The organism is Qipengyuania sp. GPGPB31 (genome assembly GCF_038396345.1).
In the GTDB taxonomy this organism is placed as follows: domain Bacteria; phylum Pseudomonadota; class Alphaproteobacteria; order Sphingomonadales; family Sphingomonadaceae; genus Qipengyuania; species Qipengyuania citrea.
Genome location: NZ_CP149572.1, coordinates 1,009,927 through 1,066,506, shown reverse-complemented (window position 1 = coordinate 1,066,506; position 56,580 = coordinate 1,009,927). Strand labels below are relative to the sequence as shown.

Annotated in this window: 52 protein-coding genes, 1 tRNA gene and 1 pseudogene (2 of these 54 cut by a window edge); 18 read left to right on the top strand and 36 right to left on the bottom strand. The window is 64.0% G+C overall.

Annotated features, from left to right (window positions below; all coding sequences use genetic code 11):
* Positions 1-349, bottom strand: the 5' portion of a protein-coding gene (locus WKH79_RS05430) for a LuxR family transcriptional regulator (RefSeq protein ID WP_063505782.1). The gene continues 353 nt to the left of window position 1, outside the view; only the first 349 of its 702 coding nucleotides appear in the window; its start codon is at positions 347-349; its stop codon lies off the left edge, out of view.
* Positions 350-657: 308 nt separating this feature from the next.
* Here WKH79_RS05430 and WKH79_RS05425 point away from each other — a divergent pair, with 308 nt between their 5' ends.
* Positions 658-1,299 (top strand): LuxR C-terminal-related transcriptional regulator, encoded by a 642-nt coding sequence (locus tag WKH79_RS05425; protein ID WP_341859847.1) that lies wholly within the window; start codon positions 658-660, stop codon positions 1,297-1,299.
* Between the two features lie 30 nt (positions 1,300-1,329).
* On the opposite strand, the gene WKH79_RS05420 is transcribed toward WKH79_RS05425, so the two are convergent.
* The 3 genes from WKH79_RS05420 to WKH79_RS05410 all read right to left on the bottom strand — a co-directional run bounded on the left by WKH79_RS05420 (position 1,330) and on the right by WKH79_RS05410 (position 4,329).
* On the bottom strand, positions 1,330-1,845 hold the full coding sequence (locus WKH79_RS05420; RefSeq protein ID WP_341859846.1) for a septal ring lytic transglycosylase RlpA family protein: 516 nt from the start codon (positions 1,843-1,845) through the stop codon (positions 1,330-1,332).
* An 812-nt stretch (positions 1,846-2,657) separates the two neighbouring features.
* A complete protein-coding gene (locus tag WKH79_RS05415; RefSeq protein ID WP_160766637.1) occupies positions 2,658-3,872 on the bottom strand; it encodes an argininosuccinate synthase in 1,215 nt (404 codons plus the stop codon).
* A 193-nt stretch (positions 3,873-4,065) separates the two neighbouring features.
* Positions 4,066-4,329: a DksA/TraR family C4-type zinc finger protein gene (locus WKH79_RS05410; RefSeq protein ID WP_341859845.1), complete on the bottom strand. Its 264-nt coding sequence runs from the start codon at positions 4,327-4,329 to the stop codon at positions 4,066-4,068.
* 129 nt (positions 4,330-4,458) lie between these two features.
* Here WKH79_RS05410 and WKH79_RS05405 point away from each other — a divergent pair, with 129 nt between their 5' ends.
* Positions 4,459-4,896, top strand: a complete 438-nt coding sequence (locus WKH79_RS05405) for a DUF1801 domain-containing protein (protein WP_063505778.1) — start codon at positions 4,459-4,461, stop codon at positions 4,894-4,896.
* On the opposite strand, the gene WKH79_RS05400 is transcribed toward WKH79_RS05405, so the two are convergent.
* From WKH79_RS05400 to rlmN, 7 genes are all read right to left on the bottom strand, one after another.
* Positions 4,897-5,637, bottom strand: a complete 741-nt coding sequence (locus tag WKH79_RS05400) for a molybdopterin-dependent oxidoreductase (RefSeq protein WP_063505777.1) — start codon at positions 5,635-5,637, stop codon at positions 4,897-4,899.
* On the bottom strand, positions 5,634-6,299 hold the full coding sequence (locus WKH79_RS05395) for a cytochrome b/b6 domain-containing protein (RefSeq protein ID WP_063510596.1): 666 nt from the start codon (positions 6,297-6,299) through the stop codon (positions 5,634-5,636). Before WKH79_RS05395 ends, WKH79_RS05400 begins: the two co-directional genes overlap by 4 nt.
* Positions 6,296-7,066 carry an SDR family oxidoreductase gene (locus WKH79_RS05390; protein WP_341859844.1) on the bottom strand — a complete coding sequence of 257 codons (771 nt, stop codon included), beginning with the start codon at positions 7,064-7,066 and terminating at the stop codon, positions 6,296-6,298. Before WKH79_RS05390 ends, WKH79_RS05395 begins: the two co-directional genes overlap by 4 nt.
* Positions 7,067-7,193: 127 nt before the next feature.
* On the bottom strand, positions 7,194-7,577 hold the full coding sequence (locus WKH79_RS05385; RefSeq protein ID WP_050601040.1) for a glycine zipper 2TM domain-containing protein: 384 nt from the start codon (positions 7,575-7,577) through the stop codon (positions 7,194-7,196).
* 130 nt (positions 7,578-7,707) lie between these two features.
* Positions 7,708-8,355, bottom strand: coding sequence for an MOSC domain-containing protein (locus WKH79_RS05380; protein WP_341859843.1), 648 nt, complete (start codon positions 8,353-8,355; stop codon positions 7,708-7,710).
* Positions 8,352-8,951, bottom strand: coding sequence for a methyltransferase domain-containing protein (locus tag WKH79_RS05375; protein ID WP_341859842.1), 600 nt, complete (start codon positions 8,949-8,951; stop codon positions 8,352-8,354). Before WKH79_RS05375 ends, WKH79_RS05380 begins: the two co-directional genes overlap by 4 nt.
* The gene (gene rlmN / locus WKH79_RS05370; protein ID WP_063505772.1) at positions 8,948-10,195 is read right to left on the bottom strand and encodes a 23S rRNA (adenine(2503)-C(2))-methyltransferase RlmN; all 1,248 of its coding nucleotides are present in this window, start codon (positions 10,193-10,195) and stop codon (positions 8,948-8,950) included. Before rlmN ends, WKH79_RS05375 begins: the two co-directional genes overlap by 4 nt.
* 274 nt (positions 10,196-10,469) lie before the next feature.
* On the opposite strand from rlmN, the gene WKH79_RS05365 reads away from it, so the two are divergent.
* Positions 10,470-11,132, top strand: a complete 663-nt coding sequence (locus WKH79_RS05365) for an outer membrane beta-barrel protein (protein ID WP_050601044.1) — start codon at positions 10,470-10,472, stop codon at positions 11,130-11,132.
* 63 nt (positions 11,133-11,195) lie between these two features.
* On the opposite strand, the gene WKH79_RS05360 is transcribed toward WKH79_RS05365, so the two are convergent.
* The 3 genes from WKH79_RS05360 to WKH79_RS05350 are packed head-to-tail and all read right to left on the bottom strand — an operon-like array spanning position 11,196 to position 14,198.
* Positions 11,196-11,732 (bottom strand): invasion associated locus B family protein, encoded by a 537-nt coding sequence (locus WKH79_RS05360; protein ID WP_307019481.1) that lies wholly within the window; start codon positions 11,730-11,732, stop codon positions 11,196-11,198.
* Positions 11,733-11,769: 37 nt separating this feature from the next.
* The gene (locus WKH79_RS05355; RefSeq protein ID WP_160766645.1) at positions 11,770-12,273 is read right to left on the bottom strand and encodes a GreA/GreB family elongation factor; all 504 of its coding nucleotides are present in this window, start codon (positions 12,271-12,273) and stop codon (positions 11,770-11,772) included.
* Between the two features lie 23 nt (positions 12,274-12,296).
* Positions 12,297-14,198, bottom strand: coding sequence for a lytic transglycosylase domain-containing protein (locus tag WKH79_RS05350; protein ID WP_341859841.1), 1,902 nt, complete (start codon positions 14,196-14,198; stop codon positions 12,297-12,299).
* 138 nt (positions 14,199-14,336) lie between these two features.
* Between WKH79_RS05350 and dapA the strand changes: the two genes are divergently transcribed.
* On the top strand, positions 14,337-15,218 hold the full coding sequence (gene dapA / locus WKH79_RS05345; RefSeq protein WP_050601047.1) for a 4-hydroxy-tetrahydrodipicolinate synthase: 882 nt from the start codon (positions 14,337-14,339) through the stop codon (positions 15,216-15,218).
* Here the strand turns inward: dapA and WKH79_RS05340 are convergent.
* Both WKH79_RS05340 and WKH79_RS05335 read right to left on the bottom strand, forming a co-directional pair.
* Positions 15,215-16,288 carry a succinylglutamate desuccinylase/aspartoacylase family protein gene (locus WKH79_RS05340; RefSeq protein WP_341859840.1) on the bottom strand — a complete coding sequence of 358 codons (1,074 nt, stop codon included), beginning with the start codon at positions 16,286-16,288 and terminating at the stop codon, positions 15,215-15,217. The genes dapA and WKH79_RS05340 overlap by 4 nt on opposite strands.
* A 187-nt stretch (positions 16,289-16,475) precedes the next feature.
* Complete coding sequence (locus WKH79_RS05335; RefSeq protein ID WP_341859839.1) at positions 16,476-18,425, bottom strand: alpha/beta fold hydrolase; 1,950 nt, start codon at positions 18,423-18,425, stop codon at positions 16,476-16,478.
* Between the two features lie 110 nt (positions 18,426-18,535).
* Here WKH79_RS05335 and smpB point away from each other — a divergent pair, with 110 nt between their 5' ends.
* The 9 genes and pseudogenes from smpB to alaS all read left to right on the top strand — a co-directional run bounded on the left by smpB (position 18,536) and on the right by alaS (position 30,066).
* Positions 18,536-19,018 carry an SsrA-binding protein SmpB gene (gene smpB, locus WKH79_RS05330; RefSeq protein ID WP_050601050.1) on the top strand — a complete coding sequence of 161 codons (483 nt, stop codon included), beginning with the start codon at positions 18,536-18,538 and terminating at the stop codon, positions 19,016-19,018.
* Between the two features lie 129 nt (positions 19,019-19,147).
* Entirely contained in the window at positions 19,148-19,744 is a 597-nt protein-coding gene (locus WKH79_RS05325) for a DUF2062 domain-containing protein (protein WP_341859838.1), read from the top strand.
* Complete coding sequence (locus WKH79_RS05320; RefSeq protein ID WP_341859837.1) at positions 19,741-22,215, top strand: response regulator; 2,475 nt, start codon at positions 19,741-19,743, stop codon at positions 22,213-22,215. The genes WKH79_RS05325 and WKH79_RS05320 overlap by 4 nt, the downstream gene beginning before the upstream one ends.
* A gap of 112 nt (positions 22,216-22,327) precedes the next feature.
* Positions 22,328-23,392 (top strand): recombinase RecA, encoded by a 1,065-nt coding sequence (recA, locus tag WKH79_RS05315; protein ID WP_050601052.1) that lies wholly within the window; start codon positions 22,328-22,330, stop codon positions 23,390-23,392.
* Positions 23,393-23,589: 197 nt separating this feature from the next.
* The gene (locus WKH79_RS05310; RefSeq protein WP_341859836.1) at positions 23,590-24,216 is read left to right on the top strand and encodes a glutathione S-transferase; all 627 of its coding nucleotides are present in this window, start codon (positions 23,590-23,592) and stop codon (positions 24,214-24,216) included.
* A 95-nt stretch (positions 24,217-24,311) separates the two neighbouring features.
* Positions 24,312-25,478 (top strand): nucleotide sugar dehydrogenase, encoded by a 1,167-nt coding sequence (locus WKH79_RS05305; RefSeq protein ID WP_341859835.1) that lies wholly within the window; start codon positions 24,312-24,314, stop codon positions 25,476-25,478.
* Entirely contained in the window at positions 25,478-26,500 is a 1,023-nt protein-coding gene (locus tag WKH79_RS05300; protein WP_341859834.1) for an NAD-dependent epimerase/dehydratase family protein, read from the top strand. Before WKH79_RS05305 ends, WKH79_RS05300 begins: the two co-directional genes overlap by 1 nt.
* 6 nt (positions 26,501-26,506) lie before the next feature.
* A complete protein-coding gene (locus WKH79_RS05295) occupies positions 26,507-27,337 on the top strand; it encodes a class I SAM-dependent methyltransferase (RefSeq protein WP_341859833.1) in 831 nt (276 codons plus the stop codon).
* Positions 27,338-27,409: 72 nt separating this feature from the next.
* Positions 27,410-30,066: pseudogene (gene alaS, locus WKH79_RS05290) on the top strand (alanine--tRNA ligase).
* A 5-nt stretch (positions 30,067-30,071) separates the two neighbouring features.
* On the opposite strand, the gene WKH79_RS05285 reads toward alaS, so the two are convergent.
* From WKH79_RS05285 to WKH79_RS05250, 8 genes are all read right to left on the bottom strand, one after another.
* Positions 30,072-30,260 (bottom strand): hypothetical protein, encoded by a 189-nt coding sequence (locus tag WKH79_RS05285; RefSeq protein ID WP_050601058.1) that lies wholly within the window; start codon positions 30,258-30,260, stop codon positions 30,072-30,074.
* Between the two features lie 43 nt (positions 30,261-30,303).
* Positions 30,304-30,747, bottom strand: a complete 444-nt coding sequence (locus tag WKH79_RS05280) for a hypothetical protein (protein WP_341859832.1) — start codon at positions 30,745-30,747, stop codon at positions 30,304-30,306.
* 81 nt (positions 30,748-30,828) lie between these two features.
* Positions 30,829-32,589, bottom strand: a complete 1,761-nt coding sequence (locus WKH79_RS05275) for a cation:proton antiporter (protein WP_050601060.1) — start codon at positions 32,587-32,589, stop codon at positions 30,829-30,831.
* Between the two features lie 49 nt (positions 32,590-32,638).
* Positions 32,639-34,294, bottom strand: coding sequence for a bifunctional GNAT family N-acetyltransferase/carbon-nitrogen hydrolase family protein (locus WKH79_RS05270; protein WP_341859831.1), 1,656 nt, complete (start codon positions 34,292-34,294; stop codon positions 32,639-32,641).
* A gap of 109 nt (positions 34,295-34,403) precedes the next feature.
* Positions 34,404-35,624, bottom strand: a complete 1,221-nt coding sequence (locus WKH79_RS05265; RefSeq protein ID WP_341859830.1) for an NADP-dependent isocitrate dehydrogenase — start codon at positions 35,622-35,624, stop codon at positions 34,404-34,406.
* A 294-nt stretch (positions 35,625-35,918) separates the two neighbouring features.
* A complete protein-coding gene (locus WKH79_RS05260; protein ID WP_237452444.1) occupies positions 35,919-36,158 on the bottom strand; it encodes a hypothetical protein in 240 nt (79 codons plus the stop codon).
* A gap of 447 nt (positions 36,159-36,605) precedes the next feature.
* Positions 36,606-36,680 (bottom strand) — tRNA-Val (locus WKH79_RS05255).
* 79 nt (positions 36,681-36,759) lie between these two features.
* The gene (locus WKH79_RS05250) at positions 36,760-37,152 is read right to left on the bottom strand and encodes a response regulator (protein ID WP_341859829.1); all 393 of its coding nucleotides are present in this window, start codon (positions 37,150-37,152) and stop codon (positions 36,760-36,762) included.
* 177 nt (positions 37,153-37,329) lie between these two features.
* Between WKH79_RS05250 and WKH79_RS05245 the strand changes: the two genes are divergently transcribed.
* A complete protein-coding gene (locus WKH79_RS05245; protein WP_341859828.1) occupies positions 37,330-38,280 on the top strand; it encodes an N-formylglutamate amidohydrolase in 951 nt (316 codons plus the stop codon).
* A gap of 205 nt (positions 38,281-38,485) precedes the next feature.
* Here the strand turns inward: WKH79_RS05245 and WKH79_RS05240 are convergent, their stop codons facing one another.
* From WKH79_RS05240 to WKH79_RS05220, 5 genes are all read right to left on the bottom strand, one after another.
* Positions 38,486-39,292 carry a class I mannose-6-phosphate isomerase gene (locus tag WKH79_RS05240; RefSeq protein WP_341859827.1) on the bottom strand — a complete coding sequence of 269 codons (807 nt, stop codon included), beginning with the start codon at positions 39,290-39,292 and terminating at the stop codon, positions 38,486-38,488.
* Positions 39,289-40,332 carry a mannose-1-phosphate guanylyltransferase gene (locus WKH79_RS05235; protein ID WP_341859826.1) on the bottom strand — a complete coding sequence of 348 codons (1,044 nt, stop codon included), beginning with the start codon at positions 40,330-40,332 and terminating at the stop codon, positions 39,289-39,291. Before WKH79_RS05235 ends, WKH79_RS05240 begins: the two co-directional genes overlap by 4 nt.
* A gap of 86 nt (positions 40,333-40,418) precedes the next feature.
* The gene (locus tag WKH79_RS05230) at positions 40,419-41,402 is read right to left on the bottom strand and encodes a hypothetical protein (protein ID WP_341859825.1); all 984 of its coding nucleotides are present in this window, start codon (positions 41,400-41,402) and stop codon (positions 40,419-40,421) included.
* A 61-nt stretch (positions 41,403-41,463) separates the two neighbouring features.
* Complete coding sequence (locus tag WKH79_RS05225; protein WP_050601068.1) at positions 41,464-42,252, bottom strand: SapC family protein; 789 nt, start codon at positions 42,250-42,252, stop codon at positions 41,464-41,466.
* A 68-nt stretch (positions 42,253-42,320) separates the two neighbouring features.
* Positions 42,321-43,769, bottom strand: coding sequence for an FAD-binding oxidoreductase (locus tag WKH79_RS05220; protein WP_341859824.1), 1,449 nt, complete (start codon positions 43,767-43,769; stop codon positions 42,321-42,323).
* A gap of 156 nt (positions 43,770-43,925) precedes the next feature.
* Here WKH79_RS05220 and WKH79_RS05215 point away from each other — a divergent pair, with 156 nt between their 5' ends.
* Both WKH79_RS05215 and WKH79_RS05210 read left to right on the top strand, forming a co-directional pair.
* Positions 43,926-44,489, top strand: a complete 564-nt coding sequence (locus WKH79_RS05215) for a hypothetical protein (protein ID WP_341859822.1) — start codon at positions 43,926-43,928, stop codon at positions 44,487-44,489.
* Between the two features lie 125 nt (positions 44,490-44,614).
* Positions 44,615-45,892: a DEAD/DEAH box helicase gene (locus WKH79_RS05210; protein WP_341859821.1), complete on the top strand. Its 1,278-nt coding sequence runs from the start codon at positions 44,615-44,617 to the stop codon at positions 45,890-45,892.
* Between the two features lie 178 nt (positions 45,893-46,070).
* On the opposite strand, the gene WKH79_RS05205 is transcribed toward WKH79_RS05210, so the two are convergent.
* Positions 46,071-48,380 (bottom strand): UvrD-helicase domain-containing protein, encoded by a 2,310-nt coding sequence (locus WKH79_RS05205; RefSeq protein ID WP_341859820.1) that lies wholly within the window; start codon positions 48,378-48,380, stop codon positions 46,071-46,073.
* A 126-nt stretch (positions 48,381-48,506) separates the two neighbouring features.
* On the opposite strand from WKH79_RS05205, the gene WKH79_RS05200 reads away from it, so the two are divergent.
* Positions 48,507-49,082 (top strand): hypothetical protein, encoded by a 576-nt coding sequence (locus WKH79_RS05200; RefSeq protein ID WP_341859819.1) that lies wholly within the window; start codon positions 48,507-48,509, stop codon positions 49,080-49,082.
* A 141-nt stretch (positions 49,083-49,223) separates the two neighbouring features.
* Here WKH79_RS05200 and rsmD read toward each other — a convergent pair whose 3' ends face one another.
* From rsmD to WKH79_RS05185, 3 genes are all read right to left on the bottom strand, one after another.
* A complete protein-coding gene (rsmD, locus tag WKH79_RS05195; protein WP_341859818.1) occupies positions 49,224-49,769 on the bottom strand; it encodes a 16S rRNA (guanine(966)-N(2))-methyltransferase RsmD in 546 nt (181 codons plus the stop codon).
* Positions 49,766-50,533, bottom strand: coding sequence for a pseudouridine synthase (locus tag WKH79_RS05190; protein WP_341859817.1), 768 nt, complete (start codon positions 50,531-50,533; stop codon positions 49,766-49,768). Before WKH79_RS05190 ends, rsmD begins: the two co-directional genes overlap by 4 nt.
* A 101-nt stretch (positions 50,534-50,634) precedes the next feature.
* Complete coding sequence (locus WKH79_RS05185) at positions 50,635-51,798, bottom strand: SRPBCC family protein (protein WP_341859816.1); 1,164 nt, start codon at positions 51,796-51,798, stop codon at positions 50,635-50,637.
* 70 nt (positions 51,799-51,868) lie between these two features.
* Between WKH79_RS05185 and WKH79_RS05180 the strand changes: the two genes are divergently transcribed.
* On the top strand, positions 51,869-53,605 hold the full coding sequence (locus WKH79_RS05180; protein WP_050601077.1) for an MFS transporter: 1,737 nt from the start codon (positions 51,869-51,871) through the stop codon (positions 53,603-53,605).
* 8 nt (positions 53,606-53,613) lie between these two features.
* On the opposite strand, the gene WKH79_RS05175 is transcribed toward WKH79_RS05180, so the two are convergent.
* The 3 genes from WKH79_RS05175 to trpA all read right to left on the bottom strand — a co-directional run.
* Complete coding sequence (locus WKH79_RS05175; RefSeq protein ID WP_341859815.1) at positions 53,614-54,906, bottom strand: folylpolyglutamate synthase/dihydrofolate synthase family protein; 1,293 nt, start codon at positions 54,904-54,906, stop codon at positions 53,614-53,616.
* Positions 54,907-54,914: 8 nt separating this feature from the next.
* Entirely contained in the window at positions 54,915-55,763 is an 849-nt protein-coding gene (gene accD, locus WKH79_RS05170; protein WP_050601079.1) for an acetyl-CoA carboxylase, carboxyltransferase subunit beta, read from the bottom strand.
* Between the two features lie 83 nt (positions 55,764-55,846).
* Positions 55,847-56,580 carry the 3' portion of a tryptophan synthase subunit alpha gene (gene trpA / locus WKH79_RS05165; RefSeq protein ID WP_341859814.1) on the bottom strand. Its footprint extends 55 nt past the window's final position, so the window shows 734 of its 789 coding nt (coding positions 56-789); its start codon lies off the right edge, out of view; its stop codon occupies positions 55,847-55,849.

Sequence of the window (56,580 nt, the reverse complement as noted above, 5' to 3'; positions counted from 1 at the left end):
GCAGCAGGAAGCCGTCGGTCAGCCCGTGCTCGCGCGCCGCGTCGATGAACAGCTGCTGGTTGCCGGTCAGCCGGCCTTCGGCGACATCGACCAGCCGCAGCGGCCGGCCCGCGCGCGCGGCGAGGCCGGGCAGCGGGTCGTATTCGGCGAGGCGTTCGCGGTAGCTGGCGACGAAGCCCTCGGGGAAGCCGAAGGAGGTCACCTCGCTGCGCCCGGGATCGGTGCGCGAGGGGCGCGCGTAGCTCAGCGCGGCGAAGCCCTGCGTGCGGAAGAAGGCGCGCGCGACCGCGAAGACCGCGCCTTCGTCCTCGGCCGCGGCGATCTGGCGGATGGCCTGGCTGTCGTCCATGGCGTGCGTCGAACCTCCCCCGAAGGCATGCGGGCTGCGGCATGCCTTCACTGGATGTCATCCACTCGCATGACATGCAAGCGTGTCGGCATGTTGGCGGGCAAAGGGCCGTACATGAATACCGCATCGGGCCCGTTGGCGCTGCGAAGCACGTATCTCTACGTAGTGTCTATGGATGTAGTGCACATGGGTGACATGCATTCAGACGACTAGGGAAAATACCGCGTTAATCATAGTCAAAGGGCAGGGCCGGGGGGACCATCGCTTGACCGACCCGGGGGGAATTGACGGAACGGGATCGTCACGCGATGCAAAACTCTACCTTTGTTGTCATCGACAGCAACTATCGGACACGTCACGAGCTGGTGCGGGCACTCGGCACGATGGCCTATGTGGTGCCCGCGGATTCGCTCGAGGAGCTCGGCGGGCGCTGGCCCGAACAGGGCTGGCTGCTCGTCCACGACACCGGCACGCAGGTGGCCGACACCCAGCGCGCGCTGCGCGAGGCGGGGCAGTACCTGCCGGTGGTTCCCTATTCGCAAGGCGCCAGCATCGCGCATGTGATGGACGCGCTCTCCGCCGGTGCGGCAGGCTATCTCGAATGGCCCTCGGCGCATGACGCGCTGCAGCGCAGCCTGGAAACAATCATGGCGCGCAAGTGGCAGGGCTCGGCGACATCGCTGGCACAGGCCCGCGCCAAGCAGCGCATCGACCTGCTTTCGCCGCGCGAGAAGGAAGTGCTGACCAGCGTATGCGAAGGCTATTCGAGCAAGGAAGTCGCGCGGACGCTCGGGATCAGCCCGCGCACGGTGGAGCTGCACCGCGCGAATGTGCTGACCAAGCTGGGCGTGCGCAATGTCGCGGCTGCGGTGAAGCTGTCGGTCGAGGCGCGGTTCGAGAGCGCCGCCGCCGAGATGGCACAGTCCGAGACATCCGAGATGGCTGCCTGACGACGGGGCACCTGCGGCCCGCGGGCCGTCCTATGGTTCGAGTATGGCGAGGTGGACGGTGCCATGCCCGCGGCGGATCAGGCCCAGCTGCGATGCCGCCTCACGGCTGACGTCGATCACGCGGTTGCCATGAAACGGCCCGCGGTCGTTGATCCGCACCGTAACGCTTTTCCCGCTGCTGGGGTTGGTCACCTCGACCAGCGTGCCGAACGGCAGTGTGCGATGCGCCGCGGTCAGCGCATGCATGTCGAAGCGCTCGCCGCTGGCCGTGCGGCGGCCATGGAAACGGCGGCCGTAGTAGGATGCCACACCCACACCCAGCGGGCGCGCAGCGGGCGCGACCTCGACCGGTGGTTCGATCGTCGAAAGATCGACGACCCGGCCTGCCGGTTCGGGCGGGGGCGGTAGCGCCTCGAAACGCGCAAAGCTGGTCTCGAAGGCCGGCTGCCCGCCAGCCGCATGTGTGCGTTCCTGCGGCTGCGCGGCAGTGGCCGGCATGGCAAGTGCGGCAAGTATCACCATGCTGCGCAGCGCGCGATTGACCATGATCGGACCTCCCGTTCGGTTCACGGGGATATAGGCGATAGAAACGGGCGAGTCCCACCGGCGGGCGCCGGTTGCCCCATTGGCGCCACAGTTCGTCGTGTCTCGCGATGCCGGGCGGAAACTTCCGGGTTCGCCCATCGGCGGTGCCCCGCAAATGCAAAAGGGGCCGGCATCGCTGCCGACCCCACTCTCACCGATGCGTGGACTTGCCTTGCGACAAGCACTTGGCATCCAGTGCCTGTCCTTCCAGCCTGTCCTGAGACAGGGGCGGAAGGATCCGTCACCGGCGCTCGCACCGGCATCCGACCTCGCCCTCCAGCAGGCCCATCGGGGTGCGTCAGGCCGAAGCCCTCGCTTCCCTTGCCGAGCCGGCCTTCGCCGGGCGGTGCCGCGATCCGGCTTTCCGTTACTGGCCGAAGCCTCGAGCAGAGGGGCGCGGATCGGGTATGAAACCGTCAGCTGCGCCGCCTCCTCGGCATTCGACCGGATCAGCCCGATCCATGGACAATGAACTTTGCGCTTCCGTCATCGACCGTCTTGCTGCGGGCTTGCGCCTTCCGCAATACGGCCTCTGGAAACACATGGACAGCATTCCCCATGTCTTTCCGGTGTGGAATTCTAAAGCGATTTCAAGCCGTTAAGCCCTGATCGCGTTGGCTTTCCAAGCCGTTCCGTTAGATGAAAGCTGCGCCCGGTCGAACGATTCGTCCAGCGCCGGACGGGCAAGTTTTCCACTTTTCCAGCTTTTCGCTGTGGAGGATAGTGGACAACTCAACCGGCTGCCGCAAACCTGCTCCGAAGCAGGTCCGCAGTCAGCGATCGCGCTTGGCAAGCAGCCTGAGGCGCAGCGCGTTGAGCTTGATGAAGCCTTCCGCATCCTGCTGGTCGTAGGCGCCGGCATCGTCCTCGAACGTCACATGCGCTTCGGAATAGAGCGTGTCGTCCGACTTGCGGCCGACCACCATGGCATTGCCCTTGTACAGCTTGAGCCGCACGGTGCCCGAAACCTTCTCCTGGCTGAGGTCGATCGCCGCCTGCAGCATTTCGCGCTCGGGGCTGAACCACAAGCCATTGTAGACCAGCTCGGCATAGCGCGGCATCAGTTCGTCCTTCAGGTGCGCGGCGCCGCGGTCGAGCGTGATCTGTTCGATCCCGCGATGTGCGCGGGCGTAGATCTCGCCGCCCGGCGTCTCGTACATACCGCGGCTTTTCATCCCGACGAAGCGGTTCTCGACAAGATCTAGCCGGCCGATGCCATGCTTGCGGCCAAGGTCGTTAAGCGCGGCGAGCAGCGTGGCGGGGCTCATGGTCTTGCCGTCGAGCGAGACGCCGTCGCCCTTCTCGAAACCGATCTCGATATATTCGGGGGTGTCGGGCGCGTTTTCCGGATGGTCGGTGCGCGAATAGACGTAATCTGGGGTCTCTTCCCACGGATCCTCGAGTACCTTGCCTTCGGACGAGGTGTGCAGCAGGTTCGCATCGGTCGAGAACGGGCTTTCGCCGCGCTTGTCCTTGGGCACAGCGATCTGGTGCTTTTCCGCCCATGCGATCAGCGCGGTGCGGCTGGTCAGGTCCCATTCGCGCCACGGGGCAATGACCGTGATGTCCGGGTCGAGTGCATAGGCCGAGAGTTCGAAGCGGACCTGGTCGTTGCCCTTGCCCGTGGCACCATGCGCGATCGCATCGGCATCGGTTTCCCGCGCGATTTCGACCAGGCGTTTGGAAATCAGCGGCCGCGCGATGCTGGTGCCGAGCAGGTAGTCGCCTTCATACCGGGCATTGGCACGCATCATCGGGAAGACGAAGTCGCGCACGAACTCCTCGCGCAGGTCCTCGATGTAGATGTGCTTGTCGGGAATGCCCATTGCACGGGCTTTCTCGCGCGCGGGTTCGATTTCCTCGCCCTGTCCCAGATCGGCGGTGAAGGTCACCACTTCGAGCCCGCGCTCGACCTCGAGCCACTTGGCGATGACCGAGGTATCGAGACCACCGGAATAGGCGAGGACGACGCGTTTGATATCGGACATTGGGGCACCTTCACTGTTCGAGGCGCGCCGCTAGCAGGGCGAGGGGGCTCTAGGCAATCGATTCACGCTTTGGCGGCAACAAGCGGACATGCGCCGATGTCTTGGCCGCGTCCTGAGGCCGAGGAGGGCGGATAGGGGGCGCCTGACCCGGCAGCGAGCGCGGGGCCACACCGAGTATCACGTGGAAAAGCGTTCAGCGAAGCTGGCTGTCCTTGCTGCCGCGGCGGTTGATCCCCGTGCTGCGCGCGCTGGCATCGAGACCCGACTGGCATTCGACGCAGCGCTTCACGCCCGGCAGCGCCTGACGCCGCCGCTCGGGGATTCCCTCGCCGCATTCGATGCACCACTGTTCGCTTTCGCCCACGGGCATGCGCGACCGTGCGGCGCTGACCGCGTCGGAAATAGTGTCGTCGATCTGGTCCTGTACCGCGCCGTCGCGCGCCCAACCACCTGCCATGACTTTTTCCTTTCCGGGCGAATGTGGGTGTCCAACCAGCTGGAATCAACCAGATGCGTAGCGTCAGCGGCTTTCCAGCATGCCGCCAAAGTGCCAGACTACGCCTGCAGGCAGACAGGGAGAACTTGGATGGCCGAGCCAAAGACGCAGCCCCGCGAAACGGACCCGGCCGATTTTCTCGCCACGGTCGAGCCCGCGCGCAAGCGAGAGGAAGCGCGCCAGCTCGACGCGCTTTTTCGCCGCGTCACCGGGGAAGAGCCGTGCATGTGGGGACCGAGCATCATCGGATATGGCGCCTATCGCACGACCTACGCGAGCGGGCGCGCAGTGCACTGGATGCGGACCGGTTTCAGCCCGCGCAAGGCACGGCACTCGCTGTATCTGATGGGCGGCTATTGCGACGAGGAAACGGGCGGTCGCCACGCCGCTTCGCTCGAGCGGCTGGGCAAGCATGCGCGCGGCAAGAGCTGCCTCTATGTGAACAAGCTGGCCGATATCGACCTCGCAGTGCTCGAAGAGATGATCCGGACGGATTGGGAAGCGATGAAGCGCCGCTATCCCGATTGATCAGATCCCCGCATACCACTGGTAGCCGGCGCGATCTTCCCAGTAGCCGCCCTTGCCGAGCCCGATATCGTCGAGGCTGGCGACGGCTTCGATCCCGGTCAGATACTTGGCGTGTTTGTAACCCAGCTGGCGCTCGATCCGCATGCGCAGCGGCGCCCCATTGCGGATGGGAAGCGGTTCCCCGTTTAGCCGGTGCGCCACGATGGTTTGCGGGTGGTAGGCATCGATCAGGTCGACGCTTTCGTAATAGTCCTGGCCGTTGAGATTGTCGGCGCAGCGGAAGACGATGAAGCGTGCTTCCTCGCGCAGACCGGCAGCGTCGAGCAGCAGCGACAATTGCGGTCCGGTCCATTCGCCGATCGCGCTCCACCCCTCGACACAGTCGTGCCGCGTGATCTGCGTGCGCTGCGGCAGCCGCCGGATATTCTCCATGCTCAGGCTGAGCGGTGTTTCGACCAGCCCGCCGACGGTCAGTCGCCAATTGGCAAAGCCTTCCTCCGCATGCGCCGGATAGCCGCCCGTTTGCGGATCGGTCGATCCATTGCCGCGGAAATAGGGCGAAATGGCGCTGCGCGGGTATTCGGGCGCTAGGGCGGTGCGGTCGGTCAGCAGCCGATGGGCGCTCTCGTGCCATTTCTCCGCTGCGCCCAGCAACGCCTGGCCCGGCTGGCTATCGGCCACCCGGTTGCATCCGGCGACGAAAGCCGCACCCAGGGTGACGAGGAAATTGCGCCGCTTCATGCCTGGCTGCCCCCGGAGATCATCGCGCGCATCTGTCCGATGGGGCCGGACAGCAGGACCAGCAGGACATGGACGACGAAAAATCCCGCCAGTGCGAAAGCGAAGATAAAGTGCAGCGAACGCGCGGATTGCCGGCCGCCCATCGCTTCGACCAGCCAGCCGAAGGTGGGTTCCATCCCCGGGCTGATCGCGATGCCGGTCAGGACCATCATCGGCAGGAACACCCCCAGTACAAGGCCGTAGGCGAGCTTCTGGAGGAAATTGTATTTTCCCGCGCCGTGATCGAACTCGAGCCGCAGGTGCGCGCGGACATCGCGCCATATCGCAGCGGGACGCCATTCGCTGCGGCGAGTGGCGATGTCGCGAACGAAGTGCCGATTGGCAAGCATGGCGACCCACATGAACAACAAGCCCAGCGCATAGGGCCACGCCATCAATATGTGCCAGTCGCGCGCGACTGCGAGGCTGTAATAGCCCGGAATGGTCATCCAGTCGGGAAAGCGCGGCACTGCCAGCCACGCCTGTTCGGGGGCAAAGCCCCAGTCGCCCCAGTACAGCCGGCGATGCGCATTGGAGATCGTCAGCCCGGACATGAACAGCACGACCACACACAGCAGGTTGAGCCAGTGCCACAGACGGGTGCTGAGCGCGTGGCGCTTCACGCTGCCTGCCCCGCGCGCGCGAGGTAGATCACGTCGCGCGGCTGCGACAGCAGGTGCTGGCCGCTGTCAATATACAGCGTCTGCCCGCTGGCGAGGTGGCCAGCGGCAAGGAACAGCGCGGCATCGGCCACTTCGTCGGCGCCGGTCTTGCGGCCCAGCAGGTTCATCCGGTGCGAAATCTCGGTTTCCTCCTCGCTCTGGTCGTGGCTGGCAAGGATCGCGCCTGGCGCCAACGCATAGACCCGGTCGCGCGCGCCCGCCGCACCCATCGCGAGCATCGGCACGGTCGCTGCGACCGCATGCTTGCTCATGGTGTAGCTGAAGAAATCGGGATTGGGATTGGCCATCTTCTGGTCGGTCAGCTGGATGACCCGCCGCCCGCCCGGGGCCTGCGCCCCGGCAAGATAGGCCTGAGCCATGCGTGTCGGGGTGCGCGCGTTGATCTGCATCGTGCGCGCATTGGTTTCCGGATCGAGCGCAGTCACCCGGTCCGGGTCGAATATCGCCGCGCAATTGACCAGTGCGCGCCAGTCACCCAGCCGCTGCGCCAGCGTTTCGACCATCGCCACCGCCGCATCACCATCGGCAAGGTCGCACTGGAGGCATTCCGCCGATGGCAACGTTTCGGCAAGGCGTTCGGCTTCGCTGCGCGAGGAGCCGTAGTGGATCACGACATGCCAGCCCGCCGCGCCAAAGCGGCGCGCGATGGCGGCACCGATCCGTCTTGCTCCACCGGTTACGAGCACTGCTGGCCTGGGATCAGTCATCGCCTACGACCATAGCGCCGCGCGCACCAAAAAAGGCGCGCCGCCACCTGAGGGGAGGGTGGCGACGCGCCTCGTGCACAGCCCCCGAGGGATCGGAAGGGGGCTGGATCAGGAGTGGATCAGGCGGTTACCGGCACTGCAGGCTGCCGCGGTCGATCTCGCGACCGACGAGCCCGCCGACCGCGCCGCCGAGTATTGCGCCGAGCGTGCGATCGCCGTTGCCGGCAAGCTCGTGTCCGGCAAGCGCGCCGACCCCGGCGCCGATCACCAGCCCGGTCGTGCCGTTGTCGCGCTTGCAGTAATACCGGCCGTCACCGCCGCGCCACATGCGGTCGCTGCGGCTGATCCGGCGCGGTTCGTAATAGCGTCCGCGGTCGTCGTAGACGCGGTCCTTGGCGCGCTTGCCGTGGGCGGGGGCCCAGGAGGGCGGGTCCGCAGCGGCCGGGGCGGAAAGGCCGGCACCCGTAAAGGCAAGCGCTCCGGCGGCGAGGGTGAGGGTGAGTTTCTTCATTGTCGTATCCGTTCGGCGATTGTGTCGGTTCGGGAACGGCGAGACATGGCGCCGGGTCCACAACCTGTGATGAACGGGACGCCGAACTGGGAATAACGCGACAGACCGTGCAATATCTCGCGATAAAGCGTTAGGTTTGGAGCCGTGCGCGCGCCTCGCCGCGCAGTTCATCGCTCAAACGGGGGAGCGCAGCCAGTTGTTCGCATTCCTCGCGCGTGGGCTTGTGCGCCGGATCGTAGAACTTGGCGAACACATGCGCGACGTTCCACACCGCATGTCCGATTTCGACACGTTCGAGCGTATCGCCGGCCTGCGCCGCGCCTTCTTCGATCACCCGGTAATACCAGCCGCAATTGTGCTGCTTGACGATGCGCGCGACCATGCCCTTGCGGCCGAAATGATGTTCGATTTTCCAGCACGGTTTGCGCGGCTGGCTCACTTCCAGCAGCGCGCTGCCCAGCCGGAAACGGTCGCCGATATGGACCGCGTCCTCGGTCAGACCCTCCGCAACGATGTTCTCGCCAAATGCCGCGGGGCGCGAAAGCACGTCGTGTCCGCCCAGCCACGCGTCCCATTCGGCATAGTGGTCGCGCGGGTAATGGTGCACCGCCATATCCGGCCCGCCATGATGTTCGGTATCGGCCACCATGTCCCCTGCGAGGCCGAAACTGCGGATCGCGACGGTTCCTGCCAGGGGACGCTTGTCGATCGCGCTCATCTCGGCGCCGTTAAAGGGCTGGGGCTGTCCGGCACACAGCGCGTTGACATCGATTTTCATGCAGGCTCCTTGCGCAGGGTAAAGGCCGCCCAGTCGCGCTGGACGCCGTCGGCACCCTTGCCGCGATAGCAAACCGTGTCGACGATCGCGAACCCCGCCATGCGATAGGCGCTCTCGAGCCATGGCTCGCCGGGCAAATTGGTCAGCCGCCCCAGCGGATCGCGGCCTTCGCCCGTTCCGAGCTTGTAATTGGCAAAATGCCAGCCACCGGGACGGAGCGCATCATGGATGGCGGCCAGCACCGCGGGCAGGTCCGTGCGCGCGACATGCAACAGGCAGGCATGCGCCCAGACCGCGTCATAGGCATCCACCGCATCGAGCTCGTCGAAGCGCATCACCCGCGCACCCACGGCGAAGCGTTCATTGGCCTTGCGCACCATTGCGGGCGTGCCATCGGTCGCATCGAGATCGAAGCCGCGCTCGGCGATCCGGGCGGAATCCCGTCCTGCGCCGCAACCCAGTTCGAGCACGCGCGCTCCGGGATCGAGCCGGTCGAGAAAGCCATCCAGGTGGTGGCTGGGCGCCTGGCCGAAGCTGAAAGTGTAATACGCCGCGTTCGCCTGGTAATAGGCGATCGTCGCGGCGTCGGCGCTCATCCCGCGGCGACCTCTGCCGCAGCGGCTTCGCGATCGCGCTGGGCGCGGCTCTTCTTTTCCGCCGCGGTCTTGAGCTGGCCGCAGGCGGCATCGATGTCGCGCCCGCGCGGGGTGCGCACCGGTGCGCTGATGCCGTGGTCGAAGACGATTTCCGAGAAGCGCTTCACCCGCTCGGGCGTCGAGCATTCATAGGGCGCGCCGGGCCACGGGTTGAACGGGATCAGATTGACCTTCGCGGGCAGCTTGTAATGCTTGATCAGCCGGACAAGCTCATGCGCATCCTCGTCGGAATCGTTCTTGTCGCGCAGCATGACGTATTCGAAGGTGATCCGCCGGGCGTTGCTTGCGCCGGGATAGGCGGCGCAGGCCTCGAGCAGTTCCTCGATACCGTATTTGCGGTTGATCGGCACGATCTCGTCGCGCACTTCCTTGGTCACCGCATGGAGCGAGACCGCGAGGTTCACGCCGATCTCTTCGCCGCAGCGCTGCATTGCGGGGACGACCCCGCTGGTCGACAGCGTGATCCGGCGCTTCGACAGCGCCAGCCCGGCGCCGTCCATCACCAGCTTGAGCGCGCCTTTCACATTGTCGAAATTGTAGAGGGGCTCGCCCATTCCCATCATCACGATGTTGGTCAGCAGGCGGCCATCCGACCGGTATTCGCTGCTGTCCTCCTCGGTATCGAGACCCGCCATCGACCCCTTGGGCCATTCGCCCAGAGCGTCGCGGGCAAGCAGCACCTGACCGACGATTTCGCCCGGCGTCAGGTTGCGCACCAGCTTCATCGTACCGGTGTGGCAGAAGGTGCAATTGAGCGTGCAGCCCACTTGGCTGGATACGCACAGCGTGCCGCGGTCCGCATCGGGAATGAAGACCATCTCGAATTCATGGCCGTCGGGGGTCTTGAGCAACCACTTGCGCGTACCGTCGGACGAATGCTGCGCTTCGACCACCTCGGGGCGGCCGATGTAGAAGCGCTCGGCAAGCCACGGCCGCATCGTCTTGGCGATATCGGTCATCGCCTCGAAGTCGGTCACGCCGCGATGATAGAGCCAGTGGAACACCTGCTTGGCACGCAGCTTGGCTTGCTTGGCATCGAGCCCGGCCTCGGCAAACAGCGCGGTGATCTGGTCCTTCGGCAAGCCGATCAGATCGACGCGGCCGTCGGGGCGGGGCGTGATTTCACGCGCAACGGGAACCGGGTCAACCTGCCCGGGAATGCTCATGAGTGTCGTATCGGCCATGGGAGCGGCGCATATAGGGACAATCGGCGCGAAAGCAAAGCACAGCGCGAGGCACTGCGCTTTCGCTGCCGACGATCACACAGGCGAGGGGAGAGCGCGCGGAGCAAGCGGCTCATTCCGTTCATCGCGCATCAATCACAGCTGATCGCGCAACATGTGTTCAAAATGCCACAACTTCGTGTTGTGTGAGGTTAATGAAACTCTTTCGGCTTTCGCGCCGTTTTCCCGGTCCACGCAGCGCAAAAGCTGCGGGTCAATCAAACGGAGTTCGCACATGAACAAGATTTCCACTCTGCTCGTTGCTGGTTCGCTGGTCGCCTTCTCGGCACCTGCAATGGCTCAGGACACCGGCAGCTTCGATGGCTTCCGTATCCAGGGCGTCGCCGGTTATGACGCACTGAAGGCAGGCAGCAGCGTCGATGACGACGCCAATGCGGACAACGATCAGTCGATCGACGGCCTCGTATACGGCGTCCAGGTCGGTTACGATTACGATCTCGGCAATGCGGTCATCGGCCTCGAGGCCGAACTGACCGATTCCACCGCCAAGACCGAATTCGTGAACGGCGATTTCGAAGGCTTCGGCTTCGGCCAGGTCGAAGCGGGCCGTGACCTGTTCCTCGGCGCGCGCGCCGGTGCAAAGGTCGGACCGGACCTGCTGCTCTACGCCAAGGGCGGTTACACCAACGCCAAGCTCAACATCCTCGCGAATGACGGCACGACCGAATATAACGAGGACTTCGATCTCGACGGCTGGCGTGCCGGTGCGGGGCTCGAATATGCGATCAACCCGCGCACCTTCATGAATGTCGAATATCGCTATTCGAACTACAGCGAAGGCGAAGTCGATTTTGACGGCGACCTGGCCGACAGCGACCGTTTCGACGTCGATCTCGACCGTCACCAGATCATGGCCGGTCTCGGCGTTCGCTTCTAAGCGCGCCCGACCGATCTGATCGAGGGCCGGGGAGCGCGTCATGCGCTTCCCGGCCTTTTCGTATCAGCGGCGCGCGCAGGCGAGCGTGGCGGCATCCATCGCAGTGGCCGCCCCGGCCAGCGAGTAGGTGTTCGAGAATCGCCGTCCGCGCGTATCGGTGGCGCGGATTACCATCCGGTCTGCAGAGCGCATGGCCGCAACGATCGCCGCATCCATCGTGCGGTCCCTTGCCCAGGCATCGCCGCCGCCGCCGGTCAGTTCGAAACGCTTGCCGCCGATCGACACGGTGATCGAGGAATCGCGCCGCAGTTTGCGAGAAAGCCGGAAATGGACCTGCCCGCGAAGGCCGCGCCGCGGCCAGGTGCCGATGGTGGCGAAGGGTTCGAAATCGCGTTGCAGCCTGCTGGCCGCGGGCATGGCGATGGCATAGCAGCGCGGCACGGCGGCATCGCGGAACGCGCCCCAGTCGGAAAATACGCCCAGGCTGTCCTTCGCGGACAGGGGCGTCGTCAGCGCCAGCCCCGCGATCATGGCGAACAGGACGGCGCGAAGCCGCAACGGCTTCGAAGAAGGGCAGGTCTGGAACAGCGTTCGGCGCATGGTTAGCGCCAGCCTTATGGCGCTGCGCGTGATCAAGCTAGGCCCCGGCATGTTCGCGGGCTAGCGGATAGGAAATCGCCACGATCTCCCATTCCTTCACCCCACCGGGCAGCCGGACACTGCGCAGATCTCCGATCGCTGCACCCTTGAGCGCGCGCGCGAGCGGGGACGACCAGCCGATCCGGCCCGTGCCGGCATCCTGTTCGTCGTCGCCCACCAGCGTCACGATGCGTTCCACGTCATCTTCGTCGGCCAGCGTAATCGTGGCGCCGAAAAAGGCGCGCGAGGTGTCCGGCTGGTCGGCGGGATCGATAACGCGAGCGGCCTTGAGCCGCCGCGCGAGATGCGCCAGTTCGCGATCGATTTCGCGCATACGCTTGCGGCCGTAGAGGTAATCGCCGTTTTCGCTGCGATCGCCATTGCCTGCCGCCCAGCTGACGATCTCCACGATTTCGGGTCGCTCGGTGCCAAGCAAATGGTCGTAGCGCGCCTTCATCGCGGCATAGCCGGCGGGCGTGACGGGATTGGATTTAGGCGTCATGGAGCATGCGCCCCTAGCGCAAATCAGCCTGGCAGGTAATTGCGAATATCACGTTCGTAACCCGCCGACTTGTCAGGATGCATATTGGCATAGCTGACTGCGTTCCCGATGACGCGCATGACGTAATAGCGCGTTTCGAAATTGGACGGGATCTGTTCGATCCAAGTCGCCCAGTCGACTGCGCCCGTGCGCGGATCGCCGTTGAGCCGGAGCCATTCGTTCACCCGTCCGGGGCCGGCGTTGTAGGCGGCAATGGCCAGCGGATAGGCCCCGCCATAGCGGTCCATCAACCGGGCGAAATGGGCATCGCCCAGCCGGATATTGTAGCTGGGGCTCTCGGTCAGATTGGCCGACATGTAGCGCACGCCGATCTTCCCGGCTTCTTCGCGGGCCGTGCCGGGCATCAGCTGCATCATGCCGCGCGCACCGGCATGGCTTACGCGGTTGCGGTCGAACTCGCTTTCCTGGCGCGCGATCGCGTGGACCATCGTCCAATTGGCGCCTGCATGCGTTTCGACCGTCGGATAACCGATGCATTCGAACCCTTCGAGACCGTGTTCGCCGGCGACCAGACCCGCGACGACCGCCATTTCGTTCAGTCCGGTATCGCGAGCGAGTTGCCCGACCAGCGCCATCTGCTCAGGCGTGTCGGCCTTGTCCGCGATCGCCTCGAAGAAAGCACGTTCGGTCCGCCAGTCGCGGCGATTGCGCGCGATCGCCCGTAGCGCACCGGTAAGCGGATCGGCTTCGAACGCGGCGCGCTTGGCGCTGTCGGCTGCCGGAACCGTAGCAAAGCCGGGCATCGGCTGCCCGAGCTCGCTCAGCGCCAGCTGGCCGTAATACCAATCGGGATAGTCGGCAGCCATGGCCCAGTACCGCTGCGCGCCTTCGGTATCGCCCGCGCGCGCTGCGGCGCGGCCCGCCCAGTAGAAACCCTTCGAGCGGGTCAGCGGAGTCTTCGCGGCGGTGCCATAGCGATAGAACAGCGGTGCGGCCTGCGCGCCGTCACCCAGCGACCAGAGCGCCTTGGTGCCGCCCAGCCACATCAGGTCGGTATATTTGTCGCGCAGCGTGAAGGAGCCGTCCGAAATATCGGTGCCCGGCGCAAACACATCGTCGACCTTCGATGCGATGCTGACCGCCTGCGTCGCGCCTGCGCTCTTGGCGACCGCGAGCGCTTCGCTGATGAACTGCGTCCCGTCGAAAGCGGGGGTGGTGAAGGCGGCGCGGCTGGCAAGCAGGTTGACCGCCTCATAGGGCTGGCCGGAGTTGCGGTAGTAGCGCGTCAGATTGTAGACATAGCCGGCATCGCGCATCGCATCGGCGGGAAGGCGCAAACCTGCCTGCTGCGGCGTGCTGCCCTGCAGCAGCGCCAGCCGCGCCTGCGCCGTGTCGCGATAGGCGGGGGATACCCGCATAACATGACGCGAGGCAGCCTCGTAATTGCCCTGCCACAGCAGCGCATCCATCCGGGCGTCGTGATCCTCCGGCGCGAAACGGCTGCCGAACAGGCCCTGCATGTAAAGCTCGGCAGGGCCGCTCATGGTGCCGCTGCGCCAGGCTTCGCGTGCCACTTCGAGCGCTTCGGGCCGATCAAGCGAGGCCAGCGCGAGCGCGTAGCGCGCGCGGCCGCTGTTGGTAAGCGGCGAATGACGGTCGAAGAAACCGACGAGGTCCTGCGGGGAGGGCGCTTCCTCGTCGAGTGCTGCCTCGGCGCGGCGCTGAAGCAGTTCCTGCTTGGGGAAATCGGGGTAGGAGGTGATGAACCCGGCATAGGAGGCAAAGGGCAGGTCGTCGCGCGCGGTGAGATATTCCCACTGGCCAACCGCCTGGTCCATCTGACCCGGCTGCTGCGCGACGAGGCTGCTGCGACCGGCCTCCTGCGCCTGCGCGGTGGCGGGGAATGCCAGTGCGGTACCGGCCATCAGTGCGATCGAGTAAATAGTTTTTCGTCCCATGCTGGACATAGTGCCCGGCCCCTCCTTATCAGGCGCTGAATGAATTGTGGCGCACATGCGCCGAAAATCGCCTTGTTTCATACCCCTAACGCAGGACCACCGTAAATGTTCTCAGGCTCGATTCCGGCTCTGGCGACTCCTTTTCGCGACGGATCGTTCGATGAAGCCGCTTTTCGCAAGCTGGTCGATTGGCAGATAGACAACGGCAGCAAGGCGCTGGTTCCCTGCGGCACCACTGGTGAGACCTCGACGCTGTCGAATGCGGAACATCACCGCGTGGTCGAAGTGTGCATCGAACAGGCCGCCGGGCGCGTGCCGGTCATCGCCGGTTGCGGATCGAACGACACGCGCAACGCGTTGATGCACATGCAGTTTTCCAAGAAGGCCGGGGCTGCCGCGGGCCTGTGCGTCGCCCCCTATTACAACCGGCCCAGCCAGGCCGGCCTGATTGCCCATTTCAGCTATCTGGCGGAAAACAGCGATCTGCCGATCGTGCTCTACAACGTGCCCAGCCGGACGGTGACCGACATTGAGGATGAGACCGTGGTCGAACTCGTCCGCATGCACCCCGACCGGATCGTGGCGATCAAGGACGCCAGCGGCGACCTTTCGCGGGTGGCCGACCACCGCATGGGGCTGGACAGCGAGTTCTGCCAATTGTCGGGCAATGACGAATTGTGGCTGCCGCATTCGGCCGCGGGCGGTGCGGGCTGCATTTCGGTGACCGCGAATGTCGCCCCCGCGCTGTGCGCCGAGTTTCACGAGGCCATCGCCGCCAACGAACTGGCGAGAGCGCGCGAGCTCAACGACCGCCTGTTCCCGCTGCATTACGCAATGTTTTCAGACGCCAGCCCGGCGCCGGTCAAATATGCGCTCAGCCGCGTGCACGACTGGTTCTCGCCCGATGTCCGCCTGCCGCTGTGCAATGCGAGCGAGGCGAGCCGCAAGGCGGTGGACGAGGCGCTGGAAATCGCCGGGCTGGTCTAGAAGACTTCGTCCTCGTCGAGCATGGGTGCGGCGGGGAAGGGCGGATCGCTGACGGCGAGCGCCTCGACGATGCTGTCGGCATGGTCGCCTGCATGGTCGAGCGCGTCGACCGCGGCGACGTGAAACAGCGCATCGCCCTGGTTGACGATCGGCAGCGTCGCATGGCCGATGATGACCCCGTCGCTGGGGCTCACGAGGTCTTCCTGATCCTCGCCGAACAGCCCGCCGACGCGCGCCAGCAGGTCGCCCGTGCGCACGATGTCTCCCGATTTGCGGACGCGGTGCGAAACTCCGCCGCGCGGCGCGCGTACCCAGCTCGACCGGCTGGATCGTACGGGCACGTGCACTTCGGCCAGCCCGTCGTCGGCATCGATCATCCCGATATGTGCCAATACGCGGAGCACGCCCGCGACGCCGGTCTCGATCGAGAAGCGGTCGAAGCGCAGCGCCTCGCCCGCTTCGAGCAGCAGCATCTGCACCTCGCGGTCTCCAGCGAGCGCGCGCATCGAACCGGGCCGTAGCGGGCTCTCGATGATGATCGGCGCGCCGAAGGCCATCGCCAGCTCGGACAGGTAGGGGCTGCCCGATGCGATGCGGATCTGGGGCAGGTTGTAACGGTGGACTGCAGCCGAATGGATATCGATCCCCAGCGCGCAGCGGTCGATCACATGGGTAAGGAAGCTATGCGCCAGCTGCGAGGCGAGGCTGCCGCGCTCTGCCCCCGGGAAGCTGCGGTTGAGATCGCGGCGATCGGGCAGGTACCGGCTGTGCGCGACGAAGCCGTAGATATTGACCGCAGGGGCTAAGATGATTGTCCCCGCAAGCATGTCGGGGGCAAGCCGCGTAAGCAGGCGCTGGATGATCGCCGTGCCGACGATCTCGTCGCCATGCACTGCCCCGCTGACGAAGACGCAGGGGCCGGGCCGCGAACCATGCATGACGCGCAGCGCCAGCGCCGCATCCAGCCCGGTGACCTGCTGGCTGACGGGAATGGCGACCGTCGCGCAGGTGCCCGGCATGATCGTCTTGTCGTGAAGGCGGAAGGCTTCGCCGGTATCGTCGCTGCTCATGCGCGCCCCCCGCCATGCAAAACCGGCGCAAGGCAAGAGAATTCCGCGTGCGGCGGTTTGGATTTGGGCACCGTTGCAAGCAAAAATCGCGCCGGAAAGTACCGAGATCAGCGAGCAATGCGTCGGCAGAGAGAGATGGCGCCCCGCCTGCCGACGCATATTGCTTTTGCCAGCTGCGCTGGACCCGTCAGTCGGCCGGGTTGTGCCGTTCGACGAAGCCCACGGCCGCTTCGAGCATCTGCAGCCGGGTGCTCGACAGCGACAGCCAGTGATCTTCGCCTTCCAGCCGGACGAGCTCGTAAGACTTGCCTGCGTCCTTCAGCGCATCCGCCATTTTGTCCGAGTGGCTGAAGGGTACGACCGTATCGTCTTCGCCGTGGATCAGCATGATCGGAGCATCGGCACGGTCGGCAAACCGGCGCGGGGATACTTCGTCCCAGCGATCGCGCGGGCCGAGCTGGTCGAGCAGCCGTTTCTTCGTAATCCGGTTCTGTGCCGTGCGCGTGTCTTCGTTGTACATCGCGGCAATATCGCTGACCGGGGCGACGGCAACAGCGCATTCATACAGGCCCTGCTGAAGCGTGACACCTGCAAGCGCGGCATAGCCGCCATAGCTTGCCCCGACGATGCAAGCGCGATCACGATCGACAATGCCTTTGTCCGCCAGCATGGCGAGGCCATCCGATATGTCGGTCTGCATTTTCCGGCCCCATTCGCCGTAGCCGGCCAGTTTGAAAGCGTCGTCGCGGTTGGTCGATCCGCGAAAGTTGGGCTGGAACACGGCGTAACCCCGCGACGCAAACGCCTGCGCCCACCAATCGAAAGCTTCGGAATCGGAGCTATGCGGGCCACCGTGGGGGAGCACTACCACCGGGAGGTTCGTTGCCTCACGGCCCGGCGGGAGCGTGAGGATACCGTCCATTTCAAGCCCGTCCGAAGCCGTATATTCGACGGTCGATACCGCACCGACTTCATTGGGGCCGAGCTCCTTGCGTTCGTAGGCGATGGCGTCGGCTTTGCCGGATGTCAGGTCCACCACGAACCAGGTGCCACTGTCCTTGTTGCCACTGGTCCTGACGAGGACCTTCTTGAAGTCCGGCGACCAGTCGACCATCCGCATGTCGAAATCGGCAAAGGCGTTGCGAATGCCAGTCGCCGCAGACTGGAATGCGGGATCGCGGAAGACGGGCCCCTTCTTCTGGTCGAGATAGCCGATCAGATTGCCGGTCCGCTCGTCCCAATACAGGCGGTCGACGCGTTCATCCGGCAAGAACGGCGTGGCCACACCGCCTGCCAATGGGACTTCGTACCACTGGGTGATGTTGTCTTCGTCACGCTCCGAATAGATGACCGTTGTGCCGTCATATCCGAGGCCGACGAGGCCGACGCGGCCATTGCGCTCATTGCCGCTGGCAATCACATCACCTTGCGGACCAGCAAGTCTCCAGTCGCCGTCATCGGCACTGACATCCATCATCGCAGCGACTTCGCCGCGCGCGTCCAGCAACCAGTCGCGCGAGACGCCCTCGCGCGCGGCAGTGGCAACGCGTGTGGGTTGGTTCTCCCTGGTGTCGACGCCATAGAGGTAACGGCGGCCGTGCTTCCAGATCATGTTGGTGCTGGCAACACCGCCTGCCTTCTCCAACTCGATCGCGCCGAAATAGGCCATCCACCGATTGTCGATGAAGCGTGTGCCATAGCTACCCCAAACCGCATCCACCAAATCGCGCGAGCTGCCGAAGACTGTTTCGATCTCGCCCTTATATGTGACCGGGATCAGGCGGGCGACGTTGAATTCAGCCATGTTGGTGGTGAAGCCCCGGAGATCTTCGGTCTGGCCGGTGACGAGCAGGATCTGGTCGTCGCCGACCCAATCGAAATACCGCACCTTGGCGTCGCCGACCGTCAGGCGGCTGATCAGCTTCATGTTCGAATCGAGGAAGAACAGTTGCCGGGTTCCCTCATGCGTCAGCAGAATTGCGATATTCGTTCCGCTGGGCGAGATCGAGGCGTCTTCGACGTCCGGAAGCGCGCCGAAAGCCGCCAGCGGGACCTGTTCCTGCGCGGCTACACTCGGTGCGGAAAATGCGAGAGAAAACGCGGCGAATGCCGCCGCGAAATGCGGAAATACTTTCATACGACCCCCTGAAAACGTTCGATAATCCTGCCGAAGTGCCCAGCGCGTTTCAAGGGGCAACCTTCAAGGGCTTGGCGTTTCTCCCGCCAGCACCTACATGCGCCCACCCTATGGCACGCCCCAAACCCGCCACTTTCGACAAGCAGAAGACCGTCGCCGACAACCGGCGCGTGCGGTTCGACTATTTCGTCGAGGAAACCTTCGAGGCCGGGCTCGCGCTGCAGGGGACCGAGGTCAAGGCGCTGCGGGCGGGCGAGGCGAGCATCAAGGAAAGCTATGCCGAGGTCCGCGACGGGCAGGTGTGGCTGGTGAATGCCAATATTCCCGAATATTCGCACGGCAACCGACTGAATCACGAGCCGCGCCGGCCGCGCAAGCTGCTGCTCAATGCGCGTGAGATCGAGAAGCTGTTCGGCGCGGTCGAGCGCAAGGGCATGACGCTGGTCCCGCTGTCGGTCTATTTCAACTCGACGGGCCGGGCCAAGGTCGAACTGGCCCTGGCCAAGGGCAAGCAGGCGCATGACAAGCGCCAGACGATAAAGGATCGCGACTGGAAGCGCGACAAGGCACGGTTGATGCGCGATCGTGGATGAGCGGGCCGGCGGGCCCTTTTATTGCGCGCTTGCGTTAACCACATCGACAGTGATGCCGCATTCGTCGCAAGCCCCTTCCGCCGCGCCCTTGCAACCGCCAATGAGGCGGCGCATGGCAAGGGCGTGGCAATGAGCAAGCGTAGATCGAAAACGGCACTCGCGGACTGGCTCCGCCTGCGCATGCCGACGCGCGAGCAAATGGCGCGCAACAAGTACCTCCAGCCGATCGCGCACCGGTTCCTGACGCCCGAACTGTGGCGCTTTACGCGCCGCAGCGTGCCGCGCGGCGTTGCGCTGGGCGTGTTCGCCAGTTTCATCATTCCGGTCGGACAGATCTTCCTGGCCGCGTTCATGGCGCTGCCTGCGCGTGCCAACGTACCGCTGTCCACGCTGGTGACCTTCATCACCAATCCCTTCACCTTCCCGTTCTGGGCAGTGGTTGCAAACAAGCTGGGCGCGTTCCTGCTCAAGGTCGATCTGGCAGCCACCGGCGGCGCGGCGCAGGAAGAAATCACCAGCGGGCGCTGGGCCTGGTTCATCCAACTGTTCGCCGATGTCGGGGTCACCGTGCTCGTGACGATCTTCGGCTTCATCGTCCTGGCACTGGTCGGGGCGGCGCTCGGCTATCTGGTTAGCAGCGTGGTATGGCGCTTCGTCGTCGCGCACCGGCGCAAGCGCAGGCTGCGCGCGATGGTACGGCGCACAGCGGAGGAACTGCGCGAATGATCGCCAAGGACGAGCATCCGGTATCGACCCTGCCGCCTGTGCCGCTCATGCTCGGCGTGGCGGCGGCCGCGGCCGTATCGGTGGCCCTGGTGTGGCTGAGCACGCCGGAATCGGCCGTCGCGCTCGCCTATGGCGGGGCGCTGGTCACGGTGCTGCTGATGTTGCTGGTCATCGCCCGGCTCAAGAGCCCGCCGGCCGAAGCGCAGATTGCGCAGACCGATTGGTCGATCACCAGCGCGGCAATGGAAAACCGCCGCCGCGCCATTGCAATCATCGACCGCGCCAACCGGTTGGTCTGCGCCAATTCGTCATATGAGGTGTGGTTCGAGAGCACCGCGGCGCCATACGATCTGGCGTTCGAACCGGACACGCAGGAGGCGGTAATCGCGGGAACGCGCAATGCCTGGCGCGACGGATCAGCCCGGGTCGAGGATATTCGCCTGACTGGGTCGGACGCCAGCTACGAGCTCCAACTCGAGCGCATCGGCCGCGGCGAGGCCTATCTGCTGTGGCGTTTCTCCGAAATGCACCAGGAACGCACTTACGATGGCCTTTCCGAACAATTGTCGGGTGCGTTCGGCGAATTGATGTCGCGTGCGGGGATCGAATCCGCGCTGGTCGCGCCGAATGGTATCGTTCTGACAACGACCCCCGGACTGGCCGAACGCGCGACCGGCAGCCGCGACAATTCGCTCGCGGGGCTCGAATTCGTGCAATTGCTGCGCTCGGACGATCGCGACCGCATCTTCTTCGCGCGCGAGGGACAGCAGGGCTCGCCGCAGACGCTGATCCATATCCCGCTCGATACGCCTACCAGTCCGCGATTGAGCGATGCCGACGAAGCGCCCTCGTTGATGCTCCTGATCGACAGTTCGGTGGGTATCGGCGGGGGAACGGACAGCAATGGAAAGGCGGCGATCCCGCAGCTCGAAGCCCTGCTTTCGGCGCTGTCGCTCGGTCTCGCGCTAACCGATCGCGACGGGCGGTTCCTGTTCGCCAACAAGGCTTTCCTGCGCGCGGTCGAACGCGTCGATCGGGGGCTGCCGCAATTCCCCTCCGACCTTGTGGTGGGGGAGGACAAGGCGGCGATGGCCGATACGGTGCGCCGCTTCGCCAAGGGCGCGACCGCCAGCGGCGACATGGCGGTGCGGCTGGCCAACGACAAGGAAGAACCCGTGTCGATGGGCCTCGCCGGGGTGCGTGGTCTCGGCGATGCGGCAGTTCTGCTGTCGATCTCCGATTCCTCGGAAGAAAAGCGCCTGCGCCGGCAGGTGGCTCAGGCCACCAAGATGCAGGCCGTGGGCCAGCTTGCCGGCGGCGTCGCGCACGATTTCAACAATGTGCTGACCGCCATCATCGGCTATTGCGACCTGATGCTGCTGCGCCATACGCCGGGCGACAGCGATTACGACGACATCCAGCAGATCAAGGCCAATTCCAACCGTGCGGCCAGCCTGACGCGGCAATTGCTCGCCTTCAGCCGCCAGCAGACCCTGCGCCCGGTGGTGTTGCAGCTGCCCGACGTGGTGAGCGAGGTCAGCCAGCTGCTCAAGCGGCTGATGGGCGAGAAGATCGAGTTTTCGGTCCGTCACGACCGCGAACTGGGTTCGGTCCGGGCCGACCCGCAGCAGCTCGAACAGGTCATCATCAACTTGGCGGTGAACGCGCGCGATGCGATGCAGGCCAATGCGCTCAAGCGCGGCAAGCAGGACTGGAAGGGGCGGCTCACTCTCGCCACGCGGCGCGTATCCGCGCGCGACGTACGCAAGATGGGCATCGATATCATGCCCGCCGACGACTACACCGTGCTGATCGTCCAGGATACCGGCGGCGGCATACCCGAAAGCCATCTCAACAAGATCTTCGAACCCTTCTTCACCACCAAGGAGCAGGGCAAGGGCACCGGGCTGGGCCTTTCGACAGTCTACGGGATCGTCAAGCAGTCGAACGGGTTCATCTTCGCCGATAATGTGCAGGGTCCCGACGGCACCCCGATCGGCGCGCGTTTCACCATGTACCTGCCGGTGCACAAGGGCGAGCTGCCCGCGAACATGCGCAGCGAGGAAATCGAGGAACCCAAGGCGACCGAATGGTCCGCCGGCGGCAAGCTGCTGCTGGTCGAGGACGAGGACATGGTCCGCGCGGTGGCCGAACGTGCGCTGGTGCGCGCGGGCTATACCGTGACGACCGCGGCCGACGGCGAGGAGGGGCTGGCGGCAGTAGCCAATGGCGATACCGAGTTCGATATGATCGTGTCCGACGTGGTGATGCCGACGATGGACGGGCCGGCCATGGCGCGCGCAATCCGCAAGGTTAAGCCCGACATCCCGATCCTGTTCATGTCGGGCTATGCCGAAGAACAGCTGCGCAATGACATCGATATCGCGAACATGCATTTCATCCCGAAGCCGTTCAGCGTGCAGCAGATCAATGCGAAGGTTTCCGAAGTGCTCAGCGAACAGCGCGGATAGGGCTGGCGGAATTAATTTCGTTCCCTACTTGTTCTTTTAGAACAAAGCCGATACATACTGCGCCAGTTGAAGAGTCGGTAGCCGGCTCTGGCCAAGCGCAGGAGGTAGTGTCATGGCGGCAAGTCTGAAGCTCGTAGAGGACAAGAAAGTGAACGCAGACCGCCAGAAGGCATTGGACGCCGCGCTCGCACAGATCGACCGCGCATTCGGCAAGGGTTCGGCAATGAAGCTGGGCCAGAAGGAAGCCATGCAGGTGGAATCGATTTCCACCGGCTCGCTCGGGCTCGATATCGCGCTGGGCGTGGGCGGTCTGCCCAAGGGCCGGGTGATCGAGGTCTATGGTCCGGAAAGCTCGGGCAAGACCACGCTGGCGCTGCATGTCATCGCCGAAGCGCAGAAGGCGGGCGGCACGGCCGCTTTCGTCGACGCCGAACACGCGCTCGACCCGGTCTATGCCAAGAAGCTGGGCGTCGACATCGAAGAACTGATCGTTTCGCAGCCCGACACGGGCGAACAGGCGCTCGAGATTACCGATACGCTGGTCCGCTCCAACGCGATCGACGTGCTGGTGGTGGACTCGGTCGCTGCGCTGGTCCCCCGCGCCGAGATCGAAGGCGAGATGGGTGACAGCCATGTCGGGCTGCAGGCCCGCCTGATGAGCCAGTCGCTGCGCAAGCTGACCGGTTCGATCAACCGCTCCAAGTGTATGGTGATCTTCATCAACCAGCTGCGCATGAAGATCGGCGTGATGTACGGTAACCCCGAAACCACCACCGGCGGCAATGCGCTCAAGTTCTACGCCTCGGTCCGCCTCGACATCCGGCGCACCGGCCAGATCAAGGACCGCGACGAAGTGATCGGCAACGCCACTCGTGTGAAAGTGGTCAAGAACAAGGTCGCTCCGCCGTTCAAACAGGTCGAATTCGACATCATGTATGGCGAAGGGATCTCGAAGATCGGTGAGATTCTCGACCTCGGCGTCAAGGCGGGCGTGGTCGAGAAATCGGGCAGCTGGTTCAGCTACGACAGCGTCCGCATCGGCCAGGGGCGCGAGAACGCCAAGAAGTTCCTTACCGAAAACACCGAAATGTGTGCCAAGTTGGAAGCCGCAATTCGCGGCCGCACCGACGAGGTCGCCGAAGAGATGATGACCGGTCCGGACGCGGACGAGGACTGAAGTCTCTTCAAGCGGGAGCGCGTCGGCCTTCATCCCCTGGCCGGCGTCCCAGCCGGACTGTCCCCCGGCGCTCCCGACAGAACGGAAAGCCGGTGCGCGCCGCTCGATGGCCGCACCGGCTTTTCCGCTTTTCGGCTGGCGACAGGTGCGCGGCAGCGCCCTAGGGTGCGCGCAGATCGCCGAATAGGGGAGCTGTCATGTCGATTACCGTCCATCACCTCAACAACAGCCGCTCGCAGCGGATACTCTGGCTGCTGGAAGAGCTGGGCGCGGATTACGACATTGTGTCCTACCAGCGCGATTCCGAAACCAATCTCGCGCCCCCCGAACTCAAGCAGGCGCATCCGCTCGGCAAATCGCCGCTCATCGAGGATGGCGGCACCTGCGTTGCCGAAAGCGGCGCGATCATCCAGTATCTGTGCGAACGCCATGGCGGCGCGGACTGGCTTCCCGCACATGATAGCGAGGAGCATGTCCGGCATCTCGAATGGATGCAGTTCGGCGAAAGCAGTTTCTTCGTGCCCGTGATGCTGAAGATCTACGCGGGACGCCTCGGTGATGCCGCTGCCCCGCTGATGCCGCGCGTGGAAGAACAACTCGCCGCGCATGTCGCCTATGCCGAAGAGCACATTTCGGATGATCTGCATTTCTGCGGCGAGGGCTGGTCGGCATCGGATGTGATGATGAGCTTTCCTGCAGAAATAGCGGTTATGCAGGGCTATGCGGAGAAGGCGCCCAAGCTGGCACGCTTCGTCGAGGCGGTTCATGCGCGGCCCGCATGGCAGCGCGCGCGCGAACGCGGCGGGCCCTATTTCATCTGGTGATGTGCGGGACCACGGAGGCTTGCAATCGCCTGGGCATCCCCACAGAAGGCGGGCATGACCGCGGCTCGCGGCAGGAATAGCAGACGGGACACTGGATGAAGATCGCCGTTTTCGGCCTTGGCTATGTCGGCCTTTCCAACGCGATCATGCTCGCGCAGCACAATACCGTGGTTGGCTGCGACGTCTCGCCCGAACGCGTCGCCATGCTGACCGAGCGCCGCTCGCCGATCCAGGATGAGCTGGTCGAGCAATATTTACGGCGCAACGATCTCGATCTCGCGTTCACCACCGATGCCGCGCAAGCCATTGCCGGGGCGGAATTCGCGATTGTTGCGGTGCCGACCAATTACGACGTCGACACCAATTTCTTCGACACCTCCGCGGTGGACATGGTCATCGAACAGGTTCTGACGGCCAACAGCGACGCGGTGATCGTCGTCAAATCGACCGTTCCGGTGGGATATGTCTCCGAAGCGCGGGCGCGGCACGCCAGCGACCGGATCATTTTCAGTCCCGAGTTCCTGCGTGAAGGCAAGGCGCTGTACGACAATCTCCATCCTTCGCGCATTATCGTCGGCGAACGATCCGAGCGCGCGCAGCAGTTCGCCGATCTGCTGCTGCAGCCCGCGCTGGAAGATGATGTTCCGGTGCTGCTTACCAATGCCGAGGAAGCCGAGGCGATCAAGCTGTTCGCCAACACCTATCTCGCCATGCGCGTCGCCTTCTTCAACGAACTCGACAGCTATGCGCTGTCGCGCGGGCTCGATACCCGGCAGATCATCGAGGGTGTCGGTCTCGATCCGCGCATTGGCGGGCATTACAACAACCCGTCCTTCGGCTATGGCGGCTATTGCCTACCCAAGGATACCAAGCAGCTGCTGGCAAATTATTCGGAAGTCCCGCAGAACCTGATCCGTGCGATCGTCGATGCCAACCGGACCCGCAAGGATTACCTCGCCGACCAGATCGTGGCGCGAAGCCCCCGGACCGTCGGCATTTACCGCCTCGTCATGAAGGCGGGGTCGGACAATTTCCGCCAGTCGTCGATCCAGGGCATCATGAAACGGGTCAAGGCCAAGGGCATCGAGGTAATCGTCTACGAACCGGTGATGGACGAAGACAGCTTCTTCGGCAGCCGCGTCGAGCGCGACCTGGAACGGTTCAAGGCCGATGCGGATGTCATCGTTGCCAACCGGCTCGACGAGGCTATCGATGATGTGCGTGACAAGGTTTTCACGCGCGACCTGTTCGGGGCCGATTGATGGGCGAGAGCCGGACTGCGCTGGTCACCGGTTCGGCGGGTTTCATCGGTTATTTCATCGGCAAGCGACTGCTCGCCGACGGTTTCCGCGTTGTCGGCATCGACTCACTGTCCGATTACTACGATCCGAACCTGAAACGGCGACGCCAGGCGGAACTGCTTCAGAACGCCGGCTTTTCTGCGACGAATGAGCCGATCGAAACGCCAGGCCTCCTGGCCGATCTCTTTGCCGAACATCGACCCGACGTGGTCGTCCATCTCGCAGCCCAGGCGGGTGTGCGCTATTCAATCGACAATCCGCGCAGCTATCTCGAAAGCAATCTGGTCGGTACCTTCGAACTGCTCGAGGCGGCCCGCGCGCATCCGCCGCAGCACATGCTGCTCGCCTCGACCTCGTCGGCCTATGGCGCCAATACCGAGATGCCCTATCGCGAGACGATGAAGGCCGATCACCAGATGTCCTTCTATGCCGCGACAAAGAAGGCGAGCGAGGCCATGGCGCATTCCTACGCGCATCTCTTCGGCCTGCCGGTGACCATGTTCCGCTTTTTCACCGTCTACGGGCCGTGGGGCCGGCCCGACATGGCGCTGTTCAAGTTCACCCGCGCGATGCTCGCGGGCGAGAAGATCGACGTGTACAATCACGGCGAAATGATGCGCGACTTCACCTATGTGGAGGATCTCGTCGAAGCGGTCCGGCGGCTGATCGACACTCCGCCCGTACGGCCCACTACGGCCGAGGACATCGCCGAAGGCGACAGCCTGTCGCCGGTCGCGCCGTGGCGGGTGGTCAACATCGGCAATTCGCAGCCGGTCCAGCTCGGCGACATGATCGCCGCGATAGAAGACGCGCTGGGTACCAAGGCCAAGCGCAACTTCATGCCCATGCAACCCGGCGACGTCCCCGCGACCTGGGCCGATGCCGAGCTGCTGCGATCGCTCACCGGCTACGTTCCCGGCACCGATATCCGCGAGGGCGTGAGGCGCTTCGTCGCGTGGTATCGCGATTACTACCAGATCTGAGGTGCAATGACCGATCAATCCGAATGGACCGGCAAGGTCGGCAGTGTCTGGGCCGAGGAATGGCAGCGCACCGATCGCAGTTTCGGACCGCTGACCCAAAAGCTGCTCGCGGTCGCGCGCAGTGGACCGTTCGCACAGGCACTCGATATCGGTTGCGGCGCAGGCGAGATCAGCCTGGCACTCGCTGCTGGCGCGCCATCCTCGCATGTACTCGGCGTCGATATCAGCCACGATCTGCTGCAGGTCGCACGGGTGCGGGGCAAGGATCGGCCCAATCTTCGCTTCGAATTGGCCAATGCCGCCAACTGGCATGCGGGCGCGGCTGAAAGGCCCGACCTGGTCGTCTCGCGCCACGGGGTGATGTTCTTTGCCGATCCCACCGCGGCCTTCACGCACATTGCCGGTCAGGTGGCCCCCGGGGCGCGGCTCGCCTTTTCCTGCTTCCGCGAACGCGCCGACAATATCTGGGCGCGCGAACTGGCATCGATCGCGCCGCCGGGCGAAGAACCGGCGCCCGACCCCGAAGCCCCCGGGCCGTTCGCATTCGGGCGGGGTGAACGGACCGAGACCCTGCTCGCGCAGTCCGGGTGGACCGATATCGCGTTCGAAGCGGTGGATTACGGCATGGTCGCCGGCGAGGGCGCAGAGGCGGTCGCCGATGCGCTGTCCTATTTCCAGCGCATCGGGCCGGTCGCCCGCGCGGCAGCGGCGCTGGAGGCTGCTCCGCGCGCGACAATGCTGGCGAAGCTGGAAGCACTGCTCGAAGCCCATCACCGCGATGGACAGGTGTCCTTGCCCGCGGCCTGCTGGATCGTGACTGCCCGCGCACCCGGTTGATCGTCTCTCCTGCACAGCCTGGCCGGGCATTCGCGCTTGTCGCCCGCGCGCCGATTGCCTAACTGCCCGGTCATGACTTCGACCAACGACATTCGCCGCAGTTTCCTCGACTATTTCGCACGCCATGAGCATGCCGAAGTCGCCAGTGCGCCGCTCGTCCCCTTCAGCGATCCCACGCTGATGTTCGTTAACGCCGGCATGGTGCCGTTCAAGAACTCGTTCACCGGGCTCGAAACCCCGCCCGCGCCGCGCGCCACCAGCGCGCAGAAATGCGTCCGCGCCGGGGGCAAGCATAACGATCTCGACAATGTCGGCTACACCGCGCGGCACCACACTTTCTTCGAGATGCTCGGCAATTTCAGCTTTGGCGACTATTTCAAGGAGCAGGCGATCCTGCATGCCTGGACGCTGCTGACCGAGGAATGGGGCCTCGACAAGGACCGGCTGCTGGTCACCGTCTACCATACCGATGACGAGGCCTTCGACCTGTGGAAGAAGCTGACCGGCTTCGCCGACGAGCGCATCATTCGTATCCCGACAAAGGACAATTTCTGGGCGATGGGCTCGGATGGTCCCTGCGGGCCGTGTTCGGAGATCTTCTACGATCACGGCGACCATATCTGGGGCGGCCCTCCGGGATCACCCGAGGAGGACGGCGACCGCTTTGTCGAGATCTGGAATCTCGTGTTCATGCAGTTCACGCAGGAAAACGACCAGATCGTCGGCGACCTGCCCAAGCCGAGCATCGACACGGGCATGGGGATCGAGCGCGTCGCCGCGGTGATGCAGGGGGTGCATGACAATTACGACACCGACACTTTCAGGAATTTGATCGCGGCGAGCGAGGGGCTGACCGGAGTGAAGGCCGAAGGCGACAGCACTGCCAGCCACCGGGTCATCGCCGACCATTTGCGTTCGACCAGCTTCCTGATGGCCGATGGCGTCCTGCCTTCGAACGAAGGCCGCGGCTATGTCCTGCGGCGGATCATGCGCCGCGCCATGCGCCACGCGCACCTGCTCGGCGCGAGCGAACCGCTGATGCACCGTCTCGTGCCCGCTCTCGTCACCGAGATGGGCCAGGCCTATCCCGAACTGCAACGCGGGCAGGCGCTGATCGAAGAGGTGCTCGAACGCGAGGAAACGCAGTTCCGCCGCACGCTCGACAAGGGCCTCAAGCTGCTCGACGAGGCAACCGGCACGATGGGCGAGGGCGGGACGCTGGACGGTCAGACCGCGTTCAAGCTCTACGACACCTATGGCTTCCCCTACGATCTGACGGAAGATGCGCTGCGCAGCCGCGGCATCACCGTCGACAAGGACGGATTCGATGCGGCGATGGAGCAGCAGAAGGCGGCTGCCCGGGCGGCGTGGAAGGGTTCGGGCCAGTCGGCCAGCGAAGAGGTCTGGTTCGATATCGCCGATGCGCAGGGATCGACCGAGTTCACGGGCTACAATTCGACCACCGGCGAAGCCGAGGTCGTTGCGATCGTCAAGGACGGTGCGCAGGTCCAGTCGGCCGGGGCCGGCGATGAGGTGGTCGTTCTGACCAACCAGACGCCGTTCTATGGCGAAAGCGGCGGCCAGACCGGGGATGCCGGGCGGATATGGACGCCCGAAGGTTTGGAATTCGCAGTCGAGACCACCAACAAGCCGCTGGGCCGGCTGCACACGCATGTCGGCAGGATTACCGGCGGTTCGGTCAAGGTCGGCGACGCGGTTCACCTGGAAGTCGATGCCGAACGGCGCGACCGGATCCGGGCGAACCATTCCGCGACGCACCTCGTCCATGCCGCACTCCGCAATCGCCTCGGCGATCATGTCACGCAGAAGGGTTCGCTGGTTTCCGAAGACCGCTTCCGCTTCGATTTCTCGCATCCCAAGCCGCTCGGCGATGACGATATCGCGGCGATCGAGGTCGAGGTGAACGAGGAAATCCGTGCCAACGAACAGGTCGGCACACGGCTTATGACACCCGACGATGCGGTGGCTGCGGGCGCGCTGGCGCTGTTCGGCGAGAAGTATGGCGACGAAGTGCGTGTCCTCTCGATGGGCCGCACGGTCGGCGAAGGGCGCAATTATTCGGTCGAGCTATGCGGCGGTACGCATGTGAAGGCGACCGGCGATATCGGCCTGTTCAAGATCGTTTCAGAAAGCGCGGTCAGTTCGGGTGTCCGGCGGATCGAGGCGCTGACCGGCGAAGCAGCGCGCAAATGGCTTGTCGCGCGCGACGAAGCGGTGCGGGTCATCGCGGGCGCGCTCAAGACTTCGCCCGAGGAGGCGCCGGCGCGCGTCACCGCACTGGTCGAGGAACGCAAACGGCTTGAGAAGGAACTTGCCGAAGCCAAGCGCGCGCTTGCACTCGGTGGCGGCGGCGCGAGCGAATCCGGCCCCGTCGACGAAGAAGTCGGGGGCGTCACATTTTCAGGTCAGGTGGTTGAAGGGCTTAATCCGAAGGACCTGCGCCCGCTGCTCGATGAGGCCAAGGGCCGGATCGGCTCGGGCATCGCCGCTATCTGTGCGGTTAATGATGGCAAGGGCGCCTTTGCAGTGGCCGTTACCGACGATCTGACCGAACGCTTCAGCGCAGTTGATCTGGTGCGTGCCGGAGTCGAGGCGCTGGGCGGGAAGGGCGGCGGCGGCCGCCCGGACATGGCCCAGGGGGCGGTCCGGACGGTGCCAAGGCCGACGAAGCGATCGCCGCGGTGCGCGGCAAACTCTCCGCCGGATAGGTTGCTTAGCTACGGTTGCGCGATTTGCGGCCGACTTCGGACTGGCTGCCGCGCGGGAGGTCCTGACCGCCCGTATCGGCGGGCTTGTCGGCATTGGCAGTCGGCGGTTCGACCGTGCTTACCGGATCCTGCACGTTCTGCGGCTTGAACTTCTCGCTGTTCGGCGTCGGCTTGGTGGGGTCGGGGTTGCTCATGTCTTTCTCCTTTGCCCCACCAACGCATGGGCCAGCCGGAAGTTCATGAATTCCGCAGGGCATCCGGATCGAGCGCGGCAAATACCTGCCTGACGTCGGATTGGGCCTTCGCAATGCGGGCCGATTCGCGCAGCGTCTCGCGCGACGCGGCTATTTCCGCCAGTTCAGCCTGGAGCGCTTCGAGCCGGAGGATCGTGTCCGGATCGGGCCCGCTGGCGAGCGCGCGACTTACCAGGAAGGCCAGATCGCTCACCGGGCGCATGGCGAGGAATGTCTCGATCATCGGCCCCAGCAATTCCCGGTCGTCGCGCCAGTCGCGCCCTTCGAACAGGGTCTGGACGACATGCTGCCCCGCGCCGAAGCATTCGAAGCGGAGGCAGCCAGCAAAGCCCTGTTCCGCGCGGTCCGCATAGATCGTACAGAGACCGTCATGACCAAGCTTGGGGCAGGGCTGGCCCGCTTCCTTGGCGGCGGCGAAACCAGGCATGTCCTCGGAAGGGTAGGCGATACAGCACAGCGCTGCGCAGCGTGTGCAATCCGAACGGGATTCCAGCCTTGTGGCCATCGGCTAAGCCTCGGTCGTACTGGTCCGCAGCTTGGGCTTGTAGGCCAGCGCGCCTTCCTGCTCGATCTGTCCGCGGAACTCGTCGCGCTTCTCGTGGATCGAGGCGATCACCGGGCCCATTGCGACGCCGATATCGACCAGCACGGCCTCGGACAGCTGCAGCGAGCTTTCGAGCGTTTCGGGTACCGCGTGGCTCGCGCCTGCGCGGTAGAGCTGGGCCGCATGCTGGACATCGCGCGCACGGCACACGATCAGCAGGTCGGGATGTTCGCGGCGCAGCTTGGCTACCAGGCGCTGCACGAGAACGGGTTCGTCCATCGTCAGCACCACCGCCAGCGCGTTCTCGATACCCAGCCGGTCCATCGAATCGCCGCGCGCGGCATCGCCGAAAGTTGCGCGGAAACCGCCGCGCTTGGCGCTTTCGATCAGGTCCGGGTCGGCATCGAGCGCGATATAGGGCTTGTCATGCGCGGTGAGCATCTGCGCGACGAGCAGGCCGACACGGCCCGCGCCGACGATGATCACGCGGGGTTCGTCGGCCGTATCCTCGGGCAGTTCGGGGACGGGTTCGACCCGTCGGGCTATGACCCGGCCGAGACGCGCAAGCAGCGGGGTGACGGTCAGGCCGATCGCGGTGACGATCTGCCAGAACTGCGCGGTGCCTGGCTGGATCAGCAGCGCCGAGCTGGCCGCTGCCAGAATGATCAGTGTCGTTTCGGACGGACTGGCCATGAGAATGCCGGTTTCCGCCGCCGTGCTGCGCCGCGCCCCCATCATGCGGAGCAACATCCCGGTGACCAGCGCCTTGAAAGGCAGGATCAGCAGCACCGCTGTCGCGATCAGGCCGAAATTCTCCCAGATCGTCTGGAGGTCGATGCTCATGCCCACGGTGATCAGGAAGATACCGAGCGCGAGGCCCTTGAACGGCTCCATGATCGTTTCGACTTCGGCGTGGTATTCGGTCTCGGCGATCAGCAGGCCCGCGATCAACGCGCCGACGATCGGCGACAGTCCGACCGCCGCGGTGGCCAGGCTCGCGCCGATCACCACCAGCAGCGACGCGGCAAGGAACAGTTCGGGGCTCTTGGTGCGCGCCGCCTGCCCGAACAGCCGGGGCAGGGCGAAGCGGCCGAGGATCATCATCGCGGCGATGACCAGCCCGCCCTGCCACAGCGTGGTGAGCATGCCTTCCCAGCCTTCGCCCGCGGCATTGGGGGCCATGGCGCCGAGGATGAAGATGATCGGCACGATCATGATGTCCTCGAACAGCAGCATCGACAGCGCTGCCCGGCCGACCGGTGAATGCGTGCCGGCAATCGGCAGCACGATGGCGGTGGACGAGAACGCCAGCGCGAAGCCCAGCGCCAGCGCGCCGGTCCAGAACTGCCCCATCATCGACAGGGCGATCGCCAGCGAGCTGCCGATCACCAGCAGCTCCATCGCGCCGAGCCCGAAGACAAGCTTGCGCATCTGCCACAGCCGGTTGAAACTCAGCTCGAGCCCGATCGTGAACAGCAGCAGGATGATGCCGAATTCGGCAAAGGGTTCCAGCGCCTCCGGATCGGATATCGTTATGTGATTGAGCCAGGGGTGCTCGAACACCAGCCGCCCGAGGCCATAGGGCCCCACGAGGATGCCGATCAGGATGAAACCGATGATCGGCGTCACGCGGAAGCGCGTGAACACCGGGATCACCAAGCCGGCCGCGCCGAGGATGACCAGCGCGTCGGATACTGCCGGACTTGCGAATTCAGCCGATGCCATGGGACCTTCCGTAACCGCGCCGTGTCAGGCTGTCACGAAGCGATCCGCGCTAACCCCCACCCGGATGCGCGGGGCCGAGTGGTTCGCGGCGCGGACGGGGCTTGCCCGGGTGCTTGCCGTCCTCGTCCCATTCGATCCGGTAGAGGTCGAAGCGGCGGTCGGCGAGATTGCGCACCGTCCCTTCGGCGCGTGCCCAGCTGAGATCGGCGAGATTGATGTCGCTGATCGTCAGCGTCTCGACATTCTCGCTCGCCTCGGCGGCGATTCCGTCGCGGGCAAAGGGGAAATCGCAGGGCGTCAGGATACAGCTCTGCGCATATTGGATATCCATGTTCGCGACATTGGGCAGGTTACCGACATTGCCGCTGAGCACGACGAAGCACTGGTTCTCGATCGCACGGGCCTGGCCGCAATAGCGCACGCGCAGGTAGCCCTGGCGGCTGTCGGTGCAGAAGGGCACGAAGATGATTCGCGCGCCTTCGTCCGCCAGGCGCCGCGACAGCTCGGGGAACTCGCTGTCATAGCAGATCTGCACCCCGATCGGACCGCAGTCGGTCTGGATCACCTCGACCTTGTCGCCGCCCTTGATGTTCCACCAATAGCGCTCGTTGGGGGTGGGGTGGATCTTTTCCTGAGCATGCACCGCACCATCGCGCAGGCAAACGTAGGCGACATTGTGGATGTCGCCATCCTCCATCCGCGTCGGATGCGAACCGGCAATGATGTTGATGTTGAACCGCATCGCCATCTCGGAGATGTCGTTACGCAGCCGCGGGGTGTACTCGGACAAGCGCTCGATTGCCTCGACGGGCGAGAGTTCCTTCTCCTCGAAGCTCAACAGCATAAGCGTGAAGAGCTCGGGAAAGACGATGAAGTCCGCCTCGTAATCGCTTGCGACATCGACGAAATATTGCACTGCACGCATGAACTCGTCGTAGTCGGCTACCTGGCGCGCCTGCAGCTGGCAGGTCGCGACGCGCACCGCCTCGACCCCGCGGGGCAGCCGCTGCTTCACCGGTTGGTCGCGCTCGACATAGGGGTTGCGCCAGACCATCAGCACCGCATTCGCCATCGAGGCCTTATCCTCGGGCAGGTAGCCTTGCATGATCCGCTCGGGTTCGAACCCGTTGGCCAGCTGGAAGCGCAGCACGGGGTCGTGCAGCCTGCCCTCGACGATCTTGTCGAGGTAATCCTGCGGGCCCTCGACCCGTCGGCGGAACCGGCGGTAATTGGGCATGCGGCCGGCAAAGACGATCCCGGTCAGGTCCTTTTCTTCGGCCAGCGCACGCCGCTCTTCGTAAAGCCGGCGCCCGATGCGCACACCGCGCACCTTGGGATCGACGCACATTTCGTAGCCGTAAAGCCAGTCGCCGGTCGGATCGTGGCGGCTGCCGTAACCATTGCCGGTGATCTCGTCCCAGTCATGCGGCTGGAAGGCGAGCGCTTCGGCCAACTGCATGGTCGCGCAATAGCCGACGACCTCGTCATCGAGCAGTGCGACGAAGCAGCCTTCGCGGAAATTGTTGATCTGGCCGCGGATCTCGCCGTGCGTATAGGCAGGCATGTCCTCGTACACCCGGCGCACGAGATGCGCGATGCCGGGAATGTCCTTGATCATCGCATTGCGCACTTCGAGCCGGCGCTGGCCGAACTTCTCGGGGCCCTTGCGTTTCACGGTGCGCTTCTTGTTTGCCGGTGCGGCCATGTCATCCCTGTCTTTTCTGGTGACCCCTTACGACAAGACCGGAACCGGCGCGTGCCGGTCCCGGTCTCGTGCGTCACTGCCTAGGCAATGACGAAGTCGGGGGTTGGTTTCAGGCCCAGGCCTGCATTTCCGTTTCGAGGTTGTCGACGATCGCCTCGAAGAACTGCTCGGTGGTCATCCAGCTCTGGTCGGGACCGATGAGCAGCGCGAGGTCCTTGGTCATCTTGCCGCTTTCGACGGTCTGGATGCAAACCCGCTCGAGCGTCTCGGCGAACTTCACCACATCGGGCGTGTTGTCGAAGCGCCCGCGATAGATCAGGCCGCGCGTCCAGGCGAAGATGCTAGCGATCGGATTGGTGCTGGTCGCCTTGCCTTCCTGGTGCTGGCGATAGTGGCGGGTAACCGTGCCGTGCGCGGCTTCGGCTTCGACGGTCTTGCCATCGGGCGTCATCAGCACGCTGGTCATCAGGCCAAGCGAGCCGAAGCCCTGCGCAACCACGTCGGACTGGACGTCGCCGTCGTAGTTCTTGCAGGCCCACACGAACTTGCCGCTCCACTTGAGCGCGGCGGCGACCATGTCGTCGATCAGGCGGTGTTCGTAGGTGATGTTCGCTTCGGCGAACTTGTCCTTGAATTCGCTTTCGAACACTTCCTCGAACAGATCCTTGAAGCGGCCGTCATACTTCTTGAGGATGGTGTTCTTGGTCGACAGATACACCGGCCAGCCACGGTCGAGACCGTAGTTCATGCAGGCACGCGCGAAGTCGCGGATGCTGTCGTCGAGATTGTACATCGCCATGGCGACGCCCGAGCTCTGGAACTCGTAAACGTCGAGATCGATGTTCTCGCCATTCTCGCCTTCGAAGACGAGGCGCAGCTTGCCGGGGCCGGGGATCAGCGTGTCCTTGGCGCGGTACTGGTCGCCGAAAGCGTGACGGCCGACGACGATTGGGTCGGTCCAGCCCGGGACGAGGCGCGGAACGTTGTCGATCACGATCGGCTCGCGGAAGACGACCCCGCCGAGGATGTTGCGGATCGTACCGTTGGGGCTGACCCACATCTTCTTGAGGCCGAATTCCTCGACGCGGGCTTCGTCGGGGGTGATGGTGGCGCATTTTACGCCCACGCCATATTGCTTGATCGCATTGGCCGCGTCGATCGTGATCTGGTCATCGGTTTCGTCGCGCTTCTCGATCGAAAGGTCGTAATACTTAAGGTCGACGTCGAGATAAGGCAGGATCAGCCGCTCGCGAATCCACTGCCAGATGATTTTCGTCATTTCGTCGCCGTCGAGTTCGACGATCGGGTTCGCAACCTTGATCTTCGCCATGGGTATCCTGTTCGTTCAAAATGAATTGCGCGCGCCATAGCAGAGCACGGCGCGAGGGCAAGGTTGGACAAGAGTTTCGCCGAGGGGACAATCGGTGCGGATAGGTAGCCCGACCTGCGCAAAAGGGTCAGGCTGGTGCCGACAATCCAACACCAAGGTCGCTTTCACTGCCGGGTAAAGCCGCGACGCATAGGGCCGCTTGCAGAAGTCTCATTTCCAAGAAGTAAACGCACAAAGAAAAACCGGCCGCGGAGAGAACTCCGCGGCCGGTCCGTTTCAAGCTAGCAGCTTAAATTATGCGCTAACCGGGGTATCGTCGTCGTCGTCAGCGGCGATAACAACGCCTGCCACAACTGCGATACCGGCCAGGATGGCGATGATGAGGCCAGCGCCACCAAGTTCCGAGGTGTCTTCAGCGGCAGCCGACGAACGCTCGACAGCAACCGGAGCAGCCGAAGCGGCCACAGGCGCGAACGCCATTGCAGCAGCCGAAGCCGAAATCAAAATTTTCTTCGCAATCATCTTGTTCTCCATTGTGAATTCAGATCTTTAGCCGAAACGCGAGAAGCGAGCCGACTGCGCCCGTATTCGAATCATACCTAGTTGATCTAGCCGGCGCTAGCAACCCCGTTAATCTCCGTGAGTGACCCATTCGTCTCACGTGGGAAGGGCATAAATTACATTCGTTCTCAAAAGGTTGACTTCAGAACCCTATCTGTCGCTCGGCACCGTTTTACTTTCCAACCTCTGGTGTGGCCTTTATGCAGCAATTACAAGGGCATTATGATTGGCGCTGGATGCTGTACCGTGCGAATGGAGCAACCTCGCAAAGGAAGTACGGCGCAACTATTGGCACCAAATATCAAAGCATCGCATCTTGGCGACGGGGCCCAGGCCTCCACGATGACACTGTTCAAAAAGTGATGTGGTACGAAAAAGCCCGCCGTTTCGGGCGGGCTTTATATGCCTTGGAGGCTTCGATGGTGGGCGTAGCAAGGATTGAACTTGCGACCCCTACGATGTCAACATAGTGCTCTACCACTGAGCTATACGCCCGCACCATCGAGCGCCCCTTCGCGGGGCAGGCCGGCCCTTTAGCGAGCCTGGGAAAGCCGCGCAAGGCCCTATTGTCGACTTATTGAAACTGGGCGCTGATGCGGTCGTCGAGGACCCGTTCAACCTCGAGAACGAGGTCGCGTAGATGGAACGGTTTGGACAGCACCTTGGCGTTCGGCTGCTCGCGGCTGGCCTTCAGTGTCACGGCCGCGAAACCGGTAATGAACATGACCTTGGTGTCGGGGCTGATCTCGTTGCAACGCTGCGCGAGTTCGATGCCGTCCATCTCGGGCATGACGATATCCGACAGCAGCAGATCGTAGCCCGTCTCCTTCAGCAACGGGAGGGCCTCGGTTCCGCGATCGACCGCATCGACGGCGTAGCCGGCATTGACGAGCGCGCGTTCGAGATAGACGCGCATCGCATCGTCATCCTCGGCAAGCAGGATTCGCTGGTTCGGTGTTACATTCATGGATGCGTGCATAACGCACGAGCTTTAAAAAACCATGTATCGGAAACGAGTATTGTTAACGGCGCCGGGGCGAGATGGTGGCTTCGGGCACGTCCTGACAGTTTATCGGGGACGAGTGCCCGACAGCGCCGCAATTCCGCGCTTGCCTAATCGCCGCGATCGCACGAACGTGGGGTGATGGTACATACGTCGGCAGCAGCGCAGGAGCGCCTCCAGCCACTTACGGGCGGACGCATCCCGGAGAACGACGGGCCATCATACCGCCTGTGGCAGCGGGAAGGGGGGCACTTACCGGCTTTGATCGCGGTGCCGCATAGCGGGCGGTGCTATCCTGCTTTTCTGCTCGCAGCGCTACGCCAGCCCGAACGCGCCAGCCTGCGCCTGGAAGACCGCTATGTCGATGCGCTTGCCCTGCCTGCAGCCGAAGCGACGCAAACCAGTCTTCTGCTGGCCGATGCACCACGCGCGATGATTGATCTCAACCGGTCGGCGGACGATATCGATTGGGGCATGGTTCGCGGGCCCAAGCCGCGCATGACACGTCATTCGCTTGCCAACCGGCGTTCACGCAATGGGCTCGGGCTGGTGCCCCGGCGGCTTCCGGGTATGGGCGAAATCTGGCGGCGAGCGCTCGATCGGAGTGAGCTCGATAGCTGGATCGCGGGGATCTATCATCCCTACCATGCGGCTCTGAGCCATGAACTCGAGCGCTTGCGCGACCGGTGGGGCACGGCGCTGCTTATCGATCTGCATTCCATGCCGCCCTTGCCCAAAGCGCATCCGCACGATCAGCCGGCCGAGTTCGTAATCGGCGATCGGTTCGGCGCGTCGTGCGAACCGGGGCTGGTCGATCTTGCGATCAGGTATTTGGCGAACAACGGCCGCCGAGTGGCGCATAACCGGCCCTATGCGGGGGGATATGTTCTCGACCGCTACGGACAGACGGCGCGCGGTATTCATGCGATCCAGGTCGAGGTCTGCCGTAGCACCTATCTCGATGCACGGTTGGACCAACCCAGCGTACGGGCAGGGGCGATCGCGAAGCTTTTATCGGGCCTGATACGCACACTCGGCATCGAGGCGGCGTTGATGGGCAACTCCGGCGCCGCCGCGCAAGCGGCGGAATGACCCAGAAAAAAACCACCCCACGCAAGTGCGCAGGGTGGCCAAGGTTCAGGGAGGAATGCACTCGCGTGCATTACCGGACGAGCGATGAGGGAAAGCGTCGTCCGGCACAGGAAAAATGGGTTCGGGCGGTTTTGGTTTCAAGAGGCGGCCTGCCGTGAAAGCGTCACGGTTGAGCGCAGGATCAGGAAGCCGTCGCCGGGGCGGGTCAGCGCCTTGGCTGCGCGATCAACAGCAGCGCATCGCCGTGCAGCATATCTGAGCGCGGACCGTGAACAACAGCGCATTCGCCAACGGCCAAGTCTTCCTTTCCTATGGCGACCGTTCCCGAGAAGGGAATGAATAAAGCCGGGTGATCGGCAAACCCAGGGAAGGGCGCTTCGCCGCTGCAGCGCCAGTAGAACAGGTCGAAATGCGGCCCGTCGACAAGTTGGCCGGCGTCACCATCGATTCTGCTGCGCAGCGAAGCCGGGTATGGGGCTGTGTCAGCGATTTCGACGCCGCGGTCGAGATGGAGTTCGCGTGGGCGACCGTAGTCGAACAGGCGAAAGGTAATATCGTTGTTCTGTTGCACCTCGATAAGACTCACCCCGCCGCCAATGGCGTGGACAGTGCCGCCCGGGATATAGAATGCATCTCCCGGATAGACTTCGTGCCAGTCGAGCAGATGGATAATGCTACCATCCAGCGCGGCCGCTTGCATGTGCTCAGCACTGATCGTTTCGCGAAACCCGGCCGCAATCCTCGCGCCCGGTTCGGCATGAGTGATGACCCAGCATTCGCTTTTTCCAGTGGTGCCGAGGCCCAATGCTCGTGCCTGCTCATTCGTGGGGTGAGCCTGAACCGACAGTCTTTCGCTGGCAAAAATGTATTTCGCCAAGAGCTGGTCTAGATCGCGTGTCGGTTCGAACCAGACCTCTCCAATTGGTTTCTGAAACGAGTGACCAAACAGCGGCGGAAGTCGCGAAACACCCCATACTTTTTCGACGAACCGGGTTCGGAGCTTCTGGATCATGAATTCCTGCAACGGCTTGCCTCGCCGATCCGTTGGGCAGCGTCGCGCGCCACGACAAGAACATCGTTACCGTCGACAACCACCACGGTGTCGTCCACGCCGATTAGTGTGACATGGGGACCGTCGCTGTCGATCATGGAACCTGTCGCACCCAGGATTTCCCCGGGACCGACGACAACGTTCGGCTCGTTGGCGGGGTTTCGCTCGCGCAAAAGCGCATCCCAATTGCCGATGTCGGACCACCCCATGGAAACATCGATCATCGCGGCACGGTCGGTGTTCTCCATAACCGCGTAGTCGACTGACTCCGCACATATCGTTGCAAAGCAATCGGCGTCGGGGCGCATGTCGCTGCCGGATCTCACGCCCTTTGCAAGGGCTGCTGCAGCCGCGATAGCCATTTCAGGTCGATGCTTCTCCAACTCACTGAGGTAGGTTCCGGCCTTGAAAGCGAAAATGCCGCCATTCCAAGCGTATCCACCGTCCGCCAGGAAACCCAACGCCGTTGCGAGATCGGGCTTTTCGACGAAACTCCGCACTTCGTACCCGGCGCCGAGTGGTGGGCCGCGATGTAGATAGCCATAACCGGTTTCCGGCGCGGTGGCTTCGATCCCGAATGCCACCAAGTGATCTTCGCTCGCCAGTTCCGCAGCTGCGCCTGCCGCGTCCCGAAATGCCTGCGGATCGACGATGTGATGGTCGCTCGGGCATACCAGCATAATTTCCTGCGGCTCCAAGGCCATCGCCGCAAGGGCAATTGCCGGTGCTGTATTGCGACCCATCGGCTCGATGACGAACTGCGCATCTGGCGCGATCGCCGCTGCCTGTGGTTTGGCGAATTGAAGGTGATGCTCGCCAATCACCACGATCGGAGCGGAAAACAGGTGCCGGTCTGTGCACCGTGAAAGGGTGGCTTCGAAGAGCGTGTTCGAGCCCAAGAGCGGAATAAACGGCTTCGGTTTGCTGGCACGGCTTCGCGGCCAAAGGCGCGTTCCACTGCCCCCGCACAAGACAACAGGTACGATTGTCGGCACGCGCATCGCCTCCCCGCGATTGGAAGCGATTGATGTGGCAGACCCGAGGTTTTCTGAAAAGGGGCTGCCAGGCCTTTACGCCAAGGAGATTGCTAATTCGCCTCGTGCGGAATTTCCAGTTCGGGAACGAAGCCCGTTTGCCAATCGGCCAGGCCCGCTGGGTGGGACTGTGCAGCCTCGGCGATTTTCGCCAGTTCGGCTTCGATGAATTCGACGCGTTCGTCCCAGCCGTCATGCGTACGCTTGCGGAAGATCCAGCCGCCATGCTTCGGGCCCCAGGTCCGCATGAAACGGACCGCGGCTGCGGGATCGTAGCCGGCATTTTGCAGGATCCACGGCATCAGCCGGTCGGCATCGCGCTCGGAGAGCCGGACGAGTTTCCTTTTCCAGCCGATTTCGGCGAAAGTCTGCGGATGGCGCAGGATGTTATGCGCCATTTCATGCGCTATCGCGGCAGCGAATGATGCTTCGTCATACGCAAGGCCCGGAAAGTTCTCCCCGACCAGCACACGGCTGCCGTCGGCCGCCGCGCTGCTCTTGGAATCGACGAGCTCGAACCGCGTGGGGCAGGCCGGGACCCCGATGATCGAAGCTGCCAGCACCGGCGATTCGGCGCGGCTCAAGGAAAGATCCAGCGTTCCCCGGGATAGCGCATCATCGACTACGTCCCTCAGCGCCGACACGCGCTGCCAGCGCGGATTGGTCAGTGGCCATTCGGCCTCGATCGTGCGGCCAGCGATAGCGAGGATCGTGTCATTCTGCCGAATTCCTGCGGCGTCAGCCGGAGACAGCGGCGCAACCGCTTGCACGCCGATATCGCCGAGCAGGCCAAACTGCCGACGCACTGCGGCGGGATCATTGTAACTGCCTGCATCGTGGATCAGGAGGCCGGAAACCCTCACCGTCTGGTCGCAGAATGCCGCGTTCGCGGTAGCCAGACGGTATCCGACCCGGAAGAGCCGATCCTCGCTGCGCTGAAAGGTTTCAAGAGGTTCGGGCGGGTCGCTACCGTCCGCAGCCGCCGAAGCCATGCTCCCGGCCATGCCCAGAGCGAGCGCGGCGACTATCGTGCGCATGCGCGCAAATCGAGGCACGGGAGCGCGAGCCGGAGTGGTGCGCGCTCCCGTACTCGAATGATTATGCAGTCGGGACACCGGCGGTCGCAGCATCGGGCAGGGGAACCTTGCCCTGCTGGAGCTGGCGCCCGAAAATCGTGCGCATCACGTCCATCGAGAAGATCTGCGCCCAGATCAGGGGCAGCAGGCCGCTCTCGGTCCATTTGCGCAGCTGGTCACCGCGAAGTTCGCGCAGCTTGTCCTGGTTGATCATCTGGAAGCCACGGTAGATGAAGGGCTTGTCGCTGCCCTGCTGCGTGATGGAAATCTCGCCATCCATCAGCAGGTCATGGTCCTTGAGTTCCTTCATGAAGGCCTGCGTGCGCTGACCGGCATGCTCGAACTGCTCGCAGAACTCGAGGATCTGCTTGGTGCCTTCGCTGGCTTCCCCGTTCTCGAACAGCGGCTGGCCGTCTTCGAATTCGCCGATATTCTCGGCGGTGGGATCGAAGCAGAGCGACAGTTCGTCGCTGTCCGGCTTGAGCCGTGCAAGCATGAAGGGGTAGCGGCGGACGTAAGCGGGGATGTAAACCTGTTCGGTCACCGTACCTTCGTCATCGACGAAAGTGTTTACGCCGTCGTTGAGCCCCATCAGCGCGAGCGGAACGGCATCCGGACCAGTCGAGAAAACGATCGGCAGGTCGCGCTGCGCCTGGACGAATTCATCAACCGTCAGGGGCACTGCGTGCTGGTTGGCCAGCCAAGGGGCCTTCGGCATCGGACGCGAACGATAGTTCGCATGGTCCTTGCTGTTGAGCGGCATCAGGTCTTTGAAGAACAGGGGCAGGTTGGGCTGCGGCGCGCTGGCCATGGATTTCTCCGAAATTCGATTGGATTGAGCAGCACACCCCGGGAGGATATGCGCGCGAAGCGCGGGCTTTAAGGCCTCGCCGTCTCAGGCGCAAGCGGTACGAGTTTGCCTGGGTTGAGCAGCCCCTGAGGGTCGAGCGCCTGCTTGATCGAGCGCATCAGTCTGAGCGAGACAGGATCGCCGAGCCGGCCCAGTTCGTCCCGCTTCATCTGCCCGATTCCGTGCTCGGCGCTCAGCGATCCGCCATATTCGGTGACGCGGTCATGGACGAAAGCGCTGATGGCCTTGCCTTCGCGCTCTTCCCATTCGCCCGCAACGGCGGCCTCGGGCGCGAGAACATGATAATGGATATTGCCGTCGCCCAGATGCCCGAAACCCGCAACCAGAGTGCCGGGAAAGCGCGTCTCGATCTGCGGCGAAACCGTCTCGACGAATTCGGCCATGCGCGACACCGGGACGGAGATGTCGTGCTGCATCGCGGGCCCGATCGCACGTTCCGCCGGTGAGATGCTTTCGCGCAAGTGCCAGAAGCTTTCGGCCTGGCTCTCGTTGGCGGCGATAACCGCGTCTTCCAGCAGCTCGCGCTCCATCGCGGTTTCGAAAACCGTCTCCACCAGGGTATCGAGTCCGTCGGTGACGCCTGCAGGTGCGACCAGTTCGATCAATGCGTACCAGGCGTGCTCGTTTTCCAGCGGGCTGCGCGTGTCGGGCAGATAGGCCAGCACCGCATCGAGGCAATGCCGCGGCAGGACTTCGAACCCCTCGAGCGCGTCGCCGGCCTGCTGTTCGCAGTGCATCAGCAGTTGGCGTGCCTGGGCAATGCCGGCGAGACCGACCCACGCGACGCGCCGTTCGCCGATTTCCGGAGCGAGCTGCAAGGTGGCCGCCGTAACGATGCCCAGCGTGCCTTCCGAGCCGATCAGCACTTGCTTGAGGTCGAACCCGCGGTTGTCCTTCTTCAGGGGCACGAGCCCGGAGAACACATCGCCGTTCGCCAGCACTGCCTCGATCCCGAGCACCTGAGCCCGCATCGTCCCATGGCGAAGGACCTGCGTACCCCCGGCATTGGTCGAGATCAGGCCGCCGACCGTGGCCGAACCCTTGCCGCCCAGCGTAAGCGGGAACCGCAAACCTTCTTTCTCCGCGGCCTCGTGCAGCGTCTGGAGGATCACGCCCGCCTCGCACGTGATTTGCATGCTGTCCTTCTCGAGGTGGCGGATTGCAGTCATTCGCCGCAACGAGAGGATAACGCTATCGCCGGTATCGTCGGGTGTGGCCCCGCCCGACATTCCGCTGTTGCCGCCTTGCGCGACGATTGGGACACCGTGCTCCGCGCAAAGCCTGACGAACTGGGCGACCTCTTCAGTCGAGGTCGGCGAAGCAAGACCGAGCGCGCGGCCGGTATAGCGGCCTCGCCAGTCGGTCAGCCACGGATCGAGCAGGTCGGGATCGCAGGTAAAGCCGCGCGGCCCCAGGAGACCAGCGGCGGCTTCGTGGAAGGTCTGGGCGTCGGTCATCGCATGTCCTCCTGCCACAATTCGCTGGCCGATTGCCACCACTTGCCAATCGAAAGCAAACAATTAAGCCCGCATTCAACCGTGAGGGTACAACCGAGCACGTGACGTACCCGCATGGTGTCCAACACGCGGCCAAGGAGCGATCGAACCCGACCGATGTCCCTGCTTTCTCCCCTCGCTGCCATGCTGATCGCATTGGGCTCGTCCCAGGGCGCCGGCGACGATGGGGTGGCCCGGCAGGCCGCGGTTCCGAGTGAAGCACCGCTTGGCGCGGCGCCGCTTGTGGGGCGGGGCTCGATATGGTCATCCGATGCTGCATCCGCCGGGAAGGCCCCTATCGCCCGGCAGGTGCGGATCGAGCGCCGCGTGATCATGCGCATCACGCCGCAACCGGGCAATTCGCGCCGCGGGTTCCTGTCGCAATTGCCGCGCCAAACCGCTCCGCGCGTCGTCGAGCGGCCCCACGGTGAATGCGTCGATGCCGGCGAGATCGTCGGCGTGGCCGATCGGGGCAGTCGGCTGGTCATGTATATGCGCGACCGGCAGATCATCTCTGCCGAACTCGAAAAGGCGTGCAGCCCGCGCGATTTCTATCTCGGTTTCTATGTCGAACGCAGCCCCGACGGGCAGCTCTGCGTCAACCGCGATCGGTTGATGTCGCGCGCCGGGGCAAAGTGCCGGATTGCCGATTTCCACCGATTGATCGCCGTCGCGGACTGACATTCGCGTCGGGCCTGCCGGGATTTCTTGACTTTTGGGCCGATTCCGGCGAATGGCGCGCCCAGCCAATGCTGCGGACGCGCGGCGACTTGTAGGCCAATGTTCCAGGGACAGTTTCTAACCGCATGACTTTCGCCGATCTCGGCCTTTCCGAAGACTTGCTCAAAGCAGTAAGCGAAGCCGGCTATACAGAGCCGACCGACATCCAGCGCGAAGCGATTCCGCCGATCCTGATGATGAAAGACATCATCGGAATCGCGCAGACGGGCACCGGCAAGACTGCCAGCTTCGTGCTGCCGATGATCGACATCATGGCCAGCGGACGGCGGCGCGCACTAATGCCGCGTTCGCTGATTCTCGCGCCGACGCGCGAACTCGCAGCCCAGGTGGCCGAAAACTTCGAGAAATACGGCAAGAACCACGATCTCAAGCTCGCGCTGCTGATTGGCGGCGTGCAGATGGGCGATCAGGTCAAGGCGCTGAATGATGGCGTCGACGTGCTGATCGCCACGCCGGGCCGGCTTATGGATCTTTTCGAACGGGGCAAGATCCTGCTCAACGGCTGCGAATTGCTGGTCATCGACGAAGCCGATCGCATGCTCGACATGGGGTTCATCCCCGATATCGAATTCATCTGTTCCAAGCTTCCCGAAGCGCGGCAGACGATGCTGTTCTCGGCGACCATGCCGCCACCGATCGAGAAGCTCGCCAAGAAGTTTCTCAACAATCCTAAGCGGATAGAAGTCAGCCGCGCGGCGACCACGAACAAGGACATCACCGCGTTCAAGGTTCCGGTAAAGGCACGGCAGAAGCGCGACACGCTGCGTTGGCTGCTGGAAAACGACCACGTCGAGACCGCGATCATCTTCTCCAATCGCAAGACCACCGTGCGCGAGCTCAACAAGAGTTTGCAGAGCTATGGCTTCCGCAGTGGTGAGATCCATGGCGACATGGACCAGTCGAACCGGCTGAAGGAACTCGAACGCTTCAAGCAGGGCGAGATCAACATCCTCGTCGCTTCGGACGTCGCGGCTCGCGGGCTCGACGTCAAAGGCGTGAGCCACGTGTTCAATTTCGACACGCCCTGGCACCCGGACGATTACGTCCACCGGATCGGCCGTACGGGCAGGGCAGGGGCCAAGGGCCGCGCCTTTACGCTCGTGGCCGAAGAAGATGCCGAAGCGATCGCCAATGTCGAGAAGCTGACCGGCGCCGAAGTGCCCGTGTTCGGCAAGAAGGACGTTCGTGTCGATCTGGTCGACACGGCAGCCGAACCCAAGCCCGCGCGCGAAGACAAGCCCGAACGCGCGGCAAAGCCCAAGCGTTCGCCCAAGCCCGACACGGACGCCGAAGCGGCCGCCGAAGAAAAAGCCCAAGCGCGCTCGCAAGAAGCGGGACGATGACGAGGCACCGCGCGAAAAGCCGGCGCGCAAGGCCCGGGCTAAGAGCGAAGGGCGCCAGCAGCGCGGCGACGATGGCGGTTCGGTCCCGGCGGGCGAATGGAACGGTCCGCGCCCCGGTTTTCTGGATATTTCTGCGACCTGATAGCGATCCGGGCGTACGTGCGCCCGGCGATAATCCTCAGTCGGCCAGGCTGACGAAACTGTCGAGAACGCGCTTCTCGCCTGCTTTCTCGAATTCTATCGTCAGCTTGTTGCCTTCCTGGGCGGTCACGCAGCCATAGCCGAACTTGTCATGGAAGACGCGGGCGCCAAGCGCGATATCGCTGCGCGGCTTGGCCGCGAAGCTCGCCGCACTGCGGCCCGGTTCAGCGAGACGCTTGGGCGTCGTGTCATAACCTGACGAGAGCGCCCTTTGCCAACCGGGACCCCGCTTGCCGGACCGGTCCGGCCGGCTGGTCGAGACATGCGCGAACGGGTCGTCGGTCTCGCTCCAATTCGCCCGCCAGAGCGAGGCACCGCCGGTCATCGTGGTTTCGGACGTGATATAGTCTTCGGGAAGGTCTTCGATGAACCGGCTGGGGATCGAGCTTGTCCACTGGCCGTAGATGCGGCGGTTCGCTGCATGCAATATCGTGCAACGGCGCTTGGCGCGTGTGATCGCGACATAGGCCAGCCGGCGTTCTTCCTCGAGGCTTGCAAGGCCGCCCTCGTCGATGGCGCGCTGGCTCGGGAACACGCCTTCTTCCCATCCGGGCAGGAAGACGTGGTCGAATTCCAGCCCCTTGGCAGCGTGCATGGTCATTATGGTGACCTTCTCGCCATCGCCGGCGCGCTCATTGTCCATCACCAGGCTGACATGCTCGAGGAAATCGCCGAGCGTCTCGTATTCTTCCATCGCCCGCGCGAGTTCGGTGAGGTTCTCGAGCCGCCCCGCGCTTTCGGCGCTGCGATCCTTTTGCAGCATGTCTTCGTACCCGCTTTCCGCAAGCACGCTGCGCAGCAGTTCCGACGGGGTGACCTTGTCTGCCTGTTCGCGCCAGTGAACGAACTGGCCCAGCAAGGCGACAAGGTTGTTTCGCGCCCGCGCAGGCAGTTCGTCGGTATCGCACAGGTCTAAGCTGGCAGCGGCAAGCGGCATCTGCAACTGGCGTGCATGACGGCGCATCGCCTCGAGCGTCTTCGCGCCGAGCCCACGCTTGGGCTGGTTGTAGATCCTTTCGAAGGCGAGGTCGTCGGCCGGCTGCGCGATGACGCGCAAATAGGCCAGCGCATCGCGGATTTCGGCGCGTTCGTAGAACCGGAAACCGCCGACGATGCGATAGTTGAGGCCGATCTGGATAAACCGGTCTTCGAATTCCCGCGTCTGGTACTGCGCGCGCACCAGGATTGCGATCTGGTCGAGCGGTGCGCCCTCGCTTTCGAGCCGTTCGATCTCCTCGCCTACGCGGCGCGCTTCCTCGGGCGCGTCCCATACGCCGATGATCCGCACCTTCTCACCGGGCGGCAGTTCGGTCCACAGCGTCTTGCCGAGACGTTCGCTATTGGCATTGATCAGGCCCGAGGCCGCCGCCAGGATCTGCGGTGTCGAACGGTAGTTCTGTTCCAGCTTGACCACTGACGCGCCGGGAAAATCTTTTTCGAACTTGAGGATATTGGCGACTTCCGCGCCGCGCCATGAATAGATCGACTGATCGTCGTCGCCCACCACGCAGATATTTTTGCGCGTCTGAGCGAGCAGCCTCAGCCAGAGATACTGGACCTGGTTGGTGTCCTGATATTCGTCGACGAGGATGTATTTGAAGCGCTGCTGGTATTGCGCGAGCACGTCGTGATGCGTGCGGAAGATGTTCAGTATGTGCAGCAAGAGGTCGCCGAAGTCGCAGGCGTTGAGCGTCTTCAGCCGGTCCTGATAGAGCTTGTAGAACTGGGCGCCGCGCCCGTTGGCATAGCTTTCATTCTCGACTGCATCGAGATCGCCGGGATTGAGCCCGCGATTCTTCCACCGGTCGAGCAGGCCGGCCAGTTGCCGCGCCGGCCAGCGCTTCTCGTCGACGTTGTTTTCCTGGATCAGTTGCTTGAGCAGGCGGATCTGGTCGTCCGTGTCGATGATCGTGTAATTGCTTTCCAGCCCGACCAGTTCGGCATGGCGGCGCAGCATTCGTGCCCCGATCGAATGAAACGTGCCCAACCACGGCATCCCTTCGACCGCATCGCCGATATGCCGGCCCACGCGTTCGCGCATTTCGCGCGCCGCCTTGTTGGTGAAGGTGACGCAAAGAATTTCGCTGGGCCATGCACGCCGCGTTGCGATGAGATGTGCCAGCCGTGCGGTGAGCGCCGCAGTCTTCCCGGTGCCTGCCCCGGCGAGCATCAGAACGGGGCCTTCGGTGGTCAGCACCGCCTCGCGCTGGGGAGCATTCAACCGCGCCGCATAGGCGGGAATCTGCGCATCTGCGGGCGCGTCGGACGGGGTGGGGAGGTCTGTCATGGAGTACGGAACAGCTAGGGAACGAAGCGGCGCAAGACAAGCCCCGGCCACATGGGCGCGCCGGAACCGACGACCGGGGCGCTGCGTAGGTTAGCCGTACACACCAAACAAATGGAGGAATCTCCTATGCGTAATCTGATTCTTGCCGGCGCTGCAGCGCTTGCCTTTACCGCTGTTCCGGCTGCTGCCGACGATCACATGTCGGGCGAAAGCTACAGCTGGTCCACCGAGCAGGAAGCCGCCTATGACCAGTGGCCCGCCGATCGCCAGACCGCTTATGATGCATGGCCCGCAGGCGTTCAGGAATATTACTGGACGCTGTCGCCCGTGCAGACCGAAGGCTGGTGGGTGCTGACCGACGAACAGCGGGTCGCCATCTACGAAATGGAACCGGTAACGCGCATGCAGGCGTGGAACCAGATCGCTGCCCAGATGAATGGCAATCCGGCAACTACGTCGAGTGCATCGTCGAGCGCGACCACGTCGCCCCGCTTCGTGAGCAACGCCGTGACACAGTCGGTTCCGCCCGAATACACCCCCGCCGACAATGCAAACCTGCCGGTATGTTCGGCCATGCAGCAGGATGGGTGCATCAACAGCTGGGCCAAGAACAAGACGGGTAATCGCCCGCTCGAATACTGGCCGGGTCAGCCCGCCAGCATGATCCCCCAGAAGCTTCCCGCAACCAAGCCGGGTTCGTGAACTGAATTGAATGCGCGTCCTGCCAGCGGGCAGGGTGCGAAACGAATGGGTGGGACCGCCAAGGCGGTTCCGCCCTTTTCGCGTCTCAGGGATCTGCGAGGTCGGTACCGGTTTCGAACCTGTCGCCGCCGGCTGCGCGGTTCAGGCCGCGAGGCGCAGCAACGTGATCTTCGCCTTGCCGGTCTTTCGCTCGGCAATGATATCGAAGGCCCGCAGAGCGCCTTCTTCCTTCGCGCCGGTTTCGAGCGCGACCCAGGTCGCCGGCCCGATCCAGCCGAGCCGCGCGAGCCGGTCGAGCGCAACATGGCCGGCACCCGTATCGTACGGCGGATCGAGGAAGATCACATCGTGCGCCGCCTTGGCCGGGCTGAGACTGAGCACGGAACCTTGCTGGACCACGCTGCGTCCACGTGCGTCCAGCGTCTCGATATTCTTGCGGATGGCCTCCACCGCGCGCGCATCCTGTTCGACGAACAGGCAGGATGCAGCACCGCGCGACAGAGCCTCCAAGCCTAGCGCGCCCGATCCGGCAAAAAGATCGACTACGCTCAGCCCGTCGAAACTGCCCACGCGGCTGGCCAGCATGTTGAACAGCGTTTCGCGCGTCCGGTCGGCAGTGGGGCGGGTCAGATCGCCCGGCGGCGCGACGAGTTTGCGGCCGCGCCAATCGCCTGCGATGATCCTCAAAGCTGGCCCCCGCGCCTGAGTTGCTTGCGGAACCGCTCGACATCGGCCTGGCGGATTTCCACTGCCTGGCCGCGCGGCAGGTCGGCCAGTTCGAACGGGCCATAGGCGGTCCGCAGCAGGCGATTCACCTGCAGGCCGAGATGTTCGAGCACGCGGCGAACTTCGCGGTTCTTGCCTTCAGTCAGCGTCATTTCGACCCAGCGATTCTTGCCCGAACCGCGCTCGAGGTCGGCCTCGATCCGACCGTAGCGAATGCCGTCGATCTCGACGCCTTCGATCAGTTCGTCGAGTTGCGCCTGCGTGACATCGCCAAAGGCGCGCGCGCGGTAAGTGCGCGGTATGCCCGACGAGGGCAGTTCCATCGCCCGTTTCAGTTCGCCATCATTGGTCAGCATCAGCAGACCTTCGGTGGTGAAGTCGAGACGGCCGACGGGAATCACGCGGCCCGCATCCTTGGGCAAGGCGTTGCGCAGCGCGGTGTAAATGGTGGGCCGGCCGCGGGGATCGCGTTCGGCGGTGATCAGCCCCGAAGGCTTGTGGAACGCGAACAGCCGCGCCGCCTCCGCCCGGCCGACAGCCCTGCCATCGACCGTCACGCCATTGAGATTCGCCAGCTTGACTGCGGGCGTGTCGAGGTCCTTGCCATTGATCGCGATCCGCCCGTCGGCGATCATACGCTCGATTTCGCGGCGGCTGGCGACGCCGGCACGGGCGAGCAGCTTGGCGATCCGATCGCCTTCTTCTGGTAAACGGTTATCGGCCATGCGCGCGCCAATACACACAACCCCCTTCATGCGGAAGCGGTGATCGCCGCCGACCTGCCAGCGATGTGCCCGGACTACCGCGCCAAGTGCGCGCGCCGGGTTCAATTCACGGCGCGCAGCGCCTCTTCCACGGTCTCGTGATAGCGGCGGATACCCCCTTCGAGCGTGCCGAGTGTAAGCTGCGGCACCGCGCCGGTGGCCAGCCCCTGTTGCCCGAGTTCGGCGGCGCGGAAATCCTCGCCCGCGAAGACCCCGCCGTCGAGCAGGGCCCAGCTGCGTTCCCAGTGGTTGCGCGCCTTGTCGGTCCTGGGATGTTCGGGAATGAGCATGAAATCCTCCACCAGCGTGCGATCATGCGCCTGCGGCATCATCACCATGACATTGATGTAGTCCGGGCTGGGGATGACCAACGCGCCGGGCAGCAGCTGATAGGCAAAGGTCACCACGCGGCGCAGTGCGGCCATGTCCTCCAGATCGACCCCGTCCATTTCCTCGAGCCGGCCCACCGCGCTGCGGGCATGCGGTCCGATCATGTCGCCGCTGGTTGCGCCGTCCTTGAAGAACGGCCCGATCGTCTGCGCATGCAGGCGGGTGACATGATAGCTTTCGAGGAAAGCATCCATGATCAGTTTCCAGTTCCCCGCCACTTCGTGCGTCTTGCGGCGGAACAGCACGTGTTCGCCCATGCCGAGCGCGTCGAAATCCTCGCCGATCTTGTCCGCGAAACCGAAATCCGCGCTGTCTGCGCAAGGGGAGAACCATATCAGCCCGCCGGTTTCGCGGCTGGGCAGTTCCACGAGGCCGTAATCGCCCTTATCGAGCCCGGGGAAGGTATCGGGCCGCGGCAGGGCCAGCAAACGGCCGTCCACCGCATAGGTCCATGCGTGATAGGGGCACACCAGCCTTTTCGTGCACTGAACCTCATTGCCTTCGACCAGCCGCGTGCCGCGGTGCCGGCAGACGTTCAGGAAGACATGCGCCTTGCCCGATGCATCGCGGGTCACCAGCAAGGGGCGCCCGGTGGCGTTATGCGGCAGCGCCATGCCGGGATCTGGCAACAGCGCAGACGGGCAGACGATCTGGGGCAGCCGGTCGTAGATCGCCGCTTTTTCTCGCTGCCAGTAATCCGGATCGGTATAGACGCTTGCGGGCACCGTGGTCGCACTACCGGCATCGCGCTGCCGACCTTCGGCGATATCCCTGGCCAGGGCCAGCATGCCACGGGTCGGGCGATGCGCGGGTTGTTTGGTGTCGACATCGCTCATGACGCCTGTTCCTCCCTCTCTCTGCCGCTAGTGTCGCAAAAATCACACCGAATTGGAAGGATGCCAGCGAATGGCTGCGGTCGCAGAAGACAAGAAGAAGATTTCCGCTTGGCGCGCGCTCGGCATGGCGCTGGGCAATCGCAAGACCGGCTTCATGTTGCTGTTCGGTTTTGCCAGCGGTCTGCCCTTCGCGCTTTTTCTCGGCACCCTGTTCGCCTGGCTGACCGAAGCCGAGGTCGATCTCGAGACGATGGGCATCTTCTCGCTCATCGGTTTGGCCTATGCTTTCCAGTTCCTCTGGTCGCCGCTGATCGACAAGGTGAACATACCGGTGCTGCGCCGGCTGGGACGGCGCAAGCAGTGGATCGTGCCGATGCAGCTGGTGCTGGGCGCGATCCTGATTACGATGAGCGTGCTGGAACCGCGTACCCAGCTCGGCTGGTTCAGCCTGCTGGCGGGAATCGGCGCGTTCGCCAGCGCCACACAGGATATCGCGATCAATGCGTGGCGGATCGACGTGGCCGACGAGCGCGCGACGATCGACATTCTCTCCACTGTTTACCAGATGGGCTACCGGCTGTCGTCGCTGGTGGGCGGGGCGCTCGGCCTGATCATTGCCGCGCGGATCGGCTGGCCCGAAACCTACGCGCTGATGGGGGCGATCCTGCTGGGCGTGGGCTTCATCGGCCTGTGGGCGCCCAATGCGAGCGAAAACGCCGCGGATGTGGCGACCGAAAGCGAACGGCAGGTGCGCGCGCTGCGTCATGCGGGGGAACTCGAACCCGCGATCCGCAATCGCGCGCTGGCGCTGGTCGCGCTGCTGTGGGCGGGGGCGATCGGCATCGTCCTGACGTTCATGATCATGTCGATGACCTACGCCCCCGAAGATCGGCCCAACCCGACCGAATTCACGGTCAATGTCGGCCCGTGGATCATCGTGGCAACCATCATCCTGCCCGCGCTGATCGCCGGCTGGCTCGCCTCGAAGAAGCGCCGCGGCGAACACCTGCTGACAGCCGACGAGGAACCCGCCAGCGGCGGCAATTACATCCTCGATCACCTGTACCGCGCGCTGGTGCTGCCGCTGGTCGAATTCGTGGGACGGATGGGATGGTCGCTGGTGCTGATCTTGGCGGTGGTGCTGACCTATCGTATCTGCGACGCGATCTGGGGTACTTTCGCCTATCCCTTCTATCTCGGGGAGCTCGACTACACGAATGACGACGTCGCTTTCGCGTCGAAGTTCTTCGGCGTGGGGGCAATCATCGCAGGGCTCGCGCTCGGCGGCCTGTTGCTGACCACCATCGGCCGGATGGCGACACTGCTGATCGGCGGGATACTCGCCGCGCTGACCAATCTGCTTTACGCGGATATGGCCGTGGGCGGATATTATATGGAGGCCTTCAGCGGGGCGATCGGTTTCACCTACCTGATCGAACAGGTACCGGGCATCGGCGATGCGGACCTTGCCAAGCTTACCATCACCATCGCGTTCGAGAACCTCGCGATCGGCATAGCCGGGGCCGCCTATATCGCATGGCTCTCCTCGATCGTCTCGAAGAAGTTCAGCGCGGTGCAGTATGCGCTGCTGTCGTCGCTGACGCTGCTGGTGGGCACGCTGGGGCGCGGCGCCCTTGGCGAAATGATTGAAAACCAAGGCTATTACGACGTCTTCATCCTGACCACATGGATCGGACTGGGGGCGGCGGTGCTGGTTTGCATCGAATGGTATCGCGAAAGCCGCTCGCGTGCCAATTCGGGCGTGGTCGCGCCCGAAGCGGGGCAGGCGGTCGCTCCGGCGGAATAGCGCCGGGTCTATTCCGGCGCTTCGCCGTTGCGCCGCAGCACATCGCCAGCAAGGTAGAGCGACCCCGCGATCAGGACGGGCATCCCATCTTCGGGAATAGCCGCGAGCGCGTTCACGATATCGGGAAAGAAGCGCGCTTGCGGGGCGATCGCTTCTGCCGGATGCCAATCGTGGCCCGGCACCGGGACCACAGCGAGGCTGGCGATCATGGGGGCGAGGGGATCGACCAGCGCAGCCGGATCCTTCGCATCGAGCATGCCGAGCACGAGGTGCAGCTGCTGCCCGGCAAAATGCGCGCCCAGCATGCGCCCGGCATCAGCGTTGTGTCCGCCATCGAGCCATATTTCGCGGTGACCTGCCAAGGGACCGGGGGCAAGGCGCTGCAGCCGGGCGGGCCAGGCCGCCTGCTCGATTCCCTGCGCGAGCGCATGGGGCGTGATCGGCAGCACATCCTGCGCGCGAAGCATGGCGATGGCGAGCGAGGCGTTCACCGCCTGATGCGCTCCGGGCAGGGACGGTAGCGGAAGCGCGAGTTCGCCCTCTGCATCGCGGTAGAAGAGGTGACGTCCTGTTTCCGCCACCCATTCCGCGCCGCGTGCCGATAGCGGTGCCCCGGCGCGCGCGGCTGCGGCCTCGATCTCCTGCTGCGCTGCCTGCGGATAGGACAGGCATGCGAGCGGCACGCCCGCTTTGGCGATTCCGGCCTTTTCAAAGGCGATTCGCGCCACCGGATCGCTGGGTACACCGTCTTCCGGTGCTAGCAGGAAGCGTTCATGGTCGATCCCCAGCGCCGCGATCCCGCATACCGCAAGCACGGCTGGCTCCAGAACATTGGTTGCATCGTAGCGTCCGCCCAGTCCGACTTCGACAACGCAGGCATCGGCCGGGATGCGGGCGAACTCCAGGAACGCTGCGGCTATGGTGACTTCGAAAAAGCTGGGCCCGAGATCTTCGCCCGCGTCGAGCACTTCGGACAGGAGCGAGGCAAGCCGTTCATCGCCGATTAGCTTGCCCGCCAGGCGGATACGCTCGTTGTAACGCACCAAATGCGGGCTGGTGGTGACGTGGACCGAATAGCCTTGCGCCTCGAGCATTGCGCGCAGAAACGCACAGGTCGATCCCTTGCCGTTGGTGCCTGCGACATGGAACACCGGTGGCAGAGCACGGTGCGGATTGCCCAGCAGGTCGAGCAGGGCGCGCACGGTTTTGAGACCCAGCCTGCCATCGGGAACGGAAAGGCGCCCCAGCCGGTCGAGCTGTGCCTGGACTTGGGGATGATCGGAGCGGGCGAAGTCCCGCATGGCGCAGGTCAGGCGGCCTTGGCGGGGGCCAGGTAATCGAGCAGCGTCGCCAAAGTGTCTTTCAGCTCGTGACGATGCACCACCATGTCGACCATGCCGTGCTTGTGCAGGTACTCGGCCCGCTGGAATCCATCGGGCAATTGTTCGCGGATCGTGTCCTGGATCACGCGCTGGCCGGCAAAGCCGATCAGCGCGCCGGGTTCGGCGATATGCACGTCGCCCAGCATCGCATAGCTCGCAGTGACACCGCCCGTGGTCGGGTCGGTCAGCACGACGATATAGGGCAGCTTGGCTTCCTTCAGGCGCCGCGTCATCACCGTTGCCTTGGGCATCTGCATGAGGCTGAGGATGCCTTCCTGCATGCGTGCGCCGCCCGCCGCGGTAACCACGATATAGGGGCAGTGCCGCGACAGCGCGCGTTCGGCGCCCTGGCAGAAGGCGGTGCCCACTGCCATGCCCATCGAACCGCCCATGAAGCCGAAATCCTGCACGCCGACGACCGCGGGCTTGCCCTCGATTGCACCCGAACCGACAAGGAAGGCGTCCTTGTGCGGGCTCTTGGCGCGCGCCTTCTTCAGCCGGTCGGTGTATTTCGCCGTGTCGCGGAACTTGAGCGGGTCTTCCTTCACATCGGGGATGGGAAGGACCTCGAACCCTTCGTCGAGCAGCTGCCGCAGCCGTTCGTCGGCACCGATCCGGCCATGGTGGCCGCAGCGCGGGCAGACATAGGAATTGTCCTCGTATTCCTGCGCGAAGACCATCTGCTGGCAGCTGGGGCACTTGACCCACAGGTCTTTTTCCGTGCTGCGCTTGGACAGCGAGGTGATCGAATTGCGGACGCGGGTGAACCAGTTCATGCGCTGAGCCTATAGTCAGGTTGTCACAAAGCTCAAATAGTCAGCGCACCGCCGGAGCGTCATCCCTGCGCAGGGGCGACGAACTAGCGGGCTGATCGCACCGCTTCGGCAAGCGATGAAGCCAAGGTGCGCAACTTCGCCGGAGCGTCGTCGCCATGTTCGGCGACCAGTTCGACCAGCGCCGAACCCACCACGACTCCATCGGCCACGCGTGCGATCTCGCTCGCCTGCTCGGGTGTGCGCACACCGAAGCCGACCGCGACCGGAATGTCGGTCGATCGCTTGATGCGCGAGACATTGGCTTCGATCGACTCGATCGCCGCCTGCTGCATTCCCGTGATGCCCGCGACTGCGACGTAATAAAGGAAGCCCTCGCTGCCTTGGATCACGGCGGGAAGGCGCTTGTCGTCGGTGGTCGGCGTGGCCAGGCGGATGGGGGCGATTTCCGCAGCACGCAGCGCCGGACCAAGCGCGTCATCTTCCTCCGGCGGGATGTCGACGCAGATCACTCCGTCGATGCCCGCTTCCTTGGCCGCGGCCGCGAACCAGTCGGGCCCGCGGCGAATCATCGGGTTGGCATAGCCCATCAGCACCAGCGGAACATCGGGATGACGCTGGCGAAATGCGGTAGCGATGGCGAGCACGTCGGCCGTCGTCGTTCCGACGCCCAGCGACCGGATATTGGCCGCCTGGATCGCGGGGCCATCCGCCATCGGATCAGTGAAGGGCATGCCCAGTTCGATCACATCGGCGCCGCCTTCGACCAGTGCATCGAGATTGGCAGCGGTGTCCCCGTCGCCGGCAGTCAGGAAGCAGA

Coding starts and splice junctions, on each gene's coding strand:
- WKH79_RS05425 (WP_341859847.1), top strand. CDS start 658: ATGCAAAACTCTACCTTTGTTGTCATCGACAGCAACTATCGGACACGT.
- WKH79_RS05420 (WP_341859846.1), bottom strand. CDS start 1,845: ATGGTCAATCGCGCGCTGCGCAGCATGGTGATACTTGCCGCACTTGCC.
- WKH79_RS05415 (WP_160766637.1), bottom strand. CDS start 3,872: ATGTCCGATATCAAACGCGTCGTCCTCGCCTATTCCGGTGGTCTCGAT.
- WKH79_RS05410 (WP_341859845.1), bottom strand. CDS start 4,329: ATGGCAGGTGGTTGGGCGCGCGACGGCGCGGTACAGGACCAGATCGAC.
- WKH79_RS05405 (WP_063505778.1), top strand. CDS start 4,459: ATGGCCGAGCCAAAGACGCAGCCCCGCGAAACGGACCCGGCCGATTTT.
- WKH79_RS05400 (WP_063505777.1), bottom strand. CDS start 5,637: ATGAAGCGGCGCAATTTCCTCGTCACCCTGGGTGCGGCTTTCGTCGCC.
- WKH79_RS05390 (WP_341859844.1), bottom strand. CDS start 7,066: ATGACTGATCCCAGGCCAGCAGTGCTCGTAACCGGTGGAGCAAGACGG.
- WKH79_RS05385 (WP_050601040.1), bottom strand. CDS start 7,577: ATGAAGAAACTCACCCTCACCCTCGCCGCCGGAGCGCTTGCCTTTACG.
- WKH79_RS05380 (WP_341859843.1), bottom strand. CDS start 8,355: ATGAAAATCGATGTCAACGCGCTGTGTGCCGGACAGCCCCAGCCCTTT.
- WKH79_RS05375 (WP_341859842.1), bottom strand. CDS start 8,951: ATGAGCGCCGACGCCGCGACGATCGCCTATTACCAGGCGAACGCGGCG.
- rlmN (WP_063505772.1), bottom strand. CDS start 10,195: ATGGCCGATACGACACTCATGAGCATTCCCGGGCAGGTTGACCCGGTT.
- WKH79_RS05365 (WP_050601044.1), top strand. CDS start 10,470: ATGAACAAGATTTCCACTCTGCTCGTTGCTGGTTCGCTGGTCGCCTTC.
- WKH79_RS05360 (WP_307019481.1), bottom strand. CDS start 11,732: ATGCGCCGAACGCTGTTCCAGACCTGCCCTTCTTCGAAGCCGTTGCGG.
- WKH79_RS05355 (WP_160766645.1), bottom strand. CDS start 12,273: ATGACGCCTAAATCCAATCCCGTCACGCCCGCCGGCTATGCCGCGATG.
- WKH79_RS05350 (WP_341859841.1), bottom strand. CDS start 14,198: ATGGCCGGTACCGCACTGGCATTCCCCGCCACCGCGCAGGCGCAGGAG.
- dapA (WP_050601047.1), top strand. CDS start 14,337: ATGTTCTCAGGCTCGATTCCGGCTCTGGCGACTCCTTTTCGCGACGGA.
- WKH79_RS05340 (WP_341859840.1), bottom strand. CDS start 16,288: ATGAGCAGCGACGATACCGGCGAAGCCTTCCGCCTTCACGACAAGACG.
- WKH79_RS05335 (WP_341859839.1), bottom strand. CDS start 18,425: ATGAAAGTATTTCCGCATTTCGCGGCGGCATTCGCCGCGTTTTCTCTC.
- smpB (WP_050601050.1), top strand. CDS start 18,536: ATGGCACGCCCCAAACCCGCCACTTTCGACAAGCAGAAGACCGTCGCC.
- WKH79_RS05325 (WP_341859838.1), top strand. CDS start 19,148: ATGAGCAAGCGTAGATCGAAAACGGCACTCGCGGACTGGCTCCGCCTG.
- WKH79_RS05320 (WP_341859837.1), top strand. CDS start 19,741: ATGATCGCCAAGGACGAGCATCCGGTATCGACCCTGCCGCCTGTGCCG.
- recA (WP_050601052.1), top strand. CDS start 22,328: ATGGCGGCAAGTCTGAAGCTCGTAGAGGACAAGAAAGTGAACGCAGAC.
- WKH79_RS05310 (WP_341859836.1), top strand. CDS start 23,590: ATGTCGATTACCGTCCATCACCTCAACAACAGCCGCTCGCAGCGGATA.
- WKH79_RS05305 (WP_341859835.1), top strand. CDS start 24,312: ATGAAGATCGCCGTTTTCGGCCTTGGCTATGTCGGCCTTTCCAACGCG.
- WKH79_RS05300 (WP_341859834.1), top strand. CDS start 25,478: ATGGGCGAGAGCCGGACTGCGCTGGTCACCGGTTCGGCGGGTTTCATC.
- WKH79_RS05295 (WP_341859833.1), top strand. CDS start 26,507: ATGACCGATCAATCCGAATGGACCGGCAAGGTCGGCAGTGTCTGGGCC.
- WKH79_RS05285 (WP_050601058.1), bottom strand. CDS start 30,260: ATGAGCAACCCCGACCCCACCAAGCCGACGCCGAACAGCGAGAAGTTC.
- WKH79_RS05280 (WP_341859832.1), bottom strand. CDS start 30,747: ATGCCTGGTTTCGCCGCCGCCAAGGAAGCGGGCCAGCCCTGCCCCAAG.
- WKH79_RS05275 (WP_050601060.1), bottom strand. CDS start 32,589: ATGGCATCGGCTGAATTCGCAAGTCCGGCAGTATCCGACGCGCTGGTC.
- WKH79_RS05270 (WP_341859831.1), bottom strand. CDS start 34,294: ATGGCCGCACCGGCAAACAAGAAGCGCACCGTGAAACGCAAGGGCCCC.
- WKH79_RS05265 (WP_341859830.1), bottom strand. CDS start 35,624: ATGGCGAAGATCAAGGTTGCGAACCCGATCGTCGAACTCGACGGCGAC.
- WKH79_RS05260 (WP_237452444.1), bottom strand. CDS start 36,158: ATGGAGAACAAGATGATTGCGAAGAAAATTTTGATTTCGGCTTCGGCT.
- WKH79_RS05250 (WP_341859829.1), bottom strand. CDS start 37,152: ATGAATGTAACACCGAACCAGCGAATCCTGCTTGCCGAGGATGACGAT.
- WKH79_RS05245 (WP_341859828.1), top strand. CDS start 37,330: ATGGTACATACGTCGGCAGCAGCGCAGGAGCGCCTCCAGCCACTTACG.
- WKH79_RS05240 (WP_341859827.1), bottom strand. CDS start 39,292: ATGATCCAGAAGCTCCGAACCCGGTTCGTCGAAAAAGTATGGGGTGTT.
- WKH79_RS05235 (WP_341859826.1), bottom strand. CDS start 40,332: ATGCGCGTGCCGACAATCGTACCTGTTGTCTTGTGCGGGGGCAGTGGA.
- WKH79_RS05230 (WP_341859825.1), bottom strand. CDS start 41,402: ATGCGCACGATAGTCGCCGCGCTCGCTCTGGGCATGGCCGGGAGCATG.
- WKH79_RS05225 (WP_050601068.1), bottom strand. CDS start 42,252: ATGGCCAGCGCGCCGCAGCCCAACCTGCCCCTGTTCTTCAAAGACCTG.
- WKH79_RS05220 (WP_341859824.1), bottom strand. CDS start 43,769: ATGACCGACGCCCAGACCTTCCACGAAGCCGCCGCTGGTCTCCTGGGG.
- WKH79_RS05215 (WP_341859822.1), top strand. CDS start 43,926: ATGTCCCTGCTTTCTCCCCTCGCTGCCATGCTGATCGCATTGGGCTCG.
- WKH79_RS05210 (WP_341859821.1), top strand. CDS start 44,615: ATGACTTTCGCCGATCTCGGCCTTTCCGAAGACTTGCTCAAAGCAGTA.
- WKH79_RS05205 (WP_341859820.1), bottom strand. CDS start 48,380: ATGACAGACCTCCCCACCCCGTCCGACGCGCCCGCAGATGCGCAGATT.
- WKH79_RS05200 (WP_341859819.1), top strand. CDS start 48,507: ATGCGTAATCTGATTCTTGCCGGCGCTGCAGCGCTTGCCTTTACCGCT.
- WKH79_RS05190 (WP_341859817.1), bottom strand. CDS start 50,533: ATGGCCGATAACCGTTTACCAGAAGAAGGCGATCGGATCGCCAAGCTG.
- WKH79_RS05185 (WP_341859816.1), bottom strand. CDS start 51,798: ATGAGCGATGTCGACACCAAACAACCCGCGCATCGCCCGACCCGTGGC.
- WKH79_RS05180 (WP_050601077.1), top strand. CDS start 51,869: ATGGCTGCGGTCGCAGAAGACAAGAAGAAGATTTCCGCTTGGCGCGCG.
- WKH79_RS05175 (WP_341859815.1), bottom strand. CDS start 54,906: ATGCGGGACTTCGCCCGCTCCGATCATCCCCAAGTCCAGGCACAGCTC.
- accD (WP_050601079.1), bottom strand. CDS start 55,763: ATGAACTGGTTCACCCGCGTCCGCAATTCGATCACCTCGCTGTCCAAG.